This window comes from Mycetocola sp. Y791, assembly GCF_059445325.1.
This window is the reverse complement of record NZ_JCAIUC010000002.1, coordinates 735,507-792,066: the sequence shown is the minus strand read 5'-3', so window position 1 is coordinate 792,066 and position 56,560 is coordinate 735,507. Positions and strand designations below refer to the sequence as shown.

Below are 56,560 nucleotides of genomic sequence, written 5' to 3'. Positions count from 1 at the left end.
GCGGCGTCAGGGAGTCGTCCAAGGCGTTTGCCGCACCCACCTACCTGTTCATCGCCAGCGTGTTCGTCATGATCGTTGTTGGCCTCATGCGAACGGCCGTCGGCGATGCGCCGGTGGCGGAGAGCGCTGCTTTTACGGTCGAAGGCGAGAGCCTCACCCAGGCAGCCTTCGTTCTGCTCCTCCTCCGAGCCTTCTCAAGCGGGTGCAGTGCACTCACCGGCGTCGAAGCGGTGTCGAACGGCGTGCCGGCGTTCCGCCGCCCGAAGGTGAAGAACGCCCAGGCGACTCTCGTACTGATGGGCGGAACAGCCATTGTTCTGTTCGCCGGGCTGACCGCCGTCGCACTCATCGCGCAGGTGCACTACGCCGAGGATCCTTGTCACCTCATCGGGTTCGCGAACTGCGAAACGGCACCGCAACCGAGCCTGATGGCCCAGGTGGCCGCGGCGGTCTTTGGGGCGAACAGCATCCTGTTCTACCTGATCCAGGCGGCAACCGCGTGCGTTCTGCTCCTCGCCGCCAATACCGCGTTCAACGGATTCCCCCTCCTCGGAGCCGTGCTCGCCCGCGACTCCTATGCCCCGAAGTCACTCAACACCCGCGGGGACCGGCTCGTCTTCTCCAACGGAATGATCGTGCTCGGGCTCGCGGCCTGCGCGATTCTGGTCGTCTACCAGGCCAACCTCACTCTGCTGATCCAGCTGTACATCATCGGGGTCTTTGTGTCATTCACGCTTGGCCAAACCGGAATGGTGCGGCATTGGGTGCGGCTGCTTCGGACAGGCGCGACGAATCGGGGCGAGATCATGCGCGCGCTGGCGATCAATGCCGGCGGCGCGTTGCTCACTGCGGTCGTGCTGATCGTCGTGACCATTACCAAATTCACCCACGGTGCCTGGCTCGTCTTTCTGCTGATCCCCGTGCTGTACACGCTCATGCTCGGGGTGAACCGCTACTATCGCGACGTCGAGCAGGAGATAACCGTCGACGACACCACGACATTTGGGGCTGCCGGCGACCTCGCCGTGGTGCTGATCAACAAGATGCAAAAACCGGCACTCAAGGCCCTCGACTACGCGATCGCGGCGCGTCACCAATCCATCGTCGCCGTGCACATCGCCGTCGACGACGAAACCACGCAGGAGCTCGAGCGACAGTGGGCAGAGCACGACATCCGCGTTCTGCTCGTGGTGCTCGAATCGCCGTATCGCGAGGTTGCCACTCCCCTCATCGATTACATTGCAAGGTACAGGGAGAAATGCGGGCCAACGGTCGTCACCGTGTATATGCCGCAGTACATCGTCGGTCATTGGTGGGAGAGCCTGCTTCACAACCGACGCGCCAACCGAATGCGACAGCAACTCATGCTCGTCCACGGCGTCACCATCGCCCTGGTGCCATGGCTGCTCGATTCTTCCGAGCTCATCTACGGGCGTCGGTCGCGGCCGCTCCCCGGACAGGCGCGCCGCGGCGAGCCCGTTCGACCGGTGACCCGAGTAGCGCTGCGCCCGCCGCGCCGGTAGGCCCGCTCCTGGCGAAGAATCCGCGCCGCCAACGTCGCGGCTGACGACGATCGACTGCCCGCAGCTTTGTGCCAGACAACGGCGGGTAGCCAAGGTCCGCCATGCTAAGATCGAATTTAGTCTTTATCGTTCCCTGGTTGGCTAAATCACAGGGCGGATCTCCACCGCCTCGCTACTAATTCGTAAGGGGGTCTCGCATGGGGCGTGGCCGTCAAAAGGCAAAGCACACGAAGATCGCACGTGAGCTGAAGTCGTTTAGTCCCGACGTGAACTACGACGCTCTTGAGCGCGAGCTCACGGGGCACTCCGACGACGAGTCGTACGCAGGCGAGGCAGCGAAGTGGGCGGAATACGCCGACGACTACAAGGCAGCGGACGAACCCAAGCGCGCGTAACCGCCGCAGAGTTCGGTGTCGCATTAATTCTGCGCCGCATTAGTTCTGCGCCGCATAGATCAGTGTCGCCGAGATCGTCATTGACCAGGCGTCTGCACGCAGCCCGTTGCGCGAACTGATTTGCGCGCGTTCCACCATGCCCAGAAGCGCGACAACTGGCGCTTGACGAATGCCGCGAGCCGCCTGGCCCACGCGAACTCGGTTCCGAGTATGGCGAGCCCGAGAAAGACAACGAGCCAGCCAGGCCCCGGCAGGGGAACGAGCATGAGGCCGACGACGGCAATCAGTCCGCCGAGAATACCCACGCACGTGCGGTAAGCGTGTCGGAGCCTCGGTCGATCGTCGATCCACGCTCGCGCGCGGCCGAGCATCCGCCGAACAGGCCGGTCTGGGCTTTCGCCGGCGGCGATGTCACGGGCGAACTCGTCCTCTGAAACCATCCCCACACGCTATATCGCGAGTCTGTGATTCCGCCACGAACCGGGGCGCACCGGGATCGATGGCCAGTCCTGGCCCACGGTTGGCTACTGGTTGTCAGCAGACTCGAGTCGCTGGGTGACCTCGGAGAGCACCCGCTCAACCACCTCAGCGTCGGAGGGCGAGAGCGCCTCCATCGACTCGACCACCGAGAGGTGGAAGTTGCCGTATGACCCTTCGATGTTCTTCGCCCCTGCGGCGGTCGGCTGCAGGATCCAGGCGCGTCGATCGGTCTTGTGGGCGAGACGGTCGAGGTGCCCGAGTTCCACGAGGTGGTCCACGATCTTCGTCACTGCGGCACTCGAGAGACCGAGCATGACTATGAGGTCCTTTGGACCCATCTCACGACCCTCGCGTTGCGCCTGAAGCAGGTATCGCATCGCGTGGAATTCGTTCTTGCTGAGCCCGGAGGCCTTGCGCACACGCTCGATGCTTATTTCTTCAGCGCGGTGGAGACGGAGTACCGCCTGGACCGCACCGAGAGCGGTTGCGCGGTGCGGTTCGCGGGCGTAGAGGTGCTCGGCTTCGTGTCGAACGACGTTGAGGGGCATGCCACTCGCGTCCTTTCTGGGGGGTCAGAACCGGAAAGAACCGGCCATCATCGCCCGAGCCAGTCAATTCAAGGCCGGTCGCGTTGCTCCACGAGGAGAGACGCGAGGTGAGCCTCCAGTTTACGCTGCGCAGTCGGCAGGTCGGAGAAGTCCCCGATATAACGGGCGAAGGTGTCGCGAACGAAGTAGTGCTCGCCCTGCTTGTCGATCGTCCCACCGAAGTAGCCGAGGTAGGACGCTGCCCAGAAATCGGTGTCGGCGAGGCGCCACTCGGCGGTGGCGTGCGCTTCGGGTTCCTCCGTCGCCGCCCACGTCATTGGGGCGGAAGGGGAACTCTCCAGGAGTGTCATGCGTTTGTGTGCTTTCGTCGTGCGTGTGTTGTGAGTGGCGCGGATGCTGCAGCCTAGTTCCAGCCGGAACCGAGGACCATCATGATGGTCACGCTGACCACCGAGAGAAGACCCGTTGCGCTTGCCAGCGTCATCAGAACCTGGTCGCGAGCGGCCTCGCGGACCTCGGTAAAAGGGCTGTGCAGCCGACCGGTGTTTCGGTGTGTAATGCTCATGTGCTCTCTCCCGTCGTTAGAAAAACTCTCTCACGAAGTAAGAGTTTTACGGAAGAACATTGTCGGCTCTTGACATTGTTTACGCCATGTGCGAGTTAATCACAGACCGCCGAACGGCAGTCACCCAGCGACGCAGCCCGTCAGATCGGGCTAGGAGAGCTGGTTGCGCTCGACCCACTCGAGGTACTCGGGGGTGACGGTACCCGTGACGTACTCCCCCGTGAAGCAGCTCATCTCAAGCTCGGTGACATTCGAGCCCTGGATGATGGCATCCTTCATGTCAGCCACCTCCTGGTAGATCAGGTGGTCGGCACCCAGCTCTCGGGCGATCTCCGGGATCTTGCGGTTGTGGGCGATGAGCTCGGAGCGGGACGGCATGTTGATGCCGTAGACGTGCGGGTATCGAACCGGCGGGGCCGCTGAGGTGAAGGTGACCTTGTTGGCGCCGGCTGCCCGTGCCATGTCGACGATTTCCTTCGACGTTGTTCCCCGCACGATCGAGTCGTCGACGATGAGGATGTTCTTCCCCTTGAACTCCATCGACATCGCGTTGAGCTTCTGGCGGACACTCTTCTTGCGCTGTGCCTGACCCGGCATGATGAACGTGCGGCCGACGTACCGGTTCTTGTAGAAGCCCTCGCGGTACTCGATGCCGAGTTTCTGGGCAACCTGCATCGCAGCGGGGCGCGACGAGTCGGGGATGGGCATCACGACGTCGATGTCTCCCATCGGCGCGTACTCGGCGATGGTCGTCGCCAGGCGGTCACCGAGCCGCAGCCGGGCCTCGTAGACGGAGATTCCGTTCATGACGGAGTCCGGACGAGCCAGGTAGACATACTCGAAACTGCATGGGACGAGTCGCGGGTTCTTCGCGCACTGCCGCGAGTACATCTCCCCGGACGTCGTGATGAAGATCGCCTCGCCCGGCGCGACCTCGCGCACGACCTCATAACCGGCGCTCTCGAGCACGAGCGACTCGCTCGTGACGATCCACTCGTCCCCAACGAGCCCGGCGGAGCGCCGGCCGAGAATGAGCGGGCGGATGCCATACGGGTCACGGAATGCAAGAAGGCCGTGTCCCGCAATCATGGCGATTGCTGCATACGACCCCTCTACCCGCTCGTGTACCTGCGACACCGCGGTGAAAACCTGGTCAGGGTCGAGTTCAAGACCGGTGATCTGCGACTGAAGTTCGGTGGCGAGGACGTTGAGCAGCATCTCGGTGTCGCTCGTCGAGTTCACATGGCGGCGATCGATGTGGAACAGGTCATCGGCGAGTTCGCGGGTGTTCGTGAGGTTGCCGTTGTGCACGAGGATGATGCCGTACGGCGCGTTGACGTAGAACGGCTGGGCCTCCTGCTCGTTGTCCGCGATGCCCTTCGTGGCGTATCGAACGTGGCCGAGGCCCATCTTGCCGAGGAGGGACCTCATGTCGCGAGTGCGGAACGCTTCGCGCACCTGCCCCTTGGCCTTGTGCATGTGGAAGGTCGGGCCGTCGGCCGTTGCGATGCCGGTCGAGTCCTGCCCGCGATGCTGCAGCAGCAGCAGAGCGTCGTAAACCTGCTGATTGACCGGCTCAGGGGAAACGATGCCGACGATGCCGCACATACCTAGCGGGCTCCTTGCGTTGCGGTGGTCTTGGGGGTGTTAGTGCGAGTAGGTTCCGACGAGTCGGACGGCACCGCCGTCGACGCCCTTGGCGCCCTGTTCAAACCCGCTGAAGTCCCGTGCTCCCGTGTGCACGGTTCCGGCCTGCCAGGCCGGGATGCCGCCAGCGGCGAGATCCGCGATGACCGCGTTGACGGCATCCGCCTTGACGATCGCGAAGAATCCAATGCCCAGATTCCATGTTCCCTCTGCGCTCTCGAGGGACGAACCGGCCATGTCGCTGAGCGTCCGGAAAACGGGGGCGGGCGACCACGTGCTTCGGTCGACCTCGGCCCAGCTGCAGGCGGGGAGCACGCGCGCGAGGTTGGCGGCGATGCCACCGCCCGTGACGTGCGAGAGGGAGTGGATGGCGCCCGGGTGGCGGGCGATCAGGTCGAGGAGCGGCGTGGTGTACAGGCGGGTCGGCTCGAGGAGCACTTCGCCGACGAGACCGCCGAGTTCGGATGATGTGTCGGTGAACGCGACGCCGCGCTGGGCGAGAATGTGCCGCACGAGCGAGAATCCGTTGGAGTGGAGCCCCGACGACTCGAGGGCGATCACAGCGTCGCCGTCTTCGACGCGGTGTGCGCCGAGCAGGGCGTCGGCCTCGATCACGCCGGTGGCAGCTCCCGCGACGTCATAGTCGTCTGGGCCGAGCAGGCCGGGGTGTTCTGCCGTCTCTCCGCCGACGAGTGCGGTTCCGGTTGCGGAGCAGGCGCGGGCGATGCCAGCAACGATGTCGGCGATGCGCTCGGGCACGACCTTGCCGCACGCGATGTAGTCGGTCATGAAGAGCGGCTTCGCTCCGACGACGACGATGTCATCGACCACCATGCCGACGAGGTCCTGGCCGATGGTGTCGTGCTTGTCGATCGCCTGGGCGATCGCGACCTTGGTACCGACGCCGTCGGTGGACGTCGCCAGCAGCGGCCGGGTGTATGACGTGAGGAACGACACGTCGTAGAGTCCGGCGAACCCGCCGAACCCGCCGAGAACTTCGGGGCCGTGCGTGGCGGAGACCGCCTGCTTCATCAGCGAGACGGCGAGATCTCCCGCCGCGGTATCGACGCCGGCTGCACGATAGCTCGTTGAGCCGTCGTGGATCGTGGAGTTCATGCTCACGCGTTGCCCTAGCTGGTGGGGGGAAGTTGCGGGGGATGGTGCTCGGTTGACGCGTCGGAAACCGGCTTTTCGGCATCCGTCCGAGCATCGATTTCCTCAGCTCGGGCCACGTGCACCTCTACCCTATCGGCTCGTACGCTGTGCACCTTCCGCCCGACGAGCCGCTCGAGCAGGATCGCGAGCAGACCGAAGAGACCGACGCCGACGGCCACCCCGATGAGGAGGAGGAAGCCGAAGACCTGGAGGCGACCGAAGTCGGGGTTCTCGGGGAAGGCGAGCGTGAGCACGAACGCGGCAATGGCTCCGAGGAGCGCGCCGAGCAACATGAAGTTGGCGTACCGCGGTGAACGTCGGACCTGCACTGTCGCAGGCTCTTCGGAGAAGCGTTCGGGGGCAGCGGGCCGCTCTGGCTCAGAATTCATGCTCCTATTCTCGCCCATCAAGCTGTGCCACCGCCCGGCAAACCGGATTGAACGCCGCCGCGCCGGGTGCGGGCCGGACCGCTAGCCTGATGGCATGACTGATCAGAAGACGAAGACCGGGTTCGTGTCGGGATTCGCCATGGGCATCCGTCTGCTTGGGCGAGGGTTTCGCCTGTGGGCCACCTCACCGCGGCTGATGCTGATCGGGGCGATTCCCGGGCTGATCACGCTCGTCCTGATCGTCGCCGCCGCGGTGGCGCTCGCGCTCAACCTCGAGAACATCGCAACCTTCGTCACGCCGTTCGCCGAGAACTGGGACGAGGTGTACCGCACGGGGATTCGCATCCTCGTGATGGCTGCGCTCGTCGGTGCCGGACTGATGATCTTCGTCTACAGCTATGCCGCCATTACCCTGCTGATCGGCCAGCCCTTCTTCGAGAGAATCTCCGAGCGCGTTGAACAGTCACTCGGGGGCGTTCCGCACGAGGTCGAGGCTCCGATTCTCGCGTCGATTGCGCGGGGCATCGGCGAATCGATCCGGGTTCTTGCGGTCACCATTGGGATCGGTATCGGATTGTTCCTGCTCGGCTTCGTTCCCGTGATCGGCACGCTGCTCGCGTGGCTGCTCGGTGCGGTTACCGGTGGCTGGTTTCTCGCGCTCGAATTGTCGACCGTGGCGTTCGAGCGGCGTGGACTCGCGCTCGCCCAGCGCCGGGCGGCCCTCCGCGCGCAGCGTTCGACGACGCTCGGCTTCGGTGTCGCCGTCTTCCTGCTCTTCCTCGTGCCGTTCGGTGCGCTCGTCACCATGCCGGCTGCGGCGGCGGGGGCGACGCTCCTGGCGCGCCGGTCGCTCGGCGAGCCCGACGCCCTCCCCGGGCGCTGACCCCGGCTCGCTTTCGTCGCGCGGACGCGCGCTAACGGAGAGCCCGAGCCCGGCGCGCTTCGTCGAGCGCGCCATATCCATGCTCGCGCTGCAGAAGTATGTGCAGCGCGGGCATGCATCTGTAGCGCTCGGCGAGCCGGGCGCGCGCGAGCGAGCGCCGGGCGCGAGCGGGCACGAGCGGGCGGGCACGCGGGCGTGAGCGGGCACGAGCGGGCGGGCACGCGGGCGTGAGCGGGCGGGCACGCGCTCACCGGGCGCCCGGACCCCCCGCACTTCGCCGAGCGCCACATCCATGCTTGCGCTGCAGAAGTAAGTGCAGCGCGGGCATGCACCTGCAGCGCTCGGCGAGCGAGCGAGCGAGGGCGCGAGGGCGCTACCTCGGCAGGCGCAGCACCGGTATGTGGCCCGTGAGGTCGGCACGCTGCCCAGAGGCGAGCACCGCTCCGGATGCCGCCGCTTCAGCCCACGACAATCGTCCCGTCGCGAGGTCCAGCCAGGTGTCCGCACCCATCTCGATGACGTTCGGCGGGGTACCACGGGTGTGCCGCGGTCCCTCGATGCACTGAACGGCCCCGAACGGCGGCACACGGACCTCGAGGGTATTGCCCTCCGAGTGTTCCGCGAGCAACTGAAGCGTGTAGCGCACCGCGGTGGCAATGTCATCGCGGAGGGCTGCCTCGCGGACCGCCCTGTCGACGGCCTCACGCCCGATATCGTCAGCAATCCGTGCACGTGCCATGCGCTCTAGGCTAGTACGCGTGAAGATACTTGTCCTCGGTTCCGGCGCCCGCGAGCACGCCATCATCTTGTCCCTCGTCGGAGAGGATGCCGCACACAGCATCATCGCCGCCCCCGGAAACGCGGGCATCGCCGGCACTGTGCCCACCGTCGACCTCGATCCGAACGACCCGGTCGCCGTCACGAACTTCGCGATCGCCGAGGCCATCGAGCTCGTCATCATCGGTCCGGAAGCACCGCTCGTCGCCGGCGTCGCCGATGAGCTTCGCGAACAGGGCATCCCCGTCTTCGGGCCGGGCAGGGCCGCCGCCCAGCTCGAGGGCTCCAAGACCTTCGCCAAGCGCATCATGGACATCGCCGGCGTTCCGACCGGCCGCGCCAGCCGTGCAGCGACGATCGCCGAAGCCGAAGCCGCCATCGACACGTTCGGCGCACCGTACGTCGTGAAGGCCGACGGCCTCGCCGCCGGCAAGGGAGTGCTCGTCACCACCGACCGGGATGCCGCGCTGGCGCACGCCCGCACCTACCTCGAGCTTGGCAGCGTGCTCGTCGAGGAGTTCCTCGACGGCCAGGAGGTGTCGCTCTTCTTCGTGAGCGACGGGCACACGGTCGTGCCGCTTTCCCCCGCCCAGGACTACAAGCGACTCGGCAACAACGACGAAGGCCCGAACACCGGCGGAATGGGCGCATACTCGCCGCTCCCCTGGCTCGACGAGTCGTTCGGCAGCGAGAGCGCGTTCGTCGCTGAAGTACTCGAGACGATCGCCGTCCCCGTGGTGAGGCAGCTCGCCGAGGAGCAGACCCCGTTCATCGGGCTGTTGTACGCGGGCCTCATCCTCACCTCGAAACGCGACAGCGACTCCGACCGGGGCATCCGGGTGATCGAGTTCAACGCCAGGTTCGGCGACCCCGAAACCCAGGTGGTGCTGCCCCGCCTCGAGTTCCCGCTGTCTGAGCTGCTGTACGCAGCCGCAACCGGAACCCTCAGCACCATCGATCCACCGACGTTCGCGCCAGCATCCGCCGTCACCGTCGTCCTCGCGAGCGAGAACTATCCGGCATCGCCCGTCACCGGCCTGCCGATTTCAGGACTTGAGCAAGCGGATGCCGTTCCCGGCGTTCACATCGCACACGCCGCAACCGCGAAACAGGGCGCCGACCTCGTGTCGACGGGCGGTCGGGTGCTCAGCGTTGTTGCGCTCGGAGACGACTTCACCGAGGCGCGCGCTCGCGCATACGACGCGCTCGGCCTCATCCGGCTTGAGGGCGCACAGTTCCGGACGGATATCGCCGCCCGCGTCGCCGAGTAACCCGAGCCTGATCCCACGAGCCGGCTGACCGGGCTACTCGAGCCAGGTGATCTCGTCGCCGACCTCGTTGGCGTAACCGATCGCGGGAGTGAACACTTCCGGGCTCTCGAAGACCAGCTCGCCCGTTGTGCACTCGTCGCGATCGAGGGTGACCTTCGTGAGCTGGTCATCACTGTCGATGAGCCGGCCCTCCTGCCCATCCTTATTCACCATCACGAAGTCATCGGGCGAAACGGTGCGCTGGGTCTCCGGAGGCAGATCATCCGCATCGGTGTCGCCACCCGCGCAGAATTCGATGGTCGCACTGACGAGGTACTCCGTCTGATCGGCGCCAGGAAAGACCACGTCGAAGTCGCGCGCGGTGATCTCGGTCTCATTCGCGAGACGCACCGTGTCGCCGAACGTCGCCTCCTTCGTGACGGCGGGGCCATCGAAAACACCACGGAGGACAATAAACGCGGTGACGAGCGCAGCAGCGGTCAGCAGTCCAAGGACTCGTGGGAGCCAGTGTCTCGGAGGTTTACTCGATGCAGGTCTGGGACGTCGACCCGATCGTGCACCTGCCGCCGCTGCCGTGGCTGGCGCGGATAGGCCGCCCGGAACGGATGGAACGGCTGAACCGGATGGACCGGCGGAAACGGATGGACCGCCGGACCAGGATGACCCACCTGAGGCCGCTCTGCCGCCGAGGGCAGAAAGCCCTCCTGGCGCCCATCCGCCACCCGGCGCGGACGATCCGCCCGGAGCCGATCCCCCGCCCGGCGCTGGCGGCGGATCGTCCGGCAACCGAACCGCGCTGAGGAACGAGAGCTGCACGACCCCGGCCAGGTGGTAGCCAACGATCTGCATGAGCTGGTCAGGGTCAGGGAACTGGGCAGGTGCAAACGAGACCGTCGCCATCGACTCATCGATGACGGTGAGTGTGCCTGCCCCGTCATTTACGACAGCGAGGAGTCGAGCCGCGTCGACGCCCTCCCACTGAGTCGCCGGGCCCGGCATGTTCTCGGGTCGCCGCGCTGGGAGAAGGATGCTGTTCGGCGTGACCGCGACGGTGGTGACCGGCGTGCCGTTCGCACCGCTGCTGCGGAACTCGTGCGCGCCGTCCAGCTGAGGCTCCCAGAAGCCGACGAGCGGCTCGAGGTCTCCGGGGATCGAACCGAGGTTGAGCCGCGAACCCGTGTCGAGTTCGGCGGGACTGAGGCCGAGCGCAAGGTGGATGGTCTCGGCGGCACAGGCGATGGCATGCCGGATGTCGGCGCTCGTTGCCTGGAGCACCGGATCGAGGCCGAAGACCCGGCGTTCCCGTTCGAGGCGGGGCGACGGCTGACGGCTCACCTCGGCGGCTGCGACGTCCAGCCAGGGATCAGGCACCATGCCGAGGTTTCGGCTGAACTCGCCGAGAAGCATCCGCCGAGTCGCCTCGTCCGGAACCCGGTCTGCCCGGAGGAAGACGCAGTAGTTCGCGCCGAGGCCGACAACAATCCCGCGGATCGTCAGGCCTGCCCTGCTGTTCGCCGGCATGGCCTGCAGCTGTGCCCTGAGCACATCTGCAGCCGCAGCGCCAGCGGGAGTGCGAGGGACCAGGGCGGAGCACAGGACATCCTCATCTGGACGCGGCAGAAGTCCTGCCCGGTTGTTCGCGAGAACGGTCGGGTCAATGCCCGGGGTCAGGTCCGGCTGCGCCGTACCATCGGCCCACGTCACCGGCGCGAAGACTGGCAGGTCCTCCCGAACGGGGAACCCCATGCCCACGAGGGATTCATCGGTCGTAAAGAACACCGCGGGTACGTTCCCCGCTGACGGATCGAGTCGAGCCAGAAGTGCGCTCGCGCGCTCGTGGACGTCGGGAGCGGTGAGTTGCCAGCGCGAGAGCACTGCGGCGTTGCGGCCGGTTCGAACCAGCAGGTCAGCGGGCCAGACAGGCTGCTCGGGACGCACAGGGAAAACATCGTCGGGAATCGCGTCGGCGGAGAGCGTCGGCAACCTCCGCCAGGCGGCTGTGACACCCTCGAGACTTCCGCGGATGGCGATGGTAGCGGTGTCCGAGCGGAGATCGACGAGCCCCTCGGGCACATAGGTCCTGCCGTCGCCCAGCTCGACCGGACGGGTCAGTTCCGCCTTGAGGGCGGCGAGGGCGATCGACAGTGACCCGGCCGCGTCGAGCGGCTCGTTGAGCGTTCCGATTCCGAAAGTGGCACCGACCATGGTCAGCGAGTCCTCCGGGTCGATCAGCTGCCAGTTGTGCCCCGTCCACGCCGTCGACATTCCGCTCCCACATCTCGCTCGCTGGCTCGCCACCTCACGAGCAATTCGACGCCAATAGTATCGCCAGCCCAGCAAGCCTCCCGCCACGAGACCGATCTGCCAAAAATGGCTCCGTAGAACGGCGGATGCCACCCGTCCCGCGCCCTTTGTGGCAAACGGAGGTCGAGCTCGGGATCGAACCCCGCGATAATGGGTCCGTGAGCGAATCGACTGACCTGGCCGGCTGGAAACACGTCTACTCCGGCAAGGTCCGTGACCTCTACGAACGCGCCGACGGCACGGCATCCGACTCTCTCCTCGTGGTCGCGAGCGATCGGGTCAGCGCCTTCGACCACGTGCTCTCCCCCGGCATCCCCGGCAAGGGTGAACTCCTCACCACACTGAGCCTGTGGTGGTTCGACCAGCTGAGCGTGCCCAACCACCTCCTGCCCGACCACGAACTGACCCACGACGGCGGTGTCGCCGAGATCATCCCCCGTGAGGTCGCCGGTCGCGCAATGCTCGTGAAGAAACTCGACATGTTCCCCGTCGAATGCGTCGTCCGCGGCTACCTCACCGGCTCCGGCTGGAAGGAGTACGTCGCGTCACAGAGCGTGTGCGGCATCCCGTTGCCCGCCGGCCTGTCCAACGGCGACCGCCTGTCCGAGCCCCTCTATACCCCCGCGTACAAGGCGCCGATGGGCGAGCACGACGAGAACATCTCGTTCGAGCAGAGCGTCGAGCTCATCGGTGAGGCGGATGCCATCGCGCTGCGCGATCTGTCCCTCGCGATTTACGCCGAGGCGTCCGCCCTCGCTGAGAAACGCGGTGTGATCCTCGCTGACACCAAGTTCGAGTTCGGTCGCGACCGCGCGACGGGCCTCATCACCCTCGGCGACGAGGTTCTCACCTCGGATTCGTCGAGGTACTGGGATGCCGCGGTGTACGAGAGCGCTGCGACGGACGAAGCCCGCATGGCCAGCTTCGACAAGCAGATCGTGCGCGACTGGCTCGCCGCCAACTGGGACCAGACCGGAACGCCACCCGAGCTGCCGCAGGCCATAGTCGAGAAAACGGCAGACCGCTACCGGGAATTGCTCCTTCGCCTCACCGCGTAGAGTGCGAAGGGTGGCTGATACCTCCAAAACCGATGCACACAGCGAACGCGTTAAATGGCAGAGTTTCTGGGTCTGCGCTGGGGTTGCCTGCCTGACGATCCTCGACCTGTCGAAGGTCAACGTCGGCCTGCCGTCGATTGAAGAATCGCTCGGCGGCGGCGCAACAGAACTGCAGCTCATCGTTGCCGGCTACGCACTCGCCTTTGGACTCGCGCTCGTGCCGTCCGGTCGGCTAGGTGACCTCAAGTCGCGCCGCAACATGTTCCTGATCGGACTCACCTCGTTCATGCTCGCGAGCCTGCTGTGCGCGCTGGCGCCGAGCATCGAGATCCTCGTCCTCGGTCGCATCCTGCAGGGAGTCGCGGCGGGCATTCAGATGCCGCAGGTGCTCGGACTGATCCAGCAACTGTTCCAGGGCGCCGAACGGGGACGGGCTTTCGGCCTGTTCGGCGCGACGATCGGCTTGTCGACGGCGTTCGGACCGACGGTCGGTGGCCTGCTCATCGCGGTCGGCGGACTGGAGAACGGCTGGCGGCTCCTGTTCTGGATGAACATCCCGCTGAGCCTCCTCGCAATCTGGTTCGCCTGGCGGCTCCTGCCCAAACGACAGATCCACGAGGGTGGGGCATCGAGCCTCGACGTCACCGGCATCCTGTTGCTCGGATTCGCCACCTTCAGCCTGATGCTGCCGTTCGTCCTGACAACGGGCGGCCCGGATGACGACCCCCGCCGCTGGCTCTGGCTCATCGGGTTTGTGGTGGCCGGTGCCGCGTTCGTCTGGTGGGAACGCCGCTACCTCCGCATCGGCAAATCACCAGTGGTGCACTTCGGGTTGCTTCGCCTCGCGTCGTACCGCAACGGCATCCTGATCGCGACCGCATATTTCGCCGCGATCCCCGCCATGTTCCTCATCGTCACTCTGTTTCTGCAGCAGGGCCTTGGACTCGAGGCCGTTTTCGCGGGAATGGTCTCGATCCCGTTTGCTCTCGCCTCGGCGGTGACGTCGTGGCTCGGCGGCCGCCTTGTCAACACACAGGGCAGGAAGATCGTCGTGCTGGGCGTCGCGCTCGCGGCAACCGGCATCGGCTCCACCCTGCCGATCGTCGCGTTCACACCGGAAGAGTTGACGCCGTGGCTGCTCGCCGCTGTGCTCACCATCGCCGGAGCTGGTGGTGGCTTCGTCATCTCACCGAACCAGACGCTCACGCTCCAGGAGGTTCCGGTCACCCAGGGCGGCGTCGCAGGCTCGGTGGCGCAGGTGGGCCAGCGCGTCGGCACGGCGATCGGCGTCGCCGTCGCTTCGAGCACATTCTTCGCGACGCTGTACGCCGAGCAGGGAGTCGAGACGACAGAGGCGATCTATCGGGATGCTTACGGCCGCGGAACGCTCATCATTGTCGGGTTGCTCGTGGTTGCGCTCGTGCTCAGCCTGCTCGACCTCCGCAAGCGCACCGTCGCGGCCGCCTGAGTACGTCGGAGACGATCCATGCAGCATGACGAGCCCGTTCTCGCCATTGAGCGGCGCGAATACTCGCACCCCGACGTTGGCCGACTCATCGGCCAGCTTCAGGATCTGTACGTCAGCATCTATGGCGGATCCGACGAGACCCCCATCGACGATGCCGACTTCCAGCCTCCGCGCGGAGTCTTCGCCGTAGGCTACGTCGGTGATGAACCGGTCGCAATGGGCGCCTGGCGCAGCGTCGAAAGTGCCAGCGCCAGCGGCATCGGAGAGCTCAAACGGATGTTCGTCGACGAACGTCACAGGGGCCGCGGCTACTCCCGCGCAGTCCTGTCCTGGCTCGAAAACTCGGCTCGCGCGCACGGGGTGACATTCATGATCCTCGAAACCAATCTCAACCATCCGACGGCAATCGCGCTGTACCGCTCGGCCGGGTATCGCGACATCCCGAACTACGGCCACTACGCCAACAACTCAAGGACCGTGTCGCTCGGCCGGGAGATTGTGCCGGCATCCTGAAGTTTGCGGAATGTTGTCGCTACAACTACCGTTACACCCACCATGACCACGCACCCCTCCCCAGACAAGCTCGCCGCCGACACCGCGATGGGCCCCGTCACCCTGCTGGTTGCCGACCTCGATGCGATGACCACGTACTACACGGATGCCGTCACCCTGCGGATCCTGTCGGCCACCGACCGCACGGTGACGCTCGGTCGCGGCGGCGTGCCAACGGTCATCCTCGAGCACGCTCCCGAACTCCGCCACGCCGCTGCCGGCTCGGCGGGACTGTTCCACACAGCGATCCTCTTCGAGTCCAAAGCGGCTCTCGCGGCCGCACTGTATTCGGTCGCGCGAAAGGCACCGGGAACCTTCACCGGAAGCGCCGACCACCTCGTGAGCATCGCGTTCTATTTCACGGACCCGGAGGGCAACGGCGTCGAACTGTACTGGGACCGCGACCGCACCGAGTGGAGCTGGGTGCACGGTTCCGTTGAGATGGCGACGCTCTACGTCGACCCGAACCAGTTCCTCTCGGAACACCTCACGATCGAGGGACAGTCGACGCCGGGCGATGAGGCAATCTTCGGCCGCACCCAGGTCGGCCACGTCCACCTCTCCGTCGGCGACGTCGCCACGGCACGGCAGTTCTACGTCGACACCCTCGGCTTCGATGCAACCACCTCGCTCGGAAACCAGGCCCTCTTCGTCTCCGCCGGCGGGTACCACCACCACATGGCCATGAACGTCTGGAATTCCCGCGGCGCCGGCCCGCGGATGCCGGCACTCGGCCTTGGCCGCATCGACATCCGGGTACCGGAGGCGGACTCGCTCGGCGAACTCACCGAGCGGCTCACGCACCACAAGGTTCAGGTGCGCGACGATGGCAGGACCGTGAGCTTTGACGACCCGTGGGCGAACCTCATCCGGGTCGAGATCTCCGCTTCCTGAACGGGCCTGTCAGAACCCTTTCCGGGTCGCAAGGCCCGGGTGTCCAGCTATGGAAGTTGATAGCCTCGTGCGACTGAGCAAGGGGAATTTGATGCCACTCGATCCGTACTTCCAGAAGCTGTACCTGGAGCGACGCCGCGACATGGTCGCCGAAACGCGCGGCATCGTCACCGGTTTCCTCACGAGCGCCCTGTCGAAGGTGGTCCCCTGGCGACGGTTCGCCGCGTTCAGGGCCCTTCGTGAATCGCCGGCGGGCACCGTCGGCACGAAAGCCGCTGGGACCGCGGTCGCCGGCCGGGAGGCATCACACGACAAGACGGCCGCGGCGGCGAAATCGGTCTCCCGCGCCCCCAAGCCCGTTCTCACTCCCGCGGAGGTCGCGAAACGCAAGACACCGGCATGGAAGCGCCGGAATGCCCAGAAGTGGGACACCAAACTCTTCGGACGGGTCGGGATCGAACCCCCGGACGTCGACATCACCGACTATCTGGTCGATGTCACCGGTTTCCCGACGGTTCGCGTCCGGGTCTACCGCCCCCTCGGGACGTCACCGACGGATGGAACTGCGCTCCCCGCCGTGCTCGCGTTTTTCGGCGGATCGTTCCAGCTCGGCAGCGTTGAGGACACGAGCGTCGACGCGGCGTTCCGCTCAAGGACCGCTGATGCCGGCGTCATCCACGTCGCCGTCGACTACGCGCTCGCGCCGGAACATCGCTACCCGACGCAGGTCGAACAGGGCTACGCGGCCCTTCGCTGGCTGATCGACAAGGCCGACGAACTGGGCATCGACCCGGACCGGCTCGCCCTCAACGGCACCTCGTCCGGCGGAAACATCGCGGCGAGCGTCGCCCTGCTCAACCGCGACAGGCTCGGACATCCCCTCCGGCTTCAGGTACTCGAGGTGCCGGTGACCGACCTCACCGGCAAGAGCATCGACATGGCTCCGATCCGCGAGATGCGCATCCCGAGCTTCCTGGCCAGGCGCGAGCTCGTCCAGGTCGCTGAGGCCTACCTCGGCGACCGGTCGCGAGCGAGCGAGCCATATGCCTCACCGGCACGAGCGCTCACCCACCGCGGCCTTCCGCCGGCGGTCATCCTCACGGCCGAGTACGATGCGCTGCGCCTCGACGGCGAGGGATACGCGACGATCCTGCGCGCATCGGGCGTCGCCGCGAGCGCCGTTCGCTATCAGGGCGCCACCCACGAGGCAGCGATGTACCGGAAGGTCGTTCCCCTCGCCCGTCGGTGGCACACCGATGTCGTCGCAGCACTTCGCACGCTCCACGAGCCGGCCGAGTCGATCACGGTCTGACGTCCGCACGCTCCACGCGACCGCGCGCTCCTGACGCCTGAGCCGCGGCTCAGGCCGAACGGATCGCTCCGCGTTCCCGGGCGGATGCCACGGCGGCGGTTCGCGAGGAGACCTGCAGCTTGGTGAAGATGTGCACGAGGTGGCTCTTCACCGTCGCCTCGGAGAGGAAGAGCCGCCTGGCAATGTCGCGATTGGACATGCCGTCGGCGACGAGGGTGAGCACCTCGGTTTCGCGCGCGCTCAGCGCATCATCCGGAGCATTCTGGCGGGCCTCAAGCCGACCGGCGACGGTGGGAGCGAGTGCGCTCTCGCCCCGCGCTGCAGCACGCACCGCCGCAATCAGTTCCTCGGGCGGCGCGTCCTTGAGCAGGTAGCCGGCGGCTCCCGCTTCGACAGCACCGAGGATGTCGGCATCCGTGTCGTAATTGGTGAGAACGAGCACGTGCGGAGCACCGGGACGTTCGCGGATGCGCCTCGTCGCGTCTGCCCCCTGCATGCCGCCGCCGAACTGCAGGTCCATGAGCACGATGTCGACGCCGGCGTAACTCCGCGCGACAGCTTCCTCCCCGGATGCCGCCTCGCCGACAACAATCAAGTCGGGCTCGGTCGCGAAGAGCGCACCGAGACCGGCGCGCACAACGGGATGATCGTCGGCAATGAGGAGGCGGATCATGTGCTGACCTTCGGCTGCGTCTCGGATCGGATGGCGGAACTCGACTGCAGGATGGGCAGGGTCACGGCGAGCGCTGTCCCCTCCCCCGGCCTCGATTCGATGCTGAGCACTCCGCCGAGGGCGTCGACGCGCTGGCGGATGGCGGTGAGCCCAAAGGTGCCATCGGCTCGAGCGGCTGACGCTGCGAGTTCGGGGTCGAATCCCCTGCCGTCATCGACGACGTCGAGGGAGACGCCGTCTGACTGATAGGTGAGGGTGAGGTCGGCGCGCGTTGCCCGAGCGTGCCTCGCCACGTTGGCGATGGCCCCCTGGGCGATCCGCAGCAGGGTGGCGTCGACGGTCATGGGAAGAGGAACGGGATCGCCCTCGACGGAGAAGTTCACGGTCGTGCCTGCTCCGCCGGCACGGAGGGTCTGCTCGGTGGACGCTGCCAGGCGTTTGAGCGCGGCGGGAAGGGTCCGGTCATCGAGCGCCGGCGGTGTCAGTTCGCGGATGATGCGCCGGGTGTCGACGAGTGAATCGGCCGCGGTTTCCCGGGCCAATTGCAGTTGCTTGAGGCCAGGCCGTTCGGTGTCGAGTCGTTCCGCAGCGTGCAGGAGCAGCTGAATGCTCGACAGCGACTGCGCCACTGTGTCGTGGATCTCGCGGGCCAGTCGTTCGCGCTCGGCCAGCATCCCCGCCGACCGCTCGGCGATGGCGAGCTCGCCGCGGGTCTCGAGCAGTTCGGTGATGAGCTGCTGGCGTTCCTCTGCCTCGCGATACAGCGCCCGATAGCCGAATCCGATGGCGAGGGCGACACCGGCACCGATGAGCGGCCCGATCACGCCGCCAACCGAAACCCCCGAATCAAGGCCGATGGCCAGGATGGTGACCCCCGTCGTCGCCGCCACGACGGGTACCGCAACCTTCGGTGGAAGCACCTGCAGGTAGAGGAAGAACAGCGGGAAGACGATGAACGCGGCATCCGGTGTGATGGAGAGAAGCGCGGCCCACACTCCCGTGAGCAGGGCGATCCACAGCACCGGAACCCAGCGGGACGATGCGACGAACTCGGGCTTGAGGTGGGCGACGAGCGCACCGCCGAGGTAGATCGCGAGCATGAGGACCGCGAGGCCGTGGATGAGCCCGGCGATGGGCGAGTCGGTGATCACCGACCGAACGATGACGACGACGATGAGTGCGATCAGCAGCGAATGCAGCGACCATCGCAATACGGCGAACACCGGGGTGAGGGCGGAGTGATTCATCGTCTCTCTTTCGTTTCGAAATCCTACTTCGACCACCTGTTAAGGGCATCATTCGAAAGTTCGAGGTGCCGATAGGATGAAAGCTCGCCCACCTCTGACAGCCGGGAGACATCCGTGCCCACAATCGTCGTTGAAGTTATGCCGAAGGCCGAACTGCTTGACCCGCAGGGTAAGGCCGTCGCGGGAGCGCTCGCCCGTCTCGGCAAGACCGAGTTCAGCGGGGTTCGCATCGGCAAGCGATTCGAGCTCACCGTCGATGGTCCGGTGACGGATGCCGTCCGCGCGGACGTCGAGAAGATCGCCGACGAGATCCTGTCAAACGCGGTCATCGAAGACGTCGTCGCCATCACCTACCCCGAGGCGGAGTAGCCATGCGCATCGGCGTCATCACCTTTCCTGGGTCGCTCGACGAGCGTGACGCTCAGCGCGCGATCCGCATCGCCGGTGCTGAGCCGGTAGCGCTCTGGCACGGCGAACACGACCTCCACGGCGTCGATGCCCTCGTTCTTCCCGGCGGATTCAGCTACGGGGACTACCTGCGCGCCGGTGCGATCGCATCCGTCTCTCCGATCATGGCCGAGGTCATCGACGCGGCGAACTCCGGAATGCCCGTGCTGGGAATCTGCAACGGATTCCAGATGCTCACCGAAGCACACCTGCTTCCCGGCGGACTCATCCGCAACGATCACGGCCTGTTCATCCGCCGCGACCAGGCTCTGCGCGTGGAAAACACCGACACCGCGTGGTCGACGGGCTTCGAGCCGAACGACGAGATCGTCATCCCGCTGAAGAACGGCGAGGGCGGATTCATCGCCTCCGAAGACGAACTCGATCGGCTCGAGGGTGAAGGACGCGTCGTCTTCCGCTACCTCGGCGTCAACCCGAACGGTTCACTGCGCGACATCGCCGGCATCACCAACGAGCGCGGCAACGTCGTCGGTCTCATGCCGCACCCCGAGCACGCCGTTGAACCCGGCTTCGGTCCCGACATGACGGATGCCATGCGTTCGGGCGTCGACGGACTCACCCTCTTCACGAGCGCGATCCAGGCGCTGCAGGCGGTCTAGCCCCTCCGGTCCAGCAGCTCGATTTGCCAAGAAAGGCTCCCTGCCCGCGGATTTTCCCGCGGCAGGGAGCCTTTTCTGGCAAACGGTCCGTTACGCGCGCACGACCGGTTGCTGCAACTCGGTCACCCACTCCTCCTGCGGCAGCGGCTGTGACACCAGGTACACCTCGCGGCACATCCCCACCGGCGTGTAGCCGTTCGCCTCGATCCAGCCGAACAGTGCTTCCCAGACGTCACCGATGGTTGCCATCACCCCGCGATGAACCCAGGTGACGGCGAGGTCGGTACCCGGAACTTCGGTGACCGTATACCCCGACGCGGATACCGTGGCGGCGGGAACCGGGAACGCCGCGTACGCACGCGCGCCGGCCCCGTCGGTGTCAGGGTCGAGCTCCTCGTACATCGCGAGGGCTTCTTCGCCTGGCGTGACCCCCGCGGACGTGAGGTCGTCGAACAGCCTGTCGAACAACGGCCCGATCACCGGGCTCATGTCCTCAGGTCCGAGACCGGGCGCCGTCGCACTGACCTGAGCGACGACCTGGGGGGACAGCGGCTTGAGTTCCGGAGACAGGACGGTCATGAACGGCTCTCTTTCGATAGCGAACGTTTGCCTGATCATCCGCTTCGCCCCTCTGACGGTCAAGGGGCGACCGCCGAGTTCTGCCCGGCGCCTACGTGACGTCCCGCTTCCACGACACGAAGTGCCCCACGACGGTCAGCACGAGCGCAAGCGCTGCGAGCAGGAGGCCGCCCTGCCACCATTCGAGGGCATCCGTTGTCATCCCCATGGTGAAGAAGCTCGGGGCACCGACGAGCGCATCGCTCGCCGCGCCCGGCAGGAACTTGCCGACGACGGCGGCCCAGTCGGCGAACATGACGATGGTACGGAGCGTCGGTTCGACGAACTGGGTGAACGCGAGGATGACGACGATCGCGGCCACCTGGTTGGGAATGAGCGCTCCGAGGCCGACGCCGATGACGGCCCACAGTCCAAGCGCGAGCACACCGCGGGCCATGAGAGCCCAGGTGTCGCTGTCGCCGAGCTGAGTTTCCATGCCGAAGAGCGCGAGCACTCCCGCGCCAGCACCGACAGACGCGATCACGCCAATCACGCCGTAGACCATGCCGAAGATCAGCAGGGCGACACTTTTCGCTCCGAGCACGACTCCGCGCTTCGGGATCGCGAGGAAGGTGGGCGTGAGCATCTGGTGCCGGTATTCGCTCGTCACGGCGAGCGCACCGAGCAGAACCGGGAAGACGTAGCCGAACGTCGATACCGACCCGTAAAGCATCGGCGCGAGCACGTCGGTCGGCGGTGCCTGGGACGCTTCGACGCCCGTCGTCTGGGTGAGGAAACCGAACACTGCGCCGAGCCCGCCAGACACGGTGCCGACGTAGAGGAACAGGATGATGGCGAGGATCCACCAGATTTTGGTGGTGAGAAGCTTGGTGATCTCCGAGCGGAGCGCGGGAACGAACATGTTCACAGCGATCCCCCCTCTCCGACGAGCGCGAGGAATGAGTCCTCGAGACCCGACTTTTGTCGATGCAGCGAACTCACCTCCACTCCGGCCAGGAAGGCGATGTGGCCGACCTCCCCGGGTTCGAGGCCGGAAACGAGCACACCGGCCCGTGCGATGTCGAACGTGGCGGATGCCGCGGCGAGCGCAGCCGTCAACGCCTCCCGGTTCGGAGAATCAACGATCACCTTCGTCGCGGCCCCTTCGATCTCGAGGCTGGACAGCGGGCCACGGTGCACGAGGGCGCCCTTGGCGATGATGACGACCTCGTCGACCGATTGCTGCACCTCGCTGAGCAGGTGGGACGAGACGAGAACGGTGCGCCCCTCGGCGGCGAGGGTGCGGAGGAAGCCGCGAATCCACTTGATGCCCTCGGGGTCGAGGCCGTTGATCGGCTCGTCGAGGACAAGAACGCCGGGGTCGCCGAGAAGCGCGAAGGCCAAACCGAGCCGCTGCCGCATTCCGAGCGAGTACCCGCCGACCCTGCGTGTCGCGTACTCCGCGAGACCGACGGTCTCGAGAGCCATGTCGACACGTTTCGGGTCGATCCGGCCAGCCTGGGCGTAGACCCGCAGGTGATCACGCGCTGACCGTCCCGGGTGGAAACTCGCGGCTTCCAGTGCCGCACCAACGGTGGTCAGCGGTGAGAGCAGGTCGGGGTACCTGACCCCGCCGATCGTCGCGGTCCCGGATGTCGGGGCAACGAGACCGAGCAGCATCCGGAGCGACGTGGTCTTGCCTGCGCCGTTTGGCCCGAGGAATCCGGTGACCCGGCCGGGTTCAACGGTGAAGGTCAGGTCGGAAACAGCGGCGACAGGTCCGAACCTCTTGGTGAGGCCGGCGAATTCGATGGGTACTCCCGTGGGCATTCTGCTCCTGAAGTAGAGGGGCGGGGTTCCCCCTACTCTGGCAGTTGCGCTCGAGCGGGCATATCCCCCGTGCGGTGGAGATGTCGACGGATGCTCTCGCGCACGTTATTCGGACGGCGTGCGGCGGCGTGCATTCAGGTTTGCCCTGACAGGATGGGGGCGTCCCTCATCACCCGGCCACCGGCATCCGTTTTGTGACGCTGCCTGCGCCGTCAACTCCTGGAGTGTTTTCTGTGTCTCCCCGCCTGTTCTACCGCACCCTCGCGTTCGCCGAAGCGGTGACCTGGACCCTGCTCATTCTCGGCCTGCTCATGAAGTACGTCTGGGTGCCCGGTGAGCTCGGCGACCTCGGCGTTCGGGTCGGGGGCACGATCCACGGGTTCGTATTCCTCGCGTACGCGATGACCGCCGTTCTCGTCGGGTTGAACCAGCGCTGGAGCATGGGGCTCATCGCTCTCGGCGTGATCACCGCCGTCGTTCCGTACGCGACGATCCCGTTCGACCTGTGGGCCGACCGCACAGGAAAGCTCAACGGCTCATGGCGCCGCACCGAGACCGACCATCCCGGCGACAAGACCTGGGTCGACCGCCTGCTGCGCTGGTTCCTCAACCACCCGGTCATCCTCATCGTGTTGTTCGTCGTTGCGCTCGTCGTGATCTTTGCCACCCTGCTCGTGGTCGGCCCTCCCGGCGGAGATCGCTAGCCGCGAAACGACCGGGCTGGAGGCATCCGGTCGCCCGATAGAATGGCCCCATCCGGCATCCCTCGATCTAGGAGCCTCCCCTCGTGAGCATCCCCGCAACGTCTGTCGCCGACACTGTCTCGAACGCAATAGCCACTCCCGAGAAAGAGCAGCCGTACGCGGCTCTCGGGCTCAAGCCTGATGAGTACGAGAAGATCAAGGAAATCCTCGGCCGTCGTCCGACGTCGGGTGAGCTCGCGATGTACTCGGTGATGTGGAGCGAGCACTGCTCCTACAAGTCGAGCAAGATCTACCTGAAGCAGTTCGGCCAGAAGGTCACCCCCGCCATGAAGAAGAACCTCATGGTCGGCATGGGCGAGAATGCCGGCGTCGTTGACGTCGGCGAGGGCTGGGCCGTCACCTTCAAGGTGGAGAGCCACAACCACCCGAGCTACATCGAGCCGTTCCAGGGTGCTGCGACCGGTGTCGGCGGTATCGTCCGCGACATCATTTCGATGGGCGCACGTCCCGTCGCCATCATGGACCAGCTGCGGTTCGGTGCGATCGACGACCCGGACACCGCGCGTGTCGTGCACGGTGTCACGAGTGGCATCTCGTTTTACGGCAACTGCCTCGGCCTGCCGAACATCGGTGGCGAGACCTACTTCGACAAGGTCTACCAGGGCAACCCGCTCGTCAACGCGCTCTCGGTCGGCGTGCTCCGCCACGAAGACCTGCACCTCGCCAACGCCTCGGGTGTCGGCAACAAGATCGTCCTGTTCGGCGCCCGCACCGGTGGCGACGGCATCGGCGGTGCGTCGATCCTCGCGTCTGACTCGTTCGACGCCGCTGGCCCGACCAAGCGGCCGGCCGTACAGGTCGGCGACCCCTTCGCCGAGAAGGTGCTCATCGAGTGCTGCCTCGAGCTCTATAAGGAGAAGCTCGTCGAGGGCATCCAGGACCTCGGTGCCGCCGGCATCTCCTGTGCAACGAGCGAGCTCGCCGCGAACGGTGACGGTGGCATGTTCATCGAGCTGTCGCACACGCTCCTCCGCGACCCGTCGCTCACGCCGGAGGAAATCCTCATGTCGGAGTCGCAGGAACGCATGATGGCCGTCGTCGAGCCCGACAAGCTCGAGGGCTTTCTCGCGGTCACCGCGAAGTGGGATGTCGAAACGTCCGTCATGGGCGAGGTCACCGACACCGGACGGCTCATCATCAACTGGCACGGTGAGGAGATCGTCAACGTCGACCCGTCGACGGTTGCCGTCGACGGGCCCGTGTACGAGCGCCCCGTTGCGTACCCGGCCTGGCTCGACGCGCTGCAGGCGGATACGGCATCCGCTCTGGAACGACCGACGGATGCCGCGACGCTGCGTTCGCAGTTCTTCGCGCTGCTCGGGTCGGCGAACCTTGCCGACAAGAGCTGGATCACCAACCAGTACGACTACTACGTGATGGGGAACACCGCGCTCGCGTTCCCGGACGATGCCGGGATGATTCGTGTCGATGAGGAGTCCGGGCTCGGGTTTGCGATCGCGACGGATGCCAATGGCCGCTATTGCCAGCTCGACCCGTCGCTCGGCGCGAAGCTTGCCCTCGCCGAGGCGTACCGGAACGTCGCCTGCACCGGTGCTGTGCCGGCAGCAGTCACCGACTGCCTCAACTTCGGATCTCCCGAGAACCCCGAGGTGATGTGGCAGTTCTCACAGGCCGTCGAAGGCTTGTCTGACGGTTGCCTCGAACTCGAGGTTCCCGTCACCGGCGGAAACGTGTCGTTCTACAACCAGACCGGCGACACCCCGATCTTCCCGACGCCCGTCGTCGGTGTGCTCGGCGTGATCGACGACGTCGCACGGCGCGTGCCGAGCGGCTGGCAGGACGAAGGCGACAACATCTACCTGCTCGGCATCACCCGTGAGGAGCTTTCGGGCTCGGCGTGGGCCGGCACGATCCACGACCACCTCGGTGGCCTTCCGCCCGAGGTCGACTTCGACCGCGAGAAGGACCTCGCCGCCCTGCTGCACGCCGGAGCCCAGTCGTCGATCATCGCGTCCGCGCACGACCTCTCCGACGGAGGCCTCGCTCAGGCACTCGCCGAGAGCGTGCTGCGCTTCGGCGTCGGCGCGCGCGTCTGGCTCAGCGAGATCGTCGAGCGCGATGGTGTCGACGTGGCGACCGCGCTGTTCTCCGAGTCCACCGGGCGTGTGCTCGTGTCGGTTCCGCGCGAGGACGACGTCAAGTTCCGCGGACTCTGCGAGGGGCGCGACTACCCGGTGCTGCGCATCGGTGTCACCGACAAGGCGTCACCGGCACTCGAGATCCAGGACCTCTTCACGGCGACGGTCGATGAGCTGCGTTCGGTGCACACGGCCACACTTCCGGCGGCGTTCGGCCCGACGGTCGGCTAGCGCCCATTCGCTTTGCCGAAAATGGCTCCCTGAGGCCCGGTATTCCGGGCAGGGGGCCATTTTCGTGCACCGGGCGTGCGGTCGCGTCCACTGGTCGGTCACAAATGCTCGCTGTCGGTGTGCATTCCTCCGCTCTCGGACAGAAACGGTCGCGATTCCCGAGAAACTCGAGCCGTTTCTGGCCGAGCACGAACCGTCCAGCCGTTCCTGGCCGAGCAACCGCGCGTGCACCCGCCTGGGCGAATACCACCAGGCGTCGGATGCGGCTGGTACGGACGCTGCGCTACAGCGCTCGCGTCAGCGACTGGATCAGCGGCGGGAGCGTGCCGAGCACGATCGGCGACCTCGCCATGTTGAGGTCGCTGCTTCCCTCGAGGATCGACTCCTGCATCGCTGCTTCGTAGACGTTGAGGATGAGCCGCGTCACATCCACGGGATCGATGATGAACTCGAGTCCGACCGATCGAACGGCGTCGTCGAGCCTCGCGGCGAGCTGCGACTGGAAGTTGCGCTGGAACTCGAGGTACGACGCGGCAACGCTCGAGTCCCGCATGGCGAGCAGCCGGAACTCCGACTGAACGAGGCACCACCGACGGTCATCGCCCTGCAGCTCGAGGAACTGCATCACGATCTGGCTGAGCGTACCCTCGGTCACCGCAGCCGCGACATCGACGCCAGGCAGAATCGAGTCGACGCCCTCCTGCAGGCGCTCGAACCGCAGCCGATTCTCCCGCTCGGCGAGCGCGAAGAAGAGTTCTTCCTTCGACTCGAAGTTCGAGTAGAAGGCACCCCGCGTGAAATTCGCGCGCTCGGTGATCATTTCCACTGATGCCGCGTGAATCCCGGTCTCGGCGAACACCTCGTATGCGGCGTCGATCAAACGATCCCGGGTTTTGCGACGGCGCGTGGATTCGCCCTGCGCTTCCGATTGTTCGACTGAAAGAGACACCCTGACACCTTACTGAGAGAGTTTTGCGATACACCAGTGTATCGGATACATTCGTGTATTGAATACGCCGGTGTATCTCACGCGTAACCCCACACACACCCCGCCCTCCTAGGAGACTCGTGTCCTCACTGCTCTACTCACTTGGTCGCTGGGCGTTTCGCGCGCGCGGCATCGTCGTCGGCGCCTGGATCCTCATCCTTGCCCTCGTCGGCGGTGGCGCTCTCCTGTTCAACCAGGGACTCGACAACTCGATCTCCATCCCCGGCACCGAGTCGCAGCGTGCGCTCGACTCACTGTCGACGACGTTCCCGCAGGTGAGTGGCGCGTCAGCACAGCTCGCGATTGTGGCGCCGGAAGGCGAGAAGGTCACCGACGAGGCCGTCGCGACGGCCATCACCGACGGCGTCGACGCGCTCAACGACATCGAGGGCGTCGAGAGCGCCGTCTCGCCGTTCGACGAGAACATCGACGGCGCGGTCAGCGACGACGAGCGCGCGGCACTCATCAGCATCCAGCTCGACGGCCCGCAGTACGAGGTCACCGAGGCAACCAAAGACGCCCTGATTGCAGAAGCGGATGCCATCGCTGACGCACTTCCGGACGGTTCGGAATCCGCGCTCGGCGGCCAGCTGTTCAGCGCGAGCTTTCCCGTCCTGACCGCCACCGAGCTCATCGGTGTCGGCGTTGCCCTCGTTGTGCTCCTCCTCACGCTCGGCTCGTTCCTCGCGGCGGGCATGCCACTGCTGACCGCCCTGCTCGGCGTCGGCATCTCGGTTGCGCTCATCTTTGTGGCAACGGCGTTCGGTTCGATCACGTCGACGACGCCCATGCTCTCGCTCATGCTCGGCCTCGCGGTCGGCATCGACTACGCGCTCTTCATCATCTCGAGATACCAGGAGCAACTCCGTGACGGGCTCGAGACCGAGGAGTCTGCCGCCCGAAGCGTCGCGACGGCGGGAAGCGCCGTCATCTTCGCTGGGCTCACGGTCATCATCGCGCTCGTCGGCCTCGGCGTTGCCGGCATCCCGTTCCTCACGATCATGGGTGTCTCGGCTGCGGCCGGTGTCGCCGTCGCCGTGCTCATCTCCCTCACCCTGATCCCCGCGCTCCTCGGCTTCGCCGGTGACCGGCTGCGCCCGAAGCCGGCCAAGCCGACGCGGAAGGCGCGCCGCGCCCACGCTGCAGCGCACGCAGAGGCTGCTGCCGCCCACGCTGAGGGACGTTCCGGCGCACACGTCGATGTCGCAGACGCTGGCGAGCTCCCGGCATCCGCCCACCGCCCCAACCGTTTCTTCTCGGGCTGGGTGAAGACGGCGACGCGATTCCCGATCGTCACGATCCTCGCCGTCGTCGCCGTGCTCGGCCTCGCCTCCGCGCCAGCTCTCGGCCTGCGCCTCGCGCTGCCGGATGCCGGTGGCCTGCCCGAGGGTGACCCGGCTCGCGTCACCTACGACATCGTCTCCGACCACTTCGGTGAGGGCTTCAACGGCCCGCTCATCGTTACGGGCAGCATCGTCACATCAAACGACCCGCTTGGCCTCATGGACGACCTCAAGAGCGAGATCGAAAAGCTCGACGGCGTGGAAGCTGTTCCCCTGGCGACGCCGAACGAGACGGCTGACACCGGCATCGTGCAGGTCATTCCGACCGGCGGTCCCGACTCTCCGGAGACCAAGGCGCTCGTCGCCGAGATCCGTGACATGCACGACTACTTCCTCGAGGAGTATGACGTCGACCTCTCGGTCACGGGCTTCACTGCCGTCGGCATCGACGTGTCGGACAAGCTCGGTGCTGCGCTGCTGCCGTTCGGTGTCGTCGTTGTCGGCCTGTCACTCATCCTGCTCACGATGGTGTTCCGCTCGATCTGGGTGCCGATCAAGGCGACGCTTGGCTACCTGCTCAGCGTCTGCGCGTCATTCGGTGTCGTCGCCCTGGTGTTCGAGTACGGATGGTTCGCCGAGGCGCTCCACATCCAGCCGGGCAGCCCCGTGATCAGCTTCATGCCGATCATCCTGATGGGCGTACTGTTCGGTCTGGCCATGGACTACGAGGTATTCCTCGTCGCCCGCATGCGGGAGGACTACGTCCACTCGGGCAAGGCGCGTGAATCGGTCACGACAGGGTTCATCGGCTCAGCGAAGGTCGTCACGGCGGCCGCGATCATCATGTTTGCCGTGTTCGCTGCCTTCGTGCCGGAGGGTGACACCAACATCAAGCCCATCGCGCTTGGCCTCGCCGTCGGCGTCTTCGTCGACGCGTTCATCGTGCGGATGACGCTCGTCCCCGCCGTGCTCGCCCTGCTCGGCGAGAAGGCGTGGTGGATCCCGAAGTGGCTCGACCGCGTGCTGCCGTCGTTCGACGTCGAGGGTGAGGGTGTCGCGAAGGAGATCGAGTTGCGCACCTGGCCGAGCCCCGAGTCGACGGATGTCGCAACCGCTGAGGGCCTGTCCCTCGACGCCGGCACGACCACCCTGTTCGAGAACGTCTCGTTCTCGGTGCCGGAGGACGGCACACTCGTGGTCTCCTCCACTCGCGATGCCAGCGTCACCGCGCTGCTCCTCACCCTGTCGGGACGCATGGCGGCAGACTCGGGCGTCCTCAAGGTCGCCGGGTACGTTGCCGGCGTGCGGGCGGCGTCCATTCGATCGCGCGTCGCATTCGTCTCGCTCGGCGATGCAACCGATCCGGTCCGCGACCTCACCGATGCGCTCGGCGAGAACCCGCGCCTGGTCGTGATCGACGGCATTGACCAGGTGACGGATGCCGTTGCGCGCCGAAACATCTACGACGCTCTCGTCTCCGCCCAGGGCGCGGCGGCGAAGAACGAGACCACTCTCGCGGTTGCCGTCGGCACCGCATTCCCCGAGGCGCTGGCAGATGCCGTTCCCGGTGTCGGGACAGCCGTCCGGGTCGACTTGACACACTCAGAACTCACGCACGAAGCAGAGGTATCCGCATGAGCACCCCACTCGCACGTTTCACGGCCTCACGGGCCACAGGTCGCATCACCTGGCGCTCGGTCCTCGGCATCCTCCTCGTCCCGCTCGTGGTTGCGGGAGTGCTCGTCTGGGCGTTCTGGAACCCCCAGGAGCGACTCGACACGGTGACCGCTGCCATCGTCAACCTCGACGAGCCAGTCGAACTCGACGGCCAGACCGTGCCGCTCGGCCGGCAGCTCGCCGCCGGACTCGTCGGCGGAGGCTCGAGCGACTCATCTGCAAGCGCCGCGGGTGCCGACCTTGAAGACACCAACTACAACTGGGTTCTCACCGACGAGAAGGACGCCGAGGACGGGCTGAAGTCGGGCCGGTTCACGGCTGTCGTCACGATTCCCGAGGACTTCTCCGCGGCGGCTACCTCGTTCTCCGGCGATGCTGCTGAGGCCGAGAAGGCCACCATCGACGTTGAGACGAGCGACAAGAGCCGCCTCGTGGATGACGCCATCAGCTCTGTCATCACCACGACGGCCGCGAGCGTCGTGGGCAACGAACTGACGACCAGCTACCTCGAGAACATCTACATCGGGTTCAACACGCTCGGCGACCAGCTGGGAACCGCTGCCGATGGCGCCAAGGAGCTGGCCACCGGCGCAACTTCGCTCGCCGATGGTGCGGCCCAGCTCGCGGGGGGAACCACCGAGTTCTCCGGGGGAGTGTCGAGCCTGTCCACGGGAATCAACGAGTACACCGATGGGGTGTCGCAGCTGTCGAGCGGACTCGCGACGCTGCAGCAGCAGACCAGCGCGCTTCCGGGCGCGACGAGCCAGCTCGCCACCGGCGCGAACGGTGTCGCTGACGGCATCGACGCGCTCATCGCCGGCATGGGTCAGCAGGGGCAGGCGCTCGCTGCGCTTTCCAGCCAGTGCGCGTCGGCGGCCCTTCCGATGCCCGACGGTTCAGAGAATCCTTTCTGCACTAACCTCGCCGCCCTCGCGGCTGGCTCCACGGACCCGGCCGCCGCTGCACAGACGGCGCAGCTCCAGACCGGCGCTCGCGAACTGGCGAATGGCGCCACTCAGCTCTCCAGCAACATGCCAGCCCTCGTCTCGGGAATCGGCACGATCGCATCCGGTGCCAGCGAACTCGCCGCGGGTGGAACCACCCTCAACGCCGGCGCACTCGAACTCGCTACCGGTGCAGCAGACCTCGCGACCGGTGCCACCGGGGTATCCGACGGCGCTGCCGGCCTGGCCGGCGGTGTCGACTCCCTGGCGTCGGGGCTTGCCGAGGCGACGGATGCCATCCCGAGCTACACCGAGACCGAGCGCGAGACGCTCGCCGATGTCGTCGCGACTCCGATCGTCGCTGAAGGCGAGGGCGACGGTCTCTCCTTCGGCACGAGCGGTGTTCCGTTCTTCGCGGCTCTTGCCCTGTGGCTCGGAGCGTTCGCGAGCTTCCTGGTGCTGCGCGCTGTTCCGCAGCGCGTACTCGGATCGACCCGCCCGTCGGCACTCCTCGCGTTCAAGGCGTGGCTGCCCGGAGCGATCGTCGGTGCTGTGCAGGGCCTGCTCGTTGCTGCGATCCTCCAGCCGTTGATGGAGCTGGATGCCGCCGGCTGGTTCGGCTTCGCGGCCATCGCTGCCCTCGCCGGTATCGCGTTCGCGTCGACGAACCAGGCCCTCAACGCCGTGTTCGGCGGGGCCGGACGGTTTGTCTCGATGATCGTTGCGCTCGTCCTGATCGCCACGAGCATCATCGCGACGGCACCGGCGGCGCTCGATTCGGCGGTCGGCTTCATGCCGCTGCAGCCGGCGCTGAACGCGTTCCAGTCCGTCGTGGCGGGTGGCGGTGGTCTCCCGGCCGCGATCACCGGTCTCGTCCTGTGGACGCTCGCCGCCTTCGCCGCCACCACCCTTGCCGTGGTCAAGTCGCGGTCGGTGACCGCGAGGCAGCTGGTGCCGCGCCTGGCCTAACAGAGGCGCAACGTCGGCCCGGCGGCACCCCCGCCGGGCTGACGCACTCAGCACAGGAGATCGCACGGTTTTCAGGACAGCATCAGCACAATCGTCCTGACAACCGTGCGATTTCCTGTTAAACCGCTGTCGTGAGCGGATGCCGTGGGGCGGAGCTATGAAGCGGATGCCGTGGGCGGTTGCCGGTTATCGGCCCGCCACCACGGTCCCCTGGTGGAACCGCAGCACCGGTGCGCCGGTCGAGGTGTCCCACAGTGACGAGTGGCGGCTGTCGCGCTCGTCCCCTCGAATCAGATAGGTGACGAGGGTGAGCCCGTCGGCCAGGTTCGTGAACTGCCAGTCGTCGACGGCCGGGATCTCGCTCGAATCCTCGCTGACGAGCGCGCCGAGGATCTCCTCGCGGGTCCACCGTCGACCGGAACGGCCGATCTCAACGAACTCCGGATGCAGCAGTGCGCGGAGCCGATCGGCGTCGCCGCGCACCGCGGGTGACAGGAGAGCGAGTTCGGCGTCACGAATCACTGAGTAGGTGTCCACGGCACCAGTGTGCCAGTGCTCACGCGATCAGGCGCGCACGACAGCGCGCTACAGCAGCGGCATCCCCGTGGCGACCTCGGCCTCGGCCCAGATGGCTGAAGCGATGCGCGGGTTCGTCGTCACCTTCGCCGGTCGCGCCACAACCGGCTCGCCCCTGACGAGAAACCGCGGTGCATAGAACGAGCCGCCAACGGCATCCGGATCGACCGCGGCCCGAACGATTGGCCACGCACCGGCTTCCTTGCTCTGGGTGAACGGCGTCTGCAGGGTATCGACAAAGCGCTTGAACCTTGCCGGCTCGTTCACGCCAGGAACCGTTCGAGTGCGACCGGAGATCGAATAACCGGGGTGAGCGACGAGCGAGCGGGTGCTGCTTCCTCGCGCGGTCAGCCGCCGGTCGAGTTCGAACGCAAACGAGGTGAGCATGATCTTCGAGGTCGCGTACGCGGTCCAGCCCGAATAGCGCCGCTCGAGCTGCAGGTCGTCCGTGTCGAGTCGAACGAGCAGGGTCGAGAGGCTCCCGAGCGACACGACCCGCGATCCCGGTGTCCGTTCGAGGGCAGGCAGCGCCGCGGCGGTGAGCGCGAACGCCCCGAAGAAGTTCGTCCCTGTGACGAGTTCGAGTCCGTCCACGGTCTGCTCGCGGTGCCGCGGGGCATGGATGACCCCAGCGTTGTTCACGAGCACATCGAGGCGCGGCAACTCCGCGAGCCGGGCGCCAGCATCGCGCACACTCGACAGGTCGGCGACGTCGATGGGCACAACCGTGAGGTCCGCGGCTGGCACGTGTGCGCGAATTGCCCGCACCGCGGCATCCGCTCGCTCAGCGTTTCGAGTGAGGAGAAGAACGGATGCTCCGGCACCGGCCAGCTGATACGCGGTCCAGAACCCGATGCCCGCGTTTGCACCACTAACGGCGACGACCTTGCCCGTTAAGTCCGGCAGGTCGGCGGGGTTCCAGGTCATCGCTCCCCGTTCGCGATCTGCTCGTGGTGGTGGATGACCTCGGCGACGACGAAGTTGAACCACTTTTCGGCGAACGCCGGGTCGAGCTGCGCGTCTTCGGCGAGGGCACGGAGCCGGGTGATCTGGCGTTTCTCCCGTTCGGGATCCGCGGCGGGAAGGTCGTGCTCGGCCTTGAGCCTGCCGACCTGCTGGGTGGCCTTGAAGCGTTCGGCGAGCATGTGGATCAGAGCGGCATCGATGTTGTCGATGGTGGATCTCAAACTGAGGAGCTCTGCTGTTGCATCGGTGTCGGCCATGAACTCAATCTATCGTGCAGCCCGGCAGCCCCTGCCTCGTCGGCCCACCCAGCGGCCCGCCCGCAATGCTGTCCCGCCGCGTTTGACCGCAGCGCTGCCCCTCAGAGCTCCCCCGCGCCGAACCCGAACGGCGCGGGGCAACACCGGTCTTAGAGCCGCTCGGGCTGACTGAGTACCCTGGTGAGCACCGGGCTGGTGGCCTTGAGCGAGAGCCAGACCAGCAGAACGCCACCGATGAGGCAGCCGGCGATGACGAGGAGCGACGCCGGTGCGATCACAATGGTGATCCCGACGAGCGGCAGAACGAGCACAGCTCCGATGAGCGCTGACCCGAAGGCGACGAACCGCAGCGGACCCATGATCGTGCGAGACCTGGAACTCTCGATCACCTCGCGCGGCATCCCGAGCCGGTCGAGGCTGACGTAGAGGTCGCGGCGGTCGAGGACATTCGCTGCCTGGTTCACCCCGACCGAACAGGCCACCATGAGGAAGCTCATGACGACGGTGATGATGATGCCGGTGCGCACGTCGGCGAGCAGAAGCCTCGTGGCGTCGTCGTAGTCACCGGTGAGCGTATTCACGAAGGCGATCCCGGTGCCGGCGACGACGGCGATGAAACTCGTCATCGCAACGCCTGACACCTGCCTCCATGCTGCCTTGGGAGATTCCAGGATGCCACGGGCCGCGATCAGCTGCGCAGCCGTCTTCGCACGACGGAGTGACAGCTTCGCGGCGATCCCGAGCGCCCACGGGCCGATGAGGTTCAGCACGCCGATCCCGATCCCGATGCCGGTACCGAGGACGAGAATGGTGAGCGCCATATCGGCGATTCCCGCCATCGAACTCAACAGCAGATAGGCGACGAGGATCGCGACGACACCGATGACGAGGCGCATCCAGTGCATCTTCGGAGCGAACTGGCGGGTGCGAACGCCGAGTGGCGAGATCGTCACCTGGCGGAGTCCGATCGCCGCGCTGATCGCAGCGAGCGCAGCGATGGCGACGACGACGAGTGCGAGAATCCCTGGGCCAACCCAGAGTTCCCCACCGCCGATGGCAGCGCCACCGAAGGGGATGAGACCCACGAAGGGCATCGCGACCAGGTAAAGCACAATGCCGGCAAGAGAACCGAGCACGGCGATCGCCGTTGACTCGAGGACGGTCATCTGCGTCACGACACCCGGCGTCGCGCCGAGCAGTCGCAGCGTGGCAAGACGGTCATCCCGTCGCCGGGCGGACAGCCTCGCCGCGGCGCCACCGAGGGAGGCAAGCGGCACAAGGAGCAGAACCAGGGCGAGCACACTGAGCATCTGGTAAATGGGCGCGTCGGCGTTGTCCTCGAGAGTCCAGCGCCAGAACATGAGTCCTCCGCCCAGCACAATCAGTACGAGGGCTGTCGTGACCGCGAATGCGATACCTGGCAGCAGGAGCACCGCGGCGCTCTGTGCGCTCGGTCGTGCGAGCAGCCAGGTCAGGCGGACGATCGGTGCACGCCCGGAAGGGCGAGGGGCGGATGCCGTCGGCGGCGAGAACGCGGTGGTTGCGGTCATGCTGACACCCCGGTGGTTCCTGTCGTCGAGCCAGCGGCGCCAGCGCCAGTGCCAGGCGCACCAGCGGCGACCCCGGTCGCGTCCGGGAGTACCCGGCCGTCGCGGACCCGGACGATCCGGGAGCAGCGGGCGGCAACCGTGTGATCGTGAGTGACGACGACGAGGGCGTGACCCTGCCCAACTGTAGATCCGAGCAGGGCGCTCATCACGTCATCGCTCGTTGCCGAATCGAGCGCCCCGGTGGGTTCGTCGGCGAACACGACGGTCGCACCGGTGACCTGGGCGCGGGCGATGGCGACGCGCTGTGCCTGCCCACCGGAGAGTTCGCCGATTCGGCGCGTTTCCAGGCCGGCGAGGCCGAGGGCTCCGAGCCAGTGCTGAGCGCGCCCCTCAGCTTCACGCCGGGGGTACCCGGCGAGCATGAGCGGAAGAGCCGTGTTCTCGATGGCGGTGAGTTCCGGAATCAGGAGCCCCTGCTGGAAGACGAAACCGAAAGCCTCGCGACGCAGCTTCGAGCGGTCGCGCTCATTCATCGCTGTGACGTCGACGGCTCCACCCGCCGACTGGAATTCGACGCGACCGGAGTCCGGGGAGGTGATTCCCGCGAGGGTGTGCAGAAGGGTGGTCTTGCCTGACCCTGATGCGCCCATGATTGCCACGGATTCCCCGGCCCTGATCTGGATGTCCACTCCGGCGAGGGCTGTGCTCGGACCGTAGGTCTTCACGAGCGCTGAACCGGACAGGATGGCCGGGGCGGAGAACGAGGTGGTCGGGGGCGTTGCGTACTGGTGAGACGGGTATTGGTTTGTCGGGTACTGGGGCGTCGAATAAGTCATGGTTCCAGACTCGCCGCCAGCCGGCATCCGCACATCGTGCCCGAGGTTGACCCACGGTCATCCTCGAGGGTGACCCTGGGTCAGGCGGGCCGCCTGGGCAACCAGATTCGCTTCTGGGTCAGCAGGATGCCGACGAAGACGATGACAGCGCCGAGGGGCTCGTTGAAGCCGAGGGTCTCGGAGAGCAGGAGAACACCGAGGATCACTCCGACGACAGGGGTGATGTATGTGACGCTCGAGGTGGCCGTCGGTCCCCACGCCGCGAGGACGTTCATGTTCCAGATGTACACGATGCCCGTTCCGAACGCGCCGAGCGCGATGAGGCTGAGCACGACCCAGATGTCGAGCTCGACGCTTTGCCAGGCGATGACGGGGGTGAGCAGGAGCATGATCACCCCGGCGATGCCGATGTACATGAAGGCCGCGGTGATCGACGGCACCCGGTAGGGAGCGAGGAACTTCTTAAGGTAGCCGAAGCTGAAGCCGTAGGAGGCGACAGCGCCGATGCAGGCAAGCTGGCCCTGCCAGTTGCCGATCAGGGCACCGGCCTGCCACGGTGCGACGATGACGATCACACCGAGGATGCCGACGATGACACCGAGCACCTGACCGGCGCTGAGCCTTTCGACCCGGAACAGGAGCGTCGCCATGAGCGCCGTCATGATCGGGGTGACGGCGTTGAGAATCGACGCGAGGCTCGACGAGATGTACTGCTCGCTCCACGCAAAGAGCGTGTACGGGATGACGCAGTAGGTGATGGCGATCACCGTAAAGTGCAGCCAGATCTTCGGGTCGCGCGGAAGCCTCGCGCGGGTCGCGAGCGCAATGATGCCGAGGGTGATGGCGCCGAGCAGGATCCGGGTCCACGCGACCTGGCCGAAGGACACCCCGGTCAGCGCAACCTTCATGAAGAGGAAACTTGCGCCCCAGACCAGTCCCATGCCGATGAACTGGAGGGTGATCCGGCTCGATGGTGCGCTGGCGGAGGACGGGTCTCCGAGATTCTGAACGGAGAGAGAAGCTGCAGTGCGAGACACCTCAACAATCTACTCGCGGGGCGGATCGCCAACTGGCGGAAATCAGCCATCGAACCACGAGATCCTGCCCACCGAGGGAGCACGACCTGGCCGACGCCAACGTTCAGCGACGCCATCGGTCAGTGACGCCATCGGTCAGCGCAGGGCTACCGTCAGCCCAAGGGCATCCGTCAGCCCAGGGCCACCGGTCCGTCGAAGGCAGCGAGCCTCGATTCCAGACCGGCACGCACATCGGGCCACTCCTCGACGATCACGGAGAAGAGCGCTGTGGTCCGCCAGCTGCCGTCCGCGCGACGTTTATCGCGGCGGATGAGGCCCTCGAACGTGGCGCCGATTTTGGCGATTGCTGCGCGGGAACGTTCGTTGCGCTCATCCGCCTGGATCGTGACCCGGCCGAATCCGTTATCGAACGCGAGGCCGAGCAACAGCAGCTTGGCTTCGGGGTTCACCGCGGTTCCCCAGACCCGTGGGTCGTATGCCGTCCAGCCGATTTGGGTGTGTTCACTCGCCTCGTTGAAATCGCCGAGGGTCGACGTGCCAACGATGACGCCGTCGGACTCACCGCCGACGAGCCGGATCGTGAACGACTGGTTGCCTCCGACAGCGAAGTACGACTCGGCGAAGCTCCGGAAGGCGGCGAAGTCTTCCGGCAGTCCGTGGGGCCCGCCGCCATACCCGCCGGCGAAGACCTCCGGGTGTGCGATCGCCGAGAACAGGCCGGGATAGTCGTCGGGGGTCATCGGATCGAGTCGGATGAACCGCCCGATGACTGGCGCGGGGTCCGGGATGCGTGCGGTCACCGAATCAGCATAGGGCTCGTTATGCCTTCACCAGGCAGGTCGGCGAGCCCGCTTCGATCAAGCCGATCCGCTTTGACGGGATGCCGCGGGCGTCGAGGAGGAACGTCGCGATCTCGTTTGACTTCTGGTTGGCGACGTGGAGGAAGCGGCCAGACTCGGCGTGGTGTCTCGGCCAGTCTCCGCCGGAGTCGACATCGGAAATCGCGCGCAGTGTCGACCCGTCGCCGCCGATCGTCAGTGTTGACACCCGGTTGGTGCCGCGAATCGAGACGTGCAGTTGTTCCCGCGATGCCGCGATGCTGATCTCCGAGGCGTTGTCGCCGTCTTCGAGAGAGTCTGCTGTTGCCCGCACGGAGGACACGACCCGCCAGGCACCGTCGTCACCGCGTCCGAGGGTGAAGACCTCGTTCGAGTACTCGGTGATGACGTGAACGTGTCCTGACGGGTGAAACACGAGGTGCCTCGGGCCGACACCGAACGGCAGGACAACCTCCTGGCTCAGGATCGGGCGGGCGCCGGAGCGACGCCAGATCCTCACCGTGTCGTGGCCGAGGTCCGTCGTTGCGAAGCGGCCATCCGGCAGCACCAGCGACGCGTGTGCGCGGGACGGGCGATCCACGGCGGCGTCATCAACCGCCTTTCGGAGTGCGAGCTCCGCGAAGGGATCATCGCCGAAGTCGGTGTTCTCCAGTTCGGCCGCACGGGCGGCGAGGGGATCTCCGTACGGGTCGTTGGATGCGGGAGCGACGACACCCTCACCGGCGAGAGCACCGCTGGCAGCGAGCGGGAAGAGCAGCACACGGCCGTCGCCGTAACAACTGGCGATGAGGGTCGAACCGTCGGGCGTCACGGTGAGCTGGCACACGGAGTCCCCCGCTTCGAGGGGTCGGCCGAGCGGAACGAGTCCGGCCTCACCGCGTCTGGCGAGCGCTTCGACCTGGCCGGAGCCCTCGAGCGCCGCGTAGATCACGGGCAGTGTCGGGTGGTTCGCGAGGAACGATGGCGACTCTACCTGCGAGTGCGACACCGGCTTGAGCGTGCCCGTTTCTTCCTGGCGCAGTGCGCTGATTCCGTCGCCGGAGCCGCCGGCATCCGCTGTATATGAACCGAGCCAGAAGAGCGGGGTGGGGTCGTCGAGCTGAGCCATGTCTTTCAGTCTGGCAGCAGTTCGTGCGAGCATGAACCATGGCTACGGCGGAGAAGTTTTCGAGGGCGGCTGATGCGTTTGTCGACGTGGTGCGCGGCATCAAGATCGACCAGTGGGAGACGCTCGGACTTGGCGTCTGGAGCGTCCGATCGCTTGTCGGGCATGCGGCTCGGGCACTCATCACTGTGGGTGATTATCTCGAGCTCGACCCGGCGACGCAGGTCGACATGGAGACAGCCGGCGACTACTACGGGCAGATCTACCTCGTCTATACGAACCCCGAGGCGATCGCGCAGCGTGGCGTGCAGGCAGGGATAGCGCTCGGAGATCACCCGATCGACCGGATCGAGGCACTCACGAAACGCGCACTCGACCTGATTTCGGTGCAGGATGCCGGTCGGCTGGTGTCGCTCGGCGGCATGGGTATTCCGCTGGATGAGTACCTCAAGACGCGGGTGTTCGAGCTGGTCGTTCACTCCATCGACATTGCGCGGGCAACGGGTCAGGTTGCGCACTTCGCTCCTGACCTGATCGAGGAGTCGGCGTCTCTCGCGGCGGGGATCGCGGCGAGGAAGGGTGACGGCGAACTGGTGCTGATGGCGCTGACCGGTCGGGAGCCACTGCCCGAGCGGTTCAGCGTGGTGTGAAACGAACCGGTTCTTCTCCGCGAGCGTCGTGCGGGGTATCGTCGAACGATGAGTTTCATCGAAGCTCGCGAGCTTCGGAAGACGTACTCCCCCAAGGGTGCCAACCCGGTCCACGCACTGGACGGGCTGGATCTCTCTGTGCCCCAGGGCACGATCACCGCTATTCTCGGCCCGAATGGTGCAGGGAAGACGACCGCGGTGAAGGTGCTCACGACGCTTATCGTTCCCGACAGCGGTTCGGTGACCATCGGCGGCATCGATGTTGTTGCACGGCCGGAGGCCATCCGTCCGATCATCGGTGTCTCGGGCCAGTACGCCGCGGTCGACGAGAACCTGACGGGGTTCGAAAACCTCGACATGGTTGGCCGGCTCTATCACCTCGGTGCCAAGGCGTCGCGTGCGCGTGCTCGGGAACTGATCGAACTGTTCGAGCTGTCCGAGGCGCAGAACCGACCGGTGAAGGGATTCTCCGGAGGGATGCGCCGCCGGATCGACCTTGCCGGTGCGCTTGTGACGAGACCGAGTGTGCTGTTCCTTGACGAACCGACCACCGGTCTCGACCCGCGCAGCCGGCTGGGAATGTGGGACATCATCAGGTCGCTCGTCGACGGGGGTACGACGGTACTTCTCACCACCCAGTACCTCGAGGAAGCCGACCAGCTTGCTGACGACATCAGTGTGATCGACACGGGCAAGGTGATCGCGAAGGGAACGGCCGATGAGCTCAAGGCGTCTGTCGGCGGACAGCGGGTGGAGCTGAACCTCGTGACAGCGGACGACGTCGTTGACGCCGTTGAGGTTCTGCGTCGCTTCGGCACAGTGGAACCAGCGATATCGAACGACTCCCGCACGGTTACCGTGAGTGTTGAGAGTGGGCCTGAGGCCTTGCAGCTCGTCCTCGGTGAGCTCAACATCAGAAATGTCGCACTCTTTGACGCGGGGATGCGACGACCGACGCTCGACGATGTCTTCCTCCGGCTCACGGGTCACATTGCCACAGCAGAGCTCGACGAGGAAAACGACGAACCGGATGCCGGCACTCGGAAGAGGACGTCGGCGTGACCGAAACGCGCACCCCCGGAATAGACGTTCCGCATCAGCCGGGAGCGATCGTCGGCTGGCTCAATGACGGCTGGATCACGACGAGGCGCAACCTCATCAAGATCAAGCGGGTGCCGGATATCCTCGTCTTCACGACCCTGCAGCCGATCATGTTCGTCCTTCTCTTCACCTACGTGTACGCGGGAGTGATCGAGATCCCCGGGAGCACATACGCCGACTTCATCATGGCCGGTATCTTTGCGCAGACCGTTGTTTTCGGGTCGACCTACTCCGGTTCGGCGATGGCGCAGGACCTGAAGGACGGCATCATCGACAGGTTCCGCACCCTGCCGATGAGTCCGTCGGCGGTGCTCGTCGGACGGACGAACGGGGACCTGCTGATCAACACACTCTCGATGGTCGTGATGATGGCGACAGGCTTCATTGTCGGCTGGCGTATCCACTCGAGTTTCCTCGAGGCTGTTGCGGCTGTCGCACTCCTTCTCCTCTTTGCCTATTCGCTGTCCTGGGTGATGGCGTATCTCGGGATGACCGTGCGGAGCCCGGAGGTAATCAACAATGTGTCGTTCCTCGTCCTGTTCCCGCTCACCTTCATCTCAAACGCTTTTGTTCCGGCCGAGACTCTGCCCGGTCCGCTCAGGACGTTCGCGGAATGGAATCCGGTGACATCCCTGGTGCAGGCCGCGCGGGAGCTGTTCGGTAATGTTCCACCTGGCACTCCTGTCGGTGACAGCTGGGTGCAGCAGAACCCTGCGGCGGCGGTTCTGATCGGCGTTGCCGTGATTCTTCTTATCTTTGTGCCGCTGAGCGTACGGCGATTCTCACGGGTCGCCTCACGGTGAGATCAGGACCCCCGTGCGGGGGTGTTACGCAAATCTTGATCAAGCTCCGCAATCTTGCAGAAAACCTGACGGTTGGCATCCGTCAATCCTGATCCGGGCCGGTCAGACTCAATCCAGTGGCCACCCGAGGCCACGACCCCGGACGGTTCCCCTGGCCGTCCGAGGGCAGATGCCCGGTTGAGTAGAGAGTGGGGCACGGTGACGTTTTCCCCGGACGACCAGCACCTCATCCTCGCCGGGCATCTGCCTGTTTTCGACGACGAACCCCTCAACGATCTGCTCGAGGCTCTCGAGAATGACACCGATGCGGTGGCACGGTTCGTTGAGGCGTTCGTGGACCAGTGGCCTGACAGGGTGACGCGGATTGCCGATCGTCTGCGCGCCGCGGACAGCGGGGGCGCGCTGAAGGCCATTCTCAGCGTCAAAGTGTCGAGCGGGATGATCGGCGCGACCCGGCTGGCGTCGTTCTCAGCCGGACTGGAGAATGCGGTGCGCAGCGCAGACTTCGCTGCCGCCCTCAGGGGTCTTCCCATGCTTCGGGAAATCGGGGAAGCCACCCTGCTCGCGCTCCCCGTGCGGTGGTCAATCTCCGACGTCGCTGTCGCGTCCTGAGCCTCTTCGTGCCGCATCGAGCGCATCGAGCCGCATCGAGCCGCCAGCGAAGTAGGCAGCTTCAGCGAGTGCAGATCAGGCTGGGAACTCGGGTTCGCGGGCCGGAGGCAGTCGGTATCCCACTCCACGCACGGTCTCGACCCAGCGGGGGCGCTTGGGGTCATCGGACAGTTTGCGACGCAGGTTTGCGAAGTGAACCTCGATCGCTCGCTCCTCCGACTCACTGACGAAGTCGTTCGCGACATATTCCTCATCGCGGAGTTCGCGAACGAGATCCGCCTTTGAGCGCACCCGGCGCTTACTGCTCAGCAGCGACCGGAGCAGGTCGAACTCTGTCCGCGTCAGGTCGAGCTCGGAATCGTTGAGCTCGACGGTGCGGGTGTCTGCGTTGAGCGTGATCCCGTTGTGGCGGAACACCAGTTCGCCAGCGTCGTCGTCAGCAGGATTGCCGAGTGTCACCGGGTTCGCTTCGCGCACCGATATCGGCGCTGTCGAGGAGGAGTCGCGCGTCTGTCCTGACGCCGGCCCTGTCTGGCCCGGCACCTGGGTGGCTGACTGTCCGATCGGCTGCGTTTCAGGAATCGGTGAAGGCGCACCCGCCTGGCCCGCGGCATCCGTTTGATCTGACGAAGCCGAGCTGCGGGGGCGGCGCATCATCGCGCCGATGCGCGCTCGCAGTTCGCGTGGCCGGAACGGTTTGACGACGTAATCGTCGGCGCCGGACTCGAGGCCGAAGAGCAGGTCCGCTTCGTCGCCCTGTGCGGTGATCATGACGATGTAGCAGTCGCTGAACAGCCGGATACGGCGTGCGACCTCGAGCCCGTCGATATCGATGAGTCCGATGTCCAGGGTTACAACGCTGGGCGACAGTGTGCGGACGAGTTCGACGCCTTCGGCCCCGTCTGCGGTCGACGAAACATCGAACCCGGCTTGGCGAAGCACAGTTTCGATGAGGCCACGAATGTCGCCATCGTCTTCGATCACAACGGCGGTGCGGCTAGTACGTTCAGACATTTTTCCGCTATTCCCAGACCGGCACACCAACTGGCAAGGGAGCTAGCTGCCTTGATGTGGAGCGTGACCCCCTGTCACGCTCCCTAAACCTTAGTGGGACTGGGAGGGTGTGGAAGTTTTTCGCTTACCCCCCAGAAAGAGGAGTCCGATTGTGGTAACGATCGCGGCGACGATCAGAAGGTCGCGGGCAGACGTTCCCGTGCTCGGAAGATTCGGGATGAGGGAGGCGAGGGGGTCGTCAGTCGCGGGTTGCGTCGGTGTGGACTCCGGCAGATCTGCTGCTGTAACAATGAGTGACAGGTCGATGCTCTGTTGCTGGGTGGCATTGCCCGAGGAGAAAGGCAACTCGAAGGTCACCTCGATGGGGACCGAGGATGCCGCGCTGCGTCCCAGGTCGAAGACGGCAGCACCCGTCATCAGAGCGGATGCCGTCGACGAGAGTTCGATTCCGTTGGTGCGGATGCTGATCAGCACGTCTTCTTCAACGGCGGCGGCTGTCGTGCGTGCGGCATCCGACCAGCTACCGAGGGTGATGAGAAGGTTTGAGTCGCCCTCGCCGGTTCGGTGAGCGATGACTGTCGTACTTACTTTGTCGCCCGGGACCATCACCCAGTCGCTGAACAGTGTGCCGACCGGGCTGCCGTCGATGCGGGTGAGGTGAAGCGCGCGGTCGTCACCTTCAGCGTGTGCGACTGTGGGAGCAGCAGCGAGACCGAGGATGCTGACCGTTGCGATCGCGATGAGGGCTGCGGCGATGCGGGCGAAGAGCCGGTAGGTGGTCATCGTTCGACGAACACCTCCACGGCGAGGTTCTGAGAAGGGAGGGTGCCCCACCATTCGAGCACAACGTACTGGACGATATCTCCGGTCGTGTCCTTGAGAACCGTCTCCGCGTTAGTGGTGGCGAGCCGTGGCAAAGTCGTTGGTGCCGCCAGTGCGGTGGCGCTGGGCACTTCCACTGTTGTCATGCGAAAGTCCCGATACACGTACACCCACGTGTCGTCGGGGCATGCCGTCCCCTCCACGTTGACAGGGCTCCATCGTCCTAATGGAAAGCCAAAGAGGGCTGGTGATCGATCGCACTGGGGCTGCTGCGTCGTCGTTGTGGGCCAATTCCCGCTCTGGGCATAGTACTTCTCACCAAGATAGGTGGCTGAGTTGCCGGAGCTCCCGTCCGGCAGGGACTGAGAATCGCTAACGGAGAAAGCGTCTCCGCCGATAACCCCGTTGCCACGGGCCACGGTGCACGCCCTCGCGTCGCCGTTCGAAGGCGTTACACACGCCGGATCCGCCGACCGAAGCGTCCCGTCTTTTTTCCGCATGTGGTCGAGAAGCCACGTGTAACGCATAGTGGTGGGATTGGGCGATCCAGTGGTGGCTCCGGCTGTTCCGCGATGCAGGTCCCGAAGCTCCGCCCCGACGCCCGATGCCGCGGAGCCGACGCTGAGGCGAGCAGATGCGAATGAGCCGACAACTGGCGCCTTTCCACCCTTCCAGGTCATTCCGGCAACAGTTGTGTAGGTACCGCGCCATGCGGTCGCCTTCACGTTCAATCCGGTTGTGAGCGGCTGTCCGCAGCCCCAGAGCCTGACACCAAGCTGGTCCGCGATGGCACCGCCCGCGTTGACGTCCCCCGCGACAGCTTCCACGGGATCGAAGCTCCCGTCATTCGCAACGGGAACGATTGCCATGTTGAAGGTCGTACCCGACATCGTGACTGATTCGAACGTTGATGTGTCGTTGAGTCGATACACGTTCTTGAACTGGGACGAGCCGGGAACGCTGCACCAGTCACCTACCGGCGTTGTGCTCGATGTGACGGTCTTGGTGTTCGTGAGGTTCGCGCCGGTCGTTGAGGCTGGGAGTCCAATGGCGAGTAGCGCGACGACGACCCCAAGTGCGGCGGCGAATCGAGACCGGGTGGGGTTTGTGCGGTGACGGCGGGTCATAGTGGCCTCGCCACCTGGGTGAGCGTGGCGTTGACGGTGAAGGCCGGCAGGCTCGTGAGACGGATGCCTCTGAGGCTCCACGCTGCGGATTCGCAGGAGGTTCCAGTGCAGGGAATCGAGAGCGTCAGGGTAAAGGTGCACGCAGCACCCTTGGCGAGGGCGGCAACGCTCGAAATTTTGGTCTGGACGTTCCCGCCGACGGTGGTGACGGCATCCGCTGTGCAACCGGTGCTGGCGACGATCGCATACTGAAGTCCTGCGCCTTCGAGGGCCTGAAGGGTGTCGTCTCTGGGAGCCGTGATCGTTCCCGTGAGTTGTGCGGGAGTGGCTGATGACGCTGCGTTGCGGGCCGTGAAGGTGATTTTCTGGCCGCGGATGCCGGGGACGATGCCACCCGAACCGCGGGGTGTGAGGTTTGCGGGCTGGGTCGAGACGGCGACGGTTTCCCAGTTGGAGGTCAGGACCTCAACGGCGAGGTCACCCCCGACCGCGTCAGAGAACGTGTTCGACGTTGTGTCGTTGAGCGAGGCTGTGGTGACGGGCCCGCCGATGAGGGCGGCCGCGGCCACAAACGCGAGAGCCGCTCCAATGAGCGGCTTTCTGTGATTCCCGGGGGCCGAGGTGCGATGCTTGTTCACGCTACTTCGCAACCTGAGTCAGGGAGTAGTCGGCGGACAGCGTGACCCGTCCACCCATCGTGTCGTTGTAGTCGCCCGGGTTTCCCCAGGGGAAAGCGATCTCGACGACGACGGGGACCTTGTTTGTCGCGGCAGCCGTTGAGGTGAGCGGAACGGTCACAGTACCGGCGGCATCGGGAGTGGCAGGAGCGCCGTTTACCTTGACTACCTTGATCGACAGTGCTGAGGCCAGGGCGGCGTCGGCCACGGCGCGGGTGCCGCTCGTGGTTACGGCAGCCTTCTTCGGCGTGATTGCGAAGTTAGCCTTCATGTTCTGGCCGACCAGGGTCACAGGGACATTCACGGTGACGCTGACGATATCACCGGGAACGAGGGCTCCCCCGCCGTATGGGGCATTGTCGGTGCATTCGGGCGCACACTGCTTGATGGTGGGGCTCGTCATCGTGAGGTCCGCAGAGGACCCGAGGTCCAACTGACCGGACTGGATTGTCTGCGCGGCACTCGACGTGGTGTCAGACCAGAAGGCGAGGGTGCCGGCGCCACCAAGGAGGAGTGTGGAGCCGAGGACCGCTGCGACGGAGACTCCGATGAGAGTGCGGACGGACTTCTTCATGGTGGCTCCTTTCGTGCGGTGATGAGTCTGAGGGTGAAGGTGAAGCGGGTGTTACTGGCGGAAAAATGGGCCCTGCCGTGTCGAATACATGACAGGGCCCGTGGGATCAGCTTCGGGGCTGATCCCGCCTCCGCTGCAGGTGAAGAGCTACTTGATCGGCGCGACTGTGGCGACGACGGGCTCCTGAGTCAGCACGTAGCCGAGCGTCAGGTCCAAGGACTTGTTCATATCGAACTGGTTTCCAGAGGCTCCGCGCGGGAAGGTCACTGTGACAGTCACCGGGACCGTGCCGCTCGTCGGCTGAGCAAAAAGCAGCGTGTCGGGCGTTGCGCCCGCAGAGATCTTCTTCTCCGTGCTGACCGCGCCAGCGAGAGAAACATCAACGGTTGGCGCCGTTGTGAAGGCAGTAGCTGGCACGCTTGCTACTGTCTTGCTTACAACCAGCTTGCCCGTGATGTTCTGTCCAACCAGGGCCACCGGGACATTTACCGTCTGAGTGAGAACATCGCCGGGAACGATCGTCCCGGAGAAAGTCTTCCCTGCGGTATCGCCTGCACCATTCTTCACGTTCCAGTCGCCCCACGTGGTGCCCTCAAGGTCCAACTTTCCAGACGAAATGACCTGTGTGCCGCTCCCGGCAGTGTCGGACCAGTAAGCCAGCGTGCCGGCTCCACCGAGCAGCAGAACAGCGCCGACTGCAGCGGCAACCGCAGCAGCGGTGGTCTTCTTCATGTTGAACTTCTTCATGGTGTGCTTCTTTCTCTGGGCCTGGCAGCGGAGGAGCTACCGGAGTCTGTGGGTGTTTTCCGCTTTCGCTTCCAACAAGATCGATATTTCCCGCCCTCGATCAAGAACAACCCAGCCGGATCCGCAAGGTTCCGACAGTTCTTCGACAAACACACAAGGTTTGCGCAAGATTTGCCACATACCGCGGATGAGAGCGTGATCACGCCATCTTTCGGATCGCTTGAAGAAGGGGTTTTATCTCGCTTCGAGTCGAACAATCAGGTGCGACCGTCGCCGATCAGACTTCCTCCGAGAAGCTGAGGGACGGGTCTGGCCAGCTCGTCTCGATCGAACACACTTTCGTTAGCATTAGACCTAGCCTTACCTGGCAGTCGAAGCAATGTCAGTGGTGTGGTGTTGACTTGTGGTATGGAAAACAACGACAGAGCCGTCGATCCTCCGGGCGACGAGAATCACGATCCACCCGATAGCGGTGCGGATGCCGCCTGGCTCGAGCCCCAGCCCGAGCAGATACCCGCGCCTGACTCAGAGCCGAAGTCCGAGCCTGAGCCCAATGCGGAGTCCGAGTCTCGGCCCGATCCCGACGCCCTTGTGCCAGCTCCTGATCCCGACGCGGAACCGGAGTCGGAATCTGAGTCCGACGCGGAACCGGAGTCGGAACCGGAGTCGGGGTCTAAGTCCAGCACAGAGCGCAATACCGTCGCTGCACCTGAGCCCGGGCCCGAGCCCGAGCCCGAGCCCGAGCCCGAGCCACAATTCGGACCCGAGTCCGACCCGGCGCCCGATGCGGATGCCGGTGCGGGCGTAGAGCCCGATGTCGATTCCGATTCGGAATCTCAGCCCGAGGCTGAGCCTGAGCCGACGTTGGTTGCGCGGATTGCTGACACGTGCACGGCGCTGGTTGAGGCGGTAGGGCAGGTGGAGCGGTTGGAGGCCCGTCAGGCGGCCTGGAAGGCGGAGTTCATCGACCGGGCCAGGACCCTCGCGCTGAGCGCAGAGGAGGGCGTTCTCGACACCGCCCGGCCAGCGACGCAGACCGTGGCGCAACGCGCAGCGGAGCGCCGGGATCTGGCGTTGCGGTCGTTCACGGCGGAACTGGCGTGTGTATTGCGGGTGTCCGAACGCACCGCGACCGCGTTGATCGATGACAGCGAAGCGTTGATGCACCGCTTGCCGGCCACTCTGACGGCGTTGCGGGAGGGAGACGTCAGTTACCGGCATGCCCAGCAGTTGGTCGACCAGACCAGCACCCTCACCGCCGAGGAAGCAGCGGAGCTCGAAGAGAAGGCGTTGCCGTTTGCCCGGACGATGACGGTGGCGAGGTTCGGGCAGAAGACAAGGATGTTGCGGGAACGGTTGTGCCCGGAATCCGCGGTCGCCCGGTGTCGGAAGTCGGTAACCGATCGGCGGGTAGAACTGATCCCGGCACCGGACGGGATGGCCTGGCTGAACCTGTTCACCACCGCACCGGCCGCGGAAACGATCTTCGACACGATCCGGGCGCAGTCGATGAAACTGCAGTCACCGGTTGAGCCACGCACCCTGTCCCAGTTGGATGCCGATGTGGTGTTCGCGGCGATGATGGAGGCGTTCACCGGTGAGTTCACCCTGCCCGACCCCACCGGCACCCGGGTCTTCGGCACCGGCCTCGGCACCCGCAATCCCTACACCGACCCATATCCCGCACCGGCCCGTCCACCTTCATCCGGAGAAAAACAGGGATCCGCTGTCCTCCCAGGGCCGGGACGTGACCCCGCGACCGCATTCCGGAAGATCGTGCCAACGGTGATGGTCACCGTCCCGGTACTCACCCTCCTCGGCAAAAGTGTGGAACCGGGCAACCTCGACGGATACGGGCCCATCGACCCGGACACCGCGCGGGAGTTGGCGTCTCAGGCACCGGAGTTCAGCCGGATCCTGACCCACCCCGAAACCGGAGTCGCCCTGTCCCTCGGCCACACCAAATACACCCCATCGAAAGCGATGCGACGGTTCCTCCGCTACCGCGACGGATACTGCCGGTTCCCCGGCTGCACCCGCAAAGCGGTGTCCAGCGATATCGACCACACCGAGCCATACGACACCGGCGGAAACACCGACTTCGACAACCTCGCCAGCCTCTGCCCCAAACACCACAAACTGAAACACGAAACCAACTGGCTGGTCGAGCAACTCGGTGACGGGATCCTGAAATGGACCTCACCCCACGGACGCGAATACCTCACCCACCCCGAGAACCCAGTGCGCAACCCGATCCCACATCCGATCCCACCGGCGAAAGCGGCACCACCAAAGCCACCGAATCCCGACCCCGGAAGCACTCCGGACGACACGGATGCCCCGTCAACCCAGGCACATGAGGAAGACACCCGACTGAACAACGTCTGCACCCGACTCCTCGACGCCCAGAAAGAAAAACGCGAGAGGGAGAGAAACGACACGGAGAACCGCGACGAGGCACCAGACGACGAGTCAGCAGACCCCAACGAACCACCATTCTGAGCCACACAGGGGCCTCGGGCACACACGGGTCGCGCACACCTAAGGTTCGGGCACACGGGTCACGCACACCTAAGGGTCGGGCACACGGGTCACGCACACCTGAGGGTCGGGCACACCTAAGTGTCGCGCACACCGACCGCACACGCTGAGGGGACGACCGTGCGGGGGCTGGCGTGACTGACGCCCAAACCGTGATCTATGACGGGCACGCGAACACGGCGACCGGCGTAGCATCCGTTTCAACAGTTCTCATGAAGGGATGGATCGCAATGAAGCGTTCCGTTGCACTCATCATCAGCGCACTGATGGGTGCCGTTTTTCTCAGCGCAGGCAGCATCGCCGCGACGGCAGCTCCGTACTGCGGCATTACCTGGGGGTCACTCCCCGACAGCCAAAGTCTCTCAGCACCCGATGCACCGATCACAAACGCTCGGTCGGGTGAGCATCCGTGCTTTGACCGGTTCGTCGTCGACGTCCGAGGAGACATCCTCGGGTTCGATGTCCGCTACGTACCGCAGGTCGTCCAGGATGGGTCGGGTACACCCGTTCCCCTCCGTGGAGCCGCTGATCTTCAGGTCATCGCCCTCGCGCCCGCCTACGACATCAACAACAACATGGCCGTGACATACAACCCCGCAAACGACACTGAGGCGCTCAGCGTCACCGGGTACGAGACATTCCGCCAGGTCGCGTTCGCCGGTAGCTTCGAAGGGCAAAGCACCTTCGGGCTCGGGATTCGTGCACGATTGCCATTCCGCACGTTCATCCTGGACGGCCCGGGAGGTGGAAGCCGTCTCGTCGTCGACGTCGCGCACCGGTGGTGACACCTGACACCTGACACCTGACACCTGACACCTGACACCTGACCGCATCCTGAGTGACGGCGGCGCGACAATCCCCGATCTCGCGTCGCCGATGCCGAGGAAGAGCTAGCGCGACTGACCGCCGATGCCGTCTGCCCTATCGCCACGCTCGCCACGCTCGCCACGCTCGCGCCTGAGGCTCCGACGGGTGGGAAGCTCGCTGAGGGTGTCGGTCGCCCGCTCGGACGCGGGCACCCTGGCGGGCTCGGCGGGCTCGGCGGGCTCGGCGGGCTCGGCGGGCTTGGCGGGCTTGGCGGGCGCGGACGGCTCGGACGGCTCGGACGGCTCGAGGAGTTCGGTGGGCTCGGGGAACTCGGACGGCTTGACAGGCTCGCCGGGCTTGGCGGACTCGGGGAGCTCAGACGAGGTGGGGCGCTCGGCGATAGCGATGGAGGCCAGCTTCTCGACGGTTGAAGCGCCCATTGCGGCTGAAGCGTCCGTCGTGGCTATATCATCAGTCGAGACTGAAGCGCTTGTCGCGGCTGAATCATTCATCGCGCGTGCATCGGCCGCGGATAGTTCGTCAGCGGATGAAACGTCCGTCGCGGCTGAACCGGTCGTCGCGGCCGAACCGGTCGTCGCGGCTGCAACGTCCGTCGCGCGTACATCGTCAGCGAATGAGTCGTCCGCCGCTGGTGAGTCAACCCGAGCCACAGGCGTGGCTTCGGTCGCGGCAGCTTTGTCTTCACCCGGAGCGCTCTTCTTCCGACGAACCACCGTGACCACAAGCGTCACCACCGCGTAGCCAATCAGCGCAACGCCCAGCCCTTGAGCGAGCCAGGTACGGGTGTCGCTCGTGACTCCGTTAGTGACGTATCCGATGACCGGAAGCCAGTACCAAACCTTGCCACGAACCTGTTCCTCACGAACGAGCTCCTGGTCAGGAACCGGATTCGCGTCACCCTGCGTTTCAAGCCGGACTCCCTCGGGAGTCACATTCACACCGATCACCCGGTGCGTCACGACCTCCGGCTCACCGGATGAAATCTGGTAGGTGATGACATCGCCAACGGAAATCGCAGCAAAATCGATCGGCTTCACCACAACCGTTGTTCCCGGTGGCATCGACGGACGCATCGACCCGGTCAACACCGTGTACGGCGTAGACCCGGTAAGCCGAGGCACAAGCACAAAGCCGATGATCAGCAACCCACAGCCGATGAGCACAACCCAGCTGACAACACGAAGCAGGATGCCCGGAAGCCGGCTCAGCAAAGAACCCCTCGGCTCCGCGGAAGAACCGTCGCTGACAGATCCATCGGCGGGACCGTCAGCAGAAGGGCTGACAGCTCCATCGGCAGAAGAAGCATCCGCATCAACAGACGGATGCATCGTCGCATCCGTCACAGGTTCGCCCATCGATTTAGTCGATCAGGTCGTGACGCACCACGATCGCATCGCGACCAGGGCCAACACCGATCGCAGAAATCCGCGAACCGCTCATCGCCTCGAGCGCGAGCACATAGTCCTGCGCGTTCTTCGGCAACTCTTCGAAGGTCCGGCACCCGCTGATGTCCTGCTTCCAGCCGGGGAATTCCTCGTAGATGGGCTTCGCGTGGTGGAAGTCCGACTGCGAAACGGGAACTTCCTCGTGCCGCACCCCGTCGACGTCATAGGCAACACACACGGGAATCGTCTCGAGCTCATCGAGGATGTCGAGCTTGGTCAGTACGAAATCGGTCACACCATTGATCCGCGCCGCATAACGGGCGATCGGTGCGTCATACCAGCCGACCCGACGCGGACGCCCCGTGGTGGTTCCGAACTCGAAGCCCTTCGACCGCAGGTACTCCCCCGACGCATCGAACAGCTCGGTCGGGAATGGTCCTGCTCCCACACGGGTCGTGTACGCCTTGACGATCGCAATGACCCGATCGATCTTGTTCGGTGCAACACCCGAACCGGTCGCCGCTCCACCCGATGTCGCATTTGAGGAGGTGACGAAGGGATAGGTGCCGTGATCGACATCCAGCATCGTCGCCTGCCCACCCTCGAACAGCACGATCTCACCACGCTCAAGCGCCTGGTGAAGCTCGAGTGCGGTGTCGGCCACCATCGGCCGCAACCGCTCAGCGTAGGAGAGCAGGTCATCCACGATCTCGTCCGGCGAAATCGCCCGGCGGTTGTAGATCTTCAGCAGCATGTGGTTCTTGACGTCGAGGGCACCCTCGACCTTTTGCCTCAGGATGTTCTCGTCAAAGAGATCCTGAATCCGGATGCCGACACGGTTGATCTTGTCTGCGTATGCCGGCCCGATTCCACGCCCGGTCGTCCCGATCTGGCGCTTGCCCAGGAACCGCTCGGTCACCTTGTCGAGCGTCCGGTGGTAGTGCGTAATGACGTGCGCATTGGCGCTGACCTTGAGCTTGGACACATCAACACCGCGGGCGTTGAGCGCCTCGAGCTCGGAGAACAGCACCTCGAGGTCGATGACAACACCGTTCGAGATCACCGGCGTGACACCTTCGGTCAGGATGCCGGACGGCAACAGGTGCAGAGCATACTTTTCGTTACCGACAACGACTGTGTGACCGGCATTGTTACCGCCGTTGAACTTCACGACATAGTCGATTCGGCTACCCAAAAGGTCGGTAGCTTTACCCTTGCCTTCGTCGCCCCACTGGGCGCCGACGATCACGATTGCTGGCATTACGGATGCTCCCTTTTGACCTGATGCTTCTTGCTGCGGAAAAACTTGGTGCGTGTAGAACGCTTCGCGCCTGACTGGCGCAACTGTGACTAGTCCTGACCGCGAATGAAAAACGCCTCTGTGGGCGGCTGCGGCTCGGACGGCTGGCCTTCGCTCTCGATTCGCGCCACAGCCGTCTCGTCTGCGTCACGGAGGAAGTCGGTCAGCCGAGTGACCTCGTCGGTTTCACCGATGGCATCCGCCGCCTGGCGGAGTGCATACAGCGAGCGCAAAACACCCTGGTTCGGCGTGTGGTTCCACGGAATGGGACCCTGGCCACGCCAGCCTGCCTTGCGAAGCGCATCGAGCCCCCGGTGGTAGCCGACCCGCGCGTACGCGTAGGCGGTGATCGGGTCCGCTCGATCGAACGTCGCCTCCGCCAGTCGAGCCCATGCCAGCGACGACTTCGGGTATTTCGCCGCAACCGCAGCGATGTCATCCGTCGTCGTGGCACGATCGAGGGCGTCCACGACCTCCGGTTCAAACGGGAGTCGGGTCTCTGGCATTCCGAGCAGATTGTCTCCGGTCACAGAGCTAGCCTACCGCGCCTCGTTCCGAGGGCCACGTCTCTAGATCGAGACACCCTTGCCGCGGAGGAACGGAGCCGGGTTTGTGGAGCCGCCATTGATCTTGAGGTCGAGGTGGCAGCCGGTTGCGACACCGGTCTTGCCGACGCTCGCGATCACCTGTCCGCCGGACACCTGCTGCCCAACACCGACCCGGAACGACCCCGCACTGAGGTGACCGTACGTGGACGTGACTCCGCCGTGATCGATGATGATGCGGTAACCGAAACCGCCGGCGTTGTCGGCAGAGATGACCCGTCCACCGTGGACGGCCTTGACGGCACTGCCACAGGCGTTACCGAAGTCAATGCCTGCGTGGAAGTTCGGCGAACAACCGGTACCGCCGCAGAGCGTTGCGCGAGGGCCGTACCAGGACGTGATTGCACCGGGAAGCGGACGCCACCAGCCCTGTGATGAGGCCTGGAAGTAGGTGCCAGTCGCACCGGCGTTAGAACCGCCACCGCCACCACCGGCGCTTCCACCGCCGCCGCCACCGCCACCGGTGCTGGGCCTCTTAGCTGCTTCCGCCGCTGCAGCAGCCGCTGCTGCCTCAGCAGCCTTGCGCTGTTTTTCAGCTTCGATCGCCGCGAGCCTGGCCCGCTCGGCAACGCCCGCCGCATAACCCTCTTCGACGGATGCCGTCTGCCCCTTGAGCAGAGAAAGCTGGCCAAGAAGAGTTTCTTCGTGGGCTTCCTGCTCGGCAACAGCGGCCGCAGCCGCTTCAGCCGCAGCGGTCGCCGCCTCGAGCTTTTCTTCGGAATCAGCCCTGGCCTCTTCGAGGATTGTCGCTGCTACCTCGCCCTGAGCACTCAGCGAAGTGACCTGGTTTGCATCCTGTTCGGCAGAGTCGAGCAGCTGCGTCGACAATGCAGTCAGCTTCGAAACCGCACCGAGCTTGTACAGGGTGTCATCGGCTTTACTGGAGTCGAGCAGCAGGCTTGCCGTCGTGTCGAATGTGCTCGTCCGACCCATCTGGGCGAACAGGGCACCGGCCTGCTTTGCCGAATCGGCAGCCTTGGCCTGGGCATCAGCGAGCTGCAGCTTGAGGTCTTCCGACTTGATCAGGGCTTCCTCAGCAACGGCGAGTGCGACCTGGTACTCGTCTGCCGCGGCGACGGCAGCAAGCTGCGCTGTTTCAGCGTTGCTCCGAAGCGTTGCGATGAGACCCTCGATGCGCGTGATCTCCGCAGCCTTGGCTGACTCGCTCGCGCGCGCGTTCTGAACGTCTTCCCACGAGGGGTAGCTTGTCGCCGCGGTTGCGGGTGCCGAAACTCCCATGGAGGCGACGACTACCCCGAGGGCGATCGTCGCGATGAGGGTCCGAAGTCGCATGCGCATTGCTCCATGGTGTCAGAGAACAGCACTTTCGATCGTAGGCAGCGCCGAACTGGGGGTAGTCACATGAGTAACACTCGTCACATCAGCAACAAGCGGCTCGCGCCCCATGCTACGGACCACCGGGCGCTTTTGGCAATCAATCGGCGTCAGCCCGCGCCGTGACAGCTCCGAATCCGGAAACGGCACAGCCCGGCGACCGAGGCCACCGGGCTGCGCAGCAGAGCGTTTAGAAGAGGTCCTTCTCCTCGAGCCAGTCACGGGCAAGAGCCTCAGGCGACAGCTTCTCATCGCCCTGGTTCATGGCGTTGAGCTCAATCAGGTCTTCGGTGGTGAGTTCAGCCGATACGGCATCGAGCACCTCGACCACCTCGTCACTCGCCTTCTCCGCGGTGATGAGCGGCAGGACGTTCTGCGGCAGGATCAGGTTTTCGGGATCCTCAAGAGTGACAAACCCGAACTCCTCGATCGACGGTGTCGTCGAGTAGATGTCGGCGATGTTCACCGTTCCGTCAACGAGCGCCTGGGAGGTCAGAGGCCCACCGGAGTCGCTGATCGGAACGAAGGTGATTCGAGCAGCATCCACCCCGTACACCTCGGTCAGGCCGGTCGGCCCGTACGGGCGCTCCGCCAGCTCGGGGTTCCCTCCGAGAACGAGAGGAACATCGATCCCCGCCAGGTCGGCGAGGCTCGTCACCCCGTTCGCCTCGCTGAACTCCTGCGTGACGTTATAACTGTCCTTGTCCTGGGCCTCGGCCTGGTTGAGCACCTCGAGGTTGTCCGGAACGACCTCCTGAAGAGCGGCGAACACCTCATCGCTCGTCCTGGCATCCGACGAATCGTCAAAGAACTGCAGCAGGTTGCCGCTGTACTCGGGAATCAGGTCGATCGAGCCGTCTTCGAGCGCCTCGATGTAGACATCGCGCTGACCGATCTGCCCCTTGAAATCGACGGTGATGTCGTTCGCCTCGAGTGCCTGCGCATAAATCTGCGCGATGATCTCGGATTCGGCGAAGCCAGCGGCACCGATCACAATGGTGTCGGTCTCGCCGCCTGCCGAATCGTCATTCGCAAGCGGATCGCCGCTCGAGCACGCGGCCAGTGTCAGGACGGCACCGGCGGCAAAAACTCCTGCCGCGGTCCGTCCGCGTCGTGAAGTGAACATCTGTCTTCCTAACTGTGGGTGAAAAGTGGAGAGAGTCGTGACGCAGCTTTACGCCGAAGCTGACACCGTGCGCGCCGACTTCGTTGTGCTTCGTTGCTCGGGTGATTTTCGGATTGCCCGGACCCCTGCGGGAACGGTAAGGCGCTGACACACAACGAGGATGCCGTCGAGCACCAGGGCGAGGACCGTCACGAGCAACGCCCCAACGAGCACCTCGGTGTAATTGCGAAGCGGAAGCGCGTCAATGATGTATCGACCGAGACCTCCCAACGAGATATAGGCGGCAACCGTTGCTGTTGCCACAACCTGCAACACCGCCGACCGTATTCCCCCGAGAATGAGCGGAAGCGCCAGCGGCACCTCGACCTTCCACAGGATCTGCCACTCCGTCATGCCCATCGACCTCGCCGCATCGACGGTTCGCCCATCGACGGACTCCACTCCTGAATAGGCACCGGCAAGCAATGGCGGAATAGCGAGCACGACGAGAACAATGATGGTCGGCACGAGCGCGAACGAGATTCCCCCACCGAACAGCACGGCCAAATAGACGAGCAGGCCAAGCGTCGGCAGGGCGCGAAGCGCACCGGTCACCC

The 56,560-nt window shown here is 65.2% G+C and carries 56 protein-coding genes (2 of these 56 only partly in view); 21 read left to right on the top strand and 35 right to left on the bottom strand.

Going from position 1 to position 56,560, the window contains the following annotated elements:
* Both AC1C2N_RS08640 and AC1C2N_RS08635 read left to right on the top strand, forming a co-directional pair.
* Nucleotides 1-1,523: the 3' portion of an APC family permease gene (locus AC1C2N_RS08640; RefSeq protein ID WP_495433656.1), read on the top strand. 523 nt of this gene lie to the left of the window's left edge; only the last 1,523 of its 2,046 coding nucleotides appear in the window; its start codon lies beyond the left edge, outside the window; it ends in the stop codon at nt 1,521-1,523.
* Nucleotides 1,524-1,720: 197 nt separating this feature from the next.
* Nucleotides 1,721-1,918: a DUF3073 domain-containing protein gene (locus AC1C2N_RS08635; protein ID WP_108391919.1), complete on the top strand. Its 198-nt coding sequence runs from the start codon at nt 1,721-1,723 to the stop codon at nt 1,916-1,918.
* A gap of 77 nt (nt 1,919-1,995) precedes the next feature.
* Here AC1C2N_RS08635 and AC1C2N_RS08630 read toward each other — a convergent pair whose 3' ends face one another.
* From AC1C2N_RS08630 to AC1C2N_RS08600, 7 genes are all read right to left on the bottom strand, one after another.
* Complete coding sequence (locus AC1C2N_RS08630) at nt 1,996-2,358, bottom strand: TIGR02611 family protein (RefSeq protein WP_495433655.1); 363 nt, start codon at nt 2,356-2,358, stop codon at nt 1,996-1,998.
* Nucleotides 2,359-2,442: 84 nt separating this feature from the next.
* Nucleotides 2,443-2,946, bottom strand: a complete 504-nt coding sequence (locus tag AC1C2N_RS08625; protein WP_483405992.1) for a MarR family winged helix-turn-helix transcriptional regulator — start codon at nt 2,944-2,946, stop codon at nt 2,443-2,445.
* A 68-nt stretch (nt 2,947-3,014) separates the two neighbouring features.
* On the bottom strand, nt 3,015-3,263 hold the full coding sequence (locus tag AC1C2N_RS08620) for a hypothetical protein (protein WP_483405993.1): 249 nt from the start codon (nt 3,261-3,263) through the stop codon (nt 3,015-3,017).
* 86 nt (nt 3,264-3,349) lie between these two features.
* Nucleotides 3,350-3,511 carry a hypothetical protein gene (locus AC1C2N_RS08615; RefSeq protein WP_483405994.1) on the bottom strand — a complete coding sequence of 54 codons (162 nt, stop codon included), beginning with the start codon at nt 3,509-3,511 and terminating at the stop codon, nt 3,350-3,352.
* Nucleotides 3,512-3,661: 150 nt separating this feature from the next.
* Complete coding sequence (gene purF, locus AC1C2N_RS08610) at nt 3,662-5,119, bottom strand: amidophosphoribosyltransferase (protein WP_483405995.1); 1,458 nt, start codon at nt 5,117-5,119, stop codon at nt 3,662-3,664.
* 39 nt (nt 5,120-5,158) lie between these two features.
* The gene (gene purM, locus AC1C2N_RS08605; protein ID WP_495433652.1) at nt 5,159-6,274 is read right to left on the bottom strand and encodes a phosphoribosylformylglycinamidine cyclo-ligase; all 1,116 of its coding nucleotides are present in this window, start codon (nt 6,272-6,274) and stop codon (nt 5,159-5,161) included.
* 14 nt (nt 6,275-6,288) lie between these two features.
* Nucleotides 6,289-6,702: a hypothetical protein gene (locus tag AC1C2N_RS08600; protein ID WP_483405996.1), complete on the bottom strand. Its 414-nt coding sequence runs from the start codon at nt 6,700-6,702 to the stop codon at nt 6,289-6,291.
* A gap of 94 nt (nt 6,703-6,796) precedes the next feature.
* On the opposite strand from AC1C2N_RS08600, the gene AC1C2N_RS08595 reads away from it, so the two are divergent.
* Complete coding sequence (locus tag AC1C2N_RS08595; protein ID WP_483405997.1) at nt 6,797-7,585, top strand: EI24 domain-containing protein; 789 nt, start codon at nt 6,797-6,799, stop codon at nt 7,583-7,585.
* 373 nt (nt 7,586-7,958) lie between these two features.
* On the opposite strand, the gene AC1C2N_RS08590 is transcribed toward AC1C2N_RS08595, so the two are convergent.
* A complete protein-coding gene (locus tag AC1C2N_RS08590; protein ID WP_483405998.1) occupies nt 7,959-8,324 on the bottom strand; it encodes a sterol carrier family protein in 366 nt (121 codons plus the stop codon).
* 19 nt (nt 8,325-8,343) lie between these two features.
* On the opposite strand from AC1C2N_RS08590, the gene purD reads away from it, so the two are divergent.
* A complete protein-coding gene (purD, locus tag AC1C2N_RS08585) occupies nt 8,344-9,633 on the top strand; it encodes a phosphoribosylamine--glycine ligase (protein WP_495433650.1) in 1,290 nt (429 codons plus the stop codon).
* A 33-nt stretch (nt 9,634-9,666) separates the two neighbouring features.
* Here purD and AC1C2N_RS08580 read toward each other — a convergent pair whose 3' ends face one another.
* A complete protein-coding gene (locus AC1C2N_RS08580; protein ID WP_495433649.1) occupies nt 9,667-11,898 on the bottom strand; it encodes a hypothetical protein in 2,232 nt (743 codons plus the stop codon).
* 197 nt (nt 11,899-12,095) lie between these two features.
* Here AC1C2N_RS08580 and AC1C2N_RS08575 point away from each other — a divergent pair, with 197 nt between their 5' ends.
* From AC1C2N_RS08575 to AC1C2N_RS08555, 5 genes are all read left to right on the top strand, one after another.
* Nucleotides 12,096-12,995, top strand: a complete 900-nt coding sequence (locus AC1C2N_RS08575) for a phosphoribosylaminoimidazolesuccinocarboxamide synthase (RefSeq protein WP_495433648.1) — start codon at nt 12,096-12,098, stop codon at nt 12,993-12,995.
* A gap of 10 nt (nt 12,996-13,005) precedes the next feature.
* Entirely contained in the window at nt 13,006-14,463 is a 1,458-nt protein-coding gene (locus tag AC1C2N_RS08570; RefSeq protein WP_495433646.1) for an MFS transporter, read from the top strand.
* 18 nt (nt 14,464-14,481) lie between these two features.
* Entirely contained in the window at nt 14,482-14,976 is a 495-nt protein-coding gene (locus AC1C2N_RS08565) for a GNAT family N-acetyltransferase (protein WP_495433644.1), read from the top strand.
* 42 nt (nt 14,977-15,018) lie between these two features.
* Nucleotides 15,019-15,909, top strand: a complete 891-nt coding sequence (locus tag AC1C2N_RS08560; RefSeq protein WP_495433643.1) for a VOC family protein — start codon at nt 15,019-15,021, stop codon at nt 15,907-15,909.
* Nucleotides 15,910-16,000: 91 nt separating this feature from the next.
* Nucleotides 16,001-17,221 carry an alpha/beta hydrolase gene (locus AC1C2N_RS08555; protein ID WP_483406005.1) on the top strand — a complete coding sequence of 407 codons (1,221 nt, stop codon included), beginning with the start codon at nt 16,001-16,003 and terminating at the stop codon, nt 17,219-17,221.
* Between the two features lie 49 nt (nt 17,222-17,270).
* On the opposite strand, the gene AC1C2N_RS08550 is transcribed toward AC1C2N_RS08555, so the two are convergent.
* Entirely contained in the window at nt 17,271-17,894 is a 624-nt protein-coding gene (locus tag AC1C2N_RS08550; protein ID WP_483406006.1) for a response regulator, read from the bottom strand.
* Complete coding sequence (locus AC1C2N_RS08545; RefSeq protein WP_483406007.1) at nt 17,891-19,141, bottom strand: sensor histidine kinase; 1,251 nt, start codon at nt 19,139-19,141, stop codon at nt 17,891-17,893. The genes AC1C2N_RS08550 and AC1C2N_RS08545 overlap by 4 nt, the downstream gene beginning before the upstream one ends.
* Nucleotides 19,142-19,255: 114 nt before the next feature.
* Here AC1C2N_RS08545 and purS point away from each other — a divergent pair, with 114 nt between their 5' ends.
* Both purS and purQ read left to right on the top strand, forming a co-directional pair.
* Nucleotides 19,256-19,510 (top strand): phosphoribosylformylglycinamidine synthase subunit PurS, encoded by a 255-nt coding sequence (gene purS, locus AC1C2N_RS08540; RefSeq protein WP_483406008.1) that lies wholly within the window; start codon nt 19,256-19,258, stop codon nt 19,508-19,510.
* 2 nt (nt 19,511-19,512) lie between these two features.
* Nucleotides 19,513-20,208 (top strand): phosphoribosylformylglycinamidine synthase subunit PurQ, encoded by a 696-nt coding sequence (gene purQ, locus AC1C2N_RS08535; protein WP_483406009.1) that lies wholly within the window; start codon nt 19,513-19,515, stop codon nt 20,206-20,208.
* A gap of 90 nt (nt 20,209-20,298) precedes the next feature.
* Here the strand turns inward: purQ and AC1C2N_RS08530 are convergent, their stop codons facing one another.
* The 3 genes from AC1C2N_RS08530 to AC1C2N_RS08520 form a co-directional block, all read right to left on the bottom strand.
* Complete coding sequence (locus AC1C2N_RS08530; protein WP_495433641.1) at nt 20,299-20,787, bottom strand: GyrI-like domain-containing protein; 489 nt, start codon at nt 20,785-20,787, stop codon at nt 20,299-20,301.
* Between the two features lie 91 nt (nt 20,788-20,878).
* A complete protein-coding gene (locus tag AC1C2N_RS08525) occupies nt 20,879-21,688 on the bottom strand; it encodes an ABC transporter permease (RefSeq protein ID WP_495433744.1) in 810 nt (269 codons plus the stop codon).
* A gap of 2 nt (nt 21,689-21,690) precedes the next feature.
* Nucleotides 21,691-22,596, bottom strand: a complete 906-nt coding sequence (locus AC1C2N_RS08520; RefSeq protein ID WP_495433640.1) for an ATP-binding cassette domain-containing protein — start codon at nt 22,594-22,596, stop codon at nt 21,691-21,693.
* A gap of 224 nt (nt 22,597-22,820) precedes the next feature.
* On the opposite strand from AC1C2N_RS08520, the gene AC1C2N_RS08515 reads away from it, so the two are divergent.
* Nucleotides 22,821-23,300 carry a DUF3817 domain-containing protein gene (locus tag AC1C2N_RS08515; RefSeq protein ID WP_495433639.1) on the top strand — a complete coding sequence of 160 codons (480 nt, stop codon included), beginning with the start codon at nt 22,821-22,823 and terminating at the stop codon, nt 23,298-23,300.
* Nucleotides 23,301-23,383: 83 nt separating this feature from the next.
* Nucleotides 23,384-25,690, top strand: coding sequence for a phosphoribosylformylglycinamidine synthase subunit PurL (gene purL, locus AC1C2N_RS08510; RefSeq protein WP_495433638.1), 2,307 nt, complete (start codon nt 23,384-23,386; stop codon nt 25,688-25,690).
* 283 nt (nt 25,691-25,973) lie between these two features.
* On the opposite strand, the gene AC1C2N_RS08505 is transcribed toward purL, so the two are convergent.
* On the bottom strand, nt 25,974-26,639 hold the full coding sequence (locus tag AC1C2N_RS08505) for a TetR/AcrR family transcriptional regulator (RefSeq protein ID WP_495433637.1): 666 nt from the start codon (nt 26,637-26,639) through the stop codon (nt 25,974-25,976).
* Between the two features lie 119 nt (nt 26,640-26,758).
* Between AC1C2N_RS08505 and AC1C2N_RS08500 the strand changes: the two genes are divergently transcribed.
* Entirely contained in the window at nt 26,759-29,599 is a 2,841-nt protein-coding gene (locus tag AC1C2N_RS08500; RefSeq protein WP_495433636.1) for an MMPL family transporter, read from the top strand.
* On the top strand, nt 29,596-31,551 hold the full coding sequence (locus AC1C2N_RS08495; RefSeq protein ID WP_495433635.1) for a YhgE/Pip domain-containing protein: 1,956 nt from the start codon (nt 29,596-29,598) through the stop codon (nt 31,549-31,551). Before AC1C2N_RS08500 ends, AC1C2N_RS08495 begins: the two co-directional genes overlap by 4 nt.
* Nucleotides 31,552-31,737: 186 nt before the next feature.
* On the opposite strand, the gene AC1C2N_RS08490 is transcribed toward AC1C2N_RS08495, so the two are convergent.
* From AC1C2N_RS08490 to AC1C2N_RS08455, 8 genes are all read right to left on the bottom strand, one after another.
* The gene (locus tag AC1C2N_RS08490) at nt 31,738-32,088 is read right to left on the bottom strand and encodes a nuclear transport factor 2 family protein (RefSeq protein WP_495433634.1); all 351 of its coding nucleotides are present in this window, start codon (nt 32,086-32,088) and stop codon (nt 31,738-31,740) included.
* Nucleotides 32,089-32,136: 48 nt separating this feature from the next.
* Entirely contained in the window at nt 32,137-33,054 is a 918-nt protein-coding gene (locus tag AC1C2N_RS08485; RefSeq protein WP_495433633.1) for an SDR family NAD(P)-dependent oxidoreductase, read from the bottom strand.
* Nucleotides 33,051-33,350: a chorismate mutase gene (locus AC1C2N_RS08480; RefSeq protein WP_483406019.1), complete on the bottom strand. Its 300-nt coding sequence runs from the start codon at nt 33,348-33,350 to the stop codon at nt 33,051-33,053. The genes AC1C2N_RS08485 and AC1C2N_RS08480 overlap by 4 nt, the downstream gene beginning before the upstream one ends.
* A 149-nt stretch (nt 33,351-33,499) precedes the next feature.
* Nucleotides 33,500-34,900, bottom strand: a complete 1,401-nt coding sequence (locus AC1C2N_RS08475; RefSeq protein WP_495433631.1) for an FtsX-like permease family protein — start codon at nt 34,898-34,900, stop codon at nt 33,500-33,502.
* Nucleotides 34,897-35,736 carry an ABC transporter ATP-binding protein gene (locus AC1C2N_RS08470; RefSeq protein WP_495433630.1) on the bottom strand — a complete coding sequence of 280 codons (840 nt, stop codon included), beginning with the start codon at nt 35,734-35,736 and terminating at the stop codon, nt 34,897-34,899. The genes AC1C2N_RS08475 and AC1C2N_RS08470 overlap by 4 nt, the downstream gene beginning before the upstream one ends.
* Before the next feature lie 80 nt (nt 35,737-35,816).
* On the bottom strand, nt 35,817-36,773 hold the full coding sequence (locus tag AC1C2N_RS08465) for a DMT family transporter (RefSeq protein WP_495433629.1): 957 nt from the start codon (nt 36,771-36,773) through the stop codon (nt 35,817-35,819).
* Nucleotides 36,774-36,943: 170 nt separating this feature from the next.
* A complete protein-coding gene (locus tag AC1C2N_RS08460; RefSeq protein ID WP_495433628.1) occupies nt 36,944-37,573 on the bottom strand; it encodes a GNAT family N-acetyltransferase in 630 nt (209 codons plus the stop codon).
* Between the two features lie 19 nt (nt 37,574-37,592).
* The gene (locus AC1C2N_RS08455) at nt 37,593-38,720 is read right to left on the bottom strand and encodes a lactonase family protein (protein WP_495433627.1); all 1,128 of its coding nucleotides are present in this window, start codon (nt 38,718-38,720) and stop codon (nt 37,593-37,595) included.
* Between the two features lie 38 nt (nt 38,721-38,758).
* Between AC1C2N_RS08455 and AC1C2N_RS08450 the strand changes: the two genes are divergently transcribed.
* From AC1C2N_RS08450 to AC1C2N_RS08435, 4 genes are all read left to right on the top strand, one after another.
* Nucleotides 38,759-39,367, top strand: a complete 609-nt coding sequence (locus AC1C2N_RS08450; RefSeq protein WP_483406025.1) for a maleylpyruvate isomerase N-terminal domain-containing protein — start codon at nt 38,759-38,761, stop codon at nt 39,365-39,367.
* A gap of 48 nt (nt 39,368-39,415) precedes the next feature.
* Complete coding sequence (locus AC1C2N_RS08445; RefSeq protein ID WP_495433626.1) at nt 39,416-40,429, top strand: ATP-binding cassette domain-containing protein; 1,014 nt, start codon at nt 39,416-39,418, stop codon at nt 40,427-40,429.
* Nucleotides 40,426-41,271, top strand: coding sequence for an ABC transporter permease (locus AC1C2N_RS08440; RefSeq protein WP_495433625.1), 846 nt, complete (start codon nt 40,426-40,428; stop codon nt 41,269-41,271). Before AC1C2N_RS08445 ends, AC1C2N_RS08440 begins: the two co-directional genes overlap by 4 nt.
* 198 nt (nt 41,272-41,469) lie before the next feature.
* Nucleotides 41,470-41,883 carry an Hpt domain-containing protein gene (locus tag AC1C2N_RS08435; RefSeq protein ID WP_495433624.1) on the top strand — a complete coding sequence of 138 codons (414 nt, stop codon included), beginning with the start codon at nt 41,470-41,472 and terminating at the stop codon, nt 41,881-41,883.
* 75 nt (nt 41,884-41,958) lie between these two features.
* Here AC1C2N_RS08435 and AC1C2N_RS08430 read toward each other — a convergent pair whose 3' ends face one another.
* The 6 genes from AC1C2N_RS08430 to AC1C2N_RS08405 form a co-directional block, all read right to left on the bottom strand.
* Nucleotides 41,959-42,897: a response regulator transcription factor gene (locus AC1C2N_RS08430; RefSeq protein ID WP_483406029.1), complete on the bottom strand. Its 939-nt coding sequence runs from the start codon at nt 42,895-42,897 to the stop codon at nt 41,959-41,961.
* A 90-nt stretch (nt 42,898-42,987) separates the two neighbouring features.
* Nucleotides 42,988-43,680, bottom strand: a complete 693-nt coding sequence (locus tag AC1C2N_RS08425; RefSeq protein WP_495433622.1) for an LPXTG cell wall anchor domain-containing protein — start codon at nt 43,678-43,680, stop codon at nt 42,988-42,990.
* Complete coding sequence (locus AC1C2N_RS08420) at nt 43,677-44,846, bottom strand: hypothetical protein (protein WP_495433621.1); 1,170 nt, start codon at nt 44,844-44,846, stop codon at nt 43,677-43,679. Before AC1C2N_RS08420 ends, AC1C2N_RS08425 begins: the two co-directional genes overlap by 4 nt.
* The gene (locus AC1C2N_RS08415) at nt 44,843-45,484 is read right to left on the bottom strand and encodes a hypothetical protein (protein WP_495433620.1); all 642 of its coding nucleotides are present in this window, start codon (nt 45,482-45,484) and stop codon (nt 44,843-44,845) included. Before AC1C2N_RS08415 ends, AC1C2N_RS08420 begins: the two co-directional genes overlap by 4 nt.
* Before the next feature lies 1 nt (nt 45,485).
* A complete protein-coding gene (locus AC1C2N_RS08410) occupies nt 45,486-46,097 on the bottom strand; it encodes an alternate-type signal peptide domain-containing protein (protein WP_495433619.1) in 612 nt (203 codons plus the stop codon).
* 147 nt (nt 46,098-46,244) lie between these two features.
* Nucleotides 46,245-46,844, bottom strand: coding sequence for an alternate-type signal peptide domain-containing protein (locus AC1C2N_RS08405; RefSeq protein WP_495433618.1), 600 nt, complete (start codon nt 46,842-46,844; stop codon nt 46,245-46,247).
* A 408-nt stretch (nt 46,845-47,252) separates the two neighbouring features.
* Between AC1C2N_RS08405 and AC1C2N_RS08400 the strand changes: the two genes are divergently transcribed.
* Nucleotides 47,253-49,346 carry an HNH endonuclease signature motif containing protein gene (locus tag AC1C2N_RS08400; RefSeq protein ID WP_495433617.1) on the top strand — a complete coding sequence of 698 codons (2,094 nt, stop codon included), beginning with the start codon at nt 47,253-47,255 and terminating at the stop codon, nt 49,344-49,346.
* Nucleotides 49,347-49,615: 269 nt separating this feature from the next.
* Nucleotides 49,616-50,170, top strand: a complete 555-nt coding sequence (locus tag AC1C2N_RS08395) for an AMIN-like domain-containing (lipo)protein (protein WP_495433743.1) — start codon at nt 49,616-49,618, stop codon at nt 50,168-50,170.
* A 105-nt stretch (nt 50,171-50,275) separates the two neighbouring features.
* Here the strand turns inward: AC1C2N_RS08395 and AC1C2N_RS08390 are convergent, their stop codons facing one another.
* From AC1C2N_RS08390 to AC1C2N_RS08365, 6 genes are all read right to left on the bottom strand, one after another.
* Nucleotides 50,276-51,568, bottom strand: a complete 1,293-nt coding sequence (locus tag AC1C2N_RS08390; RefSeq protein ID WP_495433616.1) for a signal peptidase I — start codon at nt 51,566-51,568, stop codon at nt 50,276-50,278.
* A 4-nt stretch (nt 51,569-51,572) separates the two neighbouring features.
* Nucleotides 51,573-52,859 carry an adenylosuccinate synthase gene (locus AC1C2N_RS08385; protein WP_483406037.1) on the bottom strand — a complete coding sequence of 429 codons (1,287 nt, stop codon included), beginning with the start codon at nt 52,857-52,859 and terminating at the stop codon, nt 51,573-51,575.
* Between the two features lie 89 nt (nt 52,860-52,948).
* Nucleotides 52,949-53,428 carry a DUF3151 domain-containing protein gene (locus AC1C2N_RS08380; protein ID WP_495433614.1) on the bottom strand — a complete coding sequence of 160 codons (480 nt, stop codon included), beginning with the start codon at nt 53,426-53,428 and terminating at the stop codon, nt 52,949-52,951.
* 39 nt (nt 53,429-53,467) lie between these two features.
* A complete protein-coding gene (locus AC1C2N_RS08375) occupies nt 53,468-54,796 on the bottom strand; it encodes a peptidoglycan DD-metalloendopeptidase family protein (protein ID WP_495433613.1) in 1,329 nt (442 codons plus the stop codon).
* Nucleotides 54,797-55,028: 232 nt separating this feature from the next.
* Complete coding sequence (locus tag AC1C2N_RS08370) at nt 55,029-55,964, bottom strand: ABC transporter substrate-binding protein (RefSeq protein ID WP_495433612.1); 936 nt, start codon at nt 55,962-55,964, stop codon at nt 55,029-55,031.
* Nucleotides 55,965-56,012: 48 nt separating this feature from the next.
* Nucleotides 56,013-56,560, bottom strand: the 3' portion of a protein-coding gene (locus AC1C2N_RS08365) for an ABC transporter permease (RefSeq protein WP_483406041.1). 190 nt of this gene lie beyond the right edge of the window; the window shows 548 of its 738 coding nt (coding positions 191-738); its start codon lies off the right edge, out of view — the gene reads right to left on this strand; the stop codon is at nt 56,013-56,015.

Excerpts from the sequence above, each read along its gene's own strand:
- AC1C2N_RS08550 (WP_483406006.1), bottom strand. The coding sequence starts at position 17,894 with ATGATCCGCCTCCTCATTGCCGACGATCATCCCGTTGTGCGCGCCGGT.
- AC1C2N_RS08600 (WP_483405996.1), bottom strand. The coding sequence starts at position 6,702 with ATGAATTCTGAGCCAGAGCGGCCCGCTGCCCCCGAACGCTTCTCCGAA.
- AC1C2N_RS08385 (WP_483406037.1), bottom strand. The coding sequence starts at position 52,859 with ATGCCAGCAATCGTGATCGTCGGCGCCCAGTGGGGCGACGAAGGCAAG.
- AC1C2N_RS08620 (WP_483405993.1), bottom strand. The coding sequence starts at position 3,263 with ATGACGTGGGCGGCGACGGAGGAACCCGAAGCGCACGCCACCGCCGAG.
- AC1C2N_RS08625 (WP_483405992.1), bottom strand. The coding sequence starts at position 2,946 with ATGCCCCTCAACGTCGTTCGACACGAAGCCGAGCACCTCTACGCCCGC.
- AC1C2N_RS08520 (WP_495433640.1), bottom strand. The coding sequence starts at position 22,596 with ATGCCCACGGGAGTACCCATCGAATTCGCCGGCCTCACCAAGAGGTTC.
- AC1C2N_RS08455 (WP_495433627.1), bottom strand. The coding sequence starts at position 38,720 with ATGGCTCAGCTCGACGACCCCACCCCGCTCTTCTGGCTCGGTTCATAT.
- AC1C2N_RS08545 (WP_483406007.1), bottom strand. The coding sequence starts at position 19,141 with ATGAATCACTCCGCCCTCACCCCGGTGTTCGCCGTATTGCGATGGTCG.
- AC1C2N_RS08405 (WP_495433618.1), bottom strand. The coding sequence starts at position 46,844 with ATGAAGAAGTTCAACATGAAGAAGACCACCGCTGCTGCGGTTGCCGCT.
- AC1C2N_RS08485 (WP_495433633.1), bottom strand. The coding sequence starts at position 33,054 with ATGACCTGGAACCCCGCCGACCTGCCGGACTTAACGGGCAAGGTCGTC.
- AC1C2N_RS08450 (WP_483406025.1), top strand. The coding sequence starts at position 38,759 with ATGGCTACGGCGGAGAAGTTTTCGAGGGCGGCTGATGCGTTTGTCGAC.
- AC1C2N_RS08370 (WP_495433612.1), bottom strand. The coding sequence starts at position 55,964 with ATGTTCACTTCACGACGCGGACGGACCGCGGCAGGAGTTTTTGCCGCC.
- AC1C2N_RS08390 (WP_495433616.1), bottom strand. The coding sequence starts at position 51,568 with ATGGGCGAACCTGTGACGGATGCGACGATGCATCCGTCTGTTGATGCG.
- AC1C2N_RS08590 (WP_483405998.1), bottom strand. The coding sequence starts at position 8,324 with ATGGCACGTGCACGGATTGCTGACGATATCGGGCGTGAGGCCGTCGAC.
- AC1C2N_RS08615 (WP_483405994.1), bottom strand. The coding sequence starts at position 3,511 with ATGAGCATTACACACCGAAACACCGGTCGGCTGCACAGCCCTTTTACC.
- AC1C2N_RS08630 (WP_495433655.1), bottom strand. The coding sequence starts at position 2,358 with ATGGTTTCAGAGGACGAGTTCGCCCGTGACATCGCCGCCGGCGAAAGC.
- AC1C2N_RS08425 (WP_495433622.1), bottom strand. The coding sequence starts at position 43,680 with ATGACCACCTACCGGCTCTTCGCCCGCATCGCCGCAGCCCTCATCGCG.
- AC1C2N_RS08555 (WP_483406005.1), top strand. The coding sequence starts at position 16,001 with ATGCCACTCGATCCGTACTTCCAGAAGCTGTACCTGGAGCGACGCCGC.
- purF (WP_483405995.1), bottom strand. The coding sequence starts at position 5,119 with ATGTGCGGCATCGTCGGCATCGTTTCCCCTGAGCCGGTCAATCAGCAG.
- AC1C2N_RS08495 (WP_495433635.1), top strand. The coding sequence starts at position 29,596 with ATGAGCACCCCACTCGCACGTTTCACGGCCTCACGGGCCACAGGTCGC.
- AC1C2N_RS08445 (WP_495433626.1), top strand. The coding sequence starts at position 39,416 with ATGAGTTTCATCGAAGCTCGCGAGCTTCGGAAGACGTACTCCCCCAAG.
- AC1C2N_RS08375 (WP_495433613.1), bottom strand. The coding sequence starts at position 54,796 with ATGCGACTTCGGACCCTCATCGCGACGATCGCCCTCGGGGTAGTCGTC.
- AC1C2N_RS08475 (WP_495433631.1), bottom strand. The coding sequence starts at position 34,900 with ATGACCGCAACCACCGCGTTCTCGCCGCCGACGGCATCCGCCCCTCGC.
- purQ (WP_483406009.1), top strand. The coding sequence starts at position 19,513 with ATGCGCATCGGCGTCATCACCTTTCCTGGGTCGCTCGACGAGCGTGAC.
- AC1C2N_RS08480 (WP_483406019.1), bottom strand. The coding sequence starts at position 33,350 with ATGGCCGACACCGATGCAACAGCAGAGCTCCTCAGTTTGAGATCCACC.
- AC1C2N_RS08560 (WP_495433643.1), top strand. The coding sequence starts at position 15,019 with ATGACCACGCACCCCTCCCCAGACAAGCTCGCCGCCGACACCGCGATG.
- AC1C2N_RS08595 (WP_483405997.1), top strand. The coding sequence starts at position 6,797 with ATGACTGATCAGAAGACGAAGACCGGGTTCGTGTCGGGATTCGCCATG.
- AC1C2N_RS08420 (WP_495433621.1), bottom strand. The coding sequence starts at position 44,846 with ATGACCCGCCGTCACCGCACAAACCCCACCCGGTCTCGATTCGCCGCC.
- AC1C2N_RS08395 (WP_495433743.1), top strand. The coding sequence starts at position 49,616 with ATGAAGCGTTCCGTTGCACTCATCATCAGCGCACTGATGGGTGCCGTT.
- AC1C2N_RS08400 (WP_495433617.1), top strand. The coding sequence starts at position 47,253 with ATGGAAAACAACGACAGAGCCGTCGATCCTCCGGGCGACGAGAATCAC.
- AC1C2N_RS08410 (WP_495433619.1), bottom strand. The coding sequence starts at position 46,097 with ATGAAGAAGTCCGTCCGCACTCTCATCGGAGTCTCCGTCGCAGCGGTC.
- AC1C2N_RS08635 (WP_108391919.1), top strand. The coding sequence starts at position 1,721 with ATGGGGCGTGGCCGTCAAAAGGCAAAGCACACGAAGATCGCACGTGAG.
- AC1C2N_RS08565 (WP_495433644.1), top strand. The coding sequence starts at position 14,482 with ATGCAGCATGACGAGCCCGTTCTCGCCATTGAGCGGCGCGAATACTCG.
- AC1C2N_RS08430 (WP_483406029.1), bottom strand. The coding sequence starts at position 42,897 with ATGTCTGAACGTACTAGCCGCACCGCCGTTGTGATCGAAGACGATGGC.
- AC1C2N_RS08580 (WP_495433649.1), bottom strand. The coding sequence starts at position 11,898 with ATGTCGACGGCGTGGACGGGGCACAACTGGCAGCTGATCGACCCGGAG.
- AC1C2N_RS08530 (WP_495433641.1), bottom strand. The coding sequence starts at position 20,787 with ATGACCGTCCTGTCTCCGGAACTCAAGCCGCTGTCCCCCCAGGTCGTC.
- purM (WP_495433652.1), bottom strand. The coding sequence starts at position 6,274 with ATGAACTCCACGATCCACGACGGCTCAACGAGCTATCGTGCAGCCGGC.
- AC1C2N_RS08525 (WP_495433744.1), bottom strand. The coding sequence starts at position 21,688 with ATGTTCGTTCCCGCGCTCCGCTCGGAGATCACCAAGCTTCTCACCACC.
- AC1C2N_RS08470 (WP_495433630.1), bottom strand. The coding sequence starts at position 35,736 with ATGACTTATTCGACGCCCCAGTACCCGACAAACCAATACCCGTCTCAC.